This window comes from Frankia sp. AiPa1 (assembly GCF_023243075.1).
In the GTDB taxonomy this organism is placed as follows: Bacteria; Actinomycetota; Actinomycetes; order Frankiales; family Frankiaceae; genus Frankia.
This window is the reverse complement of record NZ_JALKFZ020000120.1, coordinates 1-53582: the sequence shown is the minus strand read 5'-3', so window position 1 is coordinate 53582 and position 53582 is coordinate 1. Positions and strand designations below refer to the sequence as shown.

At 71.5% G+C, this 53582-nt stretch carries 35 protein-coding genes and 1 pseudogene; 18 read left to right on the top strand and 18 right to left on the bottom strand.

Going from position 1 to position 53582, the window contains the following annotated elements; translation table 11 throughout:
* The coding region (locus MXD95_RS10070) for a toll/interleukin-1 receptor domain-containing protein (RefSeq protein WP_250640296.1) at positions 1 to 1047 on the bottom strand (1047 nt) is incomplete at its 3' end.
* Between the two features lie 505 nt (positions 1048 to 1552).
* Here MXD95_RS10070 and MXD95_RS10065 point away from each other — a divergent pair.
* Positions 1553 to 2788, top strand: coding sequence for a TAXI family TRAP transporter solute-binding subunit (locus MXD95_RS10065; protein WP_250640295.1), 1236 nt, complete (start codon positions 1553 to 1555; stop codon positions 2786 to 2788).
* Between the two features lie 409 nt (positions 2789 to 3197).
* Here the strand turns inward: MXD95_RS10065 and MXD95_RS10060 are convergent, their stop codons facing one another.
* The 4 genes from MXD95_RS10060 to nifJ all read right to left on the bottom strand — a co-directional run bounded on the left by MXD95_RS10060 (position 3198) and on the right by nifJ (position 12257).
* Positions 3198 to 5045: a hypothetical protein gene (locus tag MXD95_RS10060; RefSeq protein ID WP_250640294.1), complete on the bottom strand. Its 1848-nt coding sequence runs from the start codon at positions 5043 to 5045 to the stop codon at positions 3198 to 3200.
* Positions 5046 to 5115: 70 nt separating this feature from the next.
* On the bottom strand, positions 5116 to 7062 hold the full coding sequence (locus MXD95_RS10055; protein WP_250640293.1) for a helix-turn-helix domain-containing protein: 1947 nt from the start codon (positions 7060 to 7062) through the stop codon (positions 5116 to 5118).
* Between the two features lie 724 nt (positions 7063 to 7786).
* Positions 7787 to 8368 carry a heme-binding beta-barrel domain-containing protein gene (locus MXD95_RS10050; RefSeq protein WP_250640292.1) on the bottom strand — a complete coding sequence of 194 codons (582 nt, stop codon included), beginning with the start codon at positions 8366 to 8368 and terminating at the stop codon, positions 7787 to 7789.
* 346 nt (positions 8369 to 8714) lie between these two features.
* Complete coding sequence (gene nifJ / locus MXD95_RS10045; protein ID WP_251078105.1) at positions 8715 to 12257, bottom strand: pyruvate:ferredoxin (flavodoxin) oxidoreductase; 3543 nt, start codon at positions 12255 to 12257, stop codon at positions 8715 to 8717.
* Positions 12258 to 12653: 396 nt separating this feature from the next.
* Between nifJ and MXD95_RS10040 the strand changes: the two genes are divergently transcribed.
* From MXD95_RS10040 to MXD95_RS10020, 5 genes are all read left to right on the top strand, one after another.
* Entirely contained in the window at positions 12654 to 14966 is a 2313-nt protein-coding gene (locus MXD95_RS10040; protein ID WP_250640290.1) for an NAD(+) synthase, read from the top strand.
* A gap of 345 nt (positions 14967 to 15311) precedes the next feature.
* Entirely contained in the window at positions 15312 to 16526 is a 1215-nt protein-coding gene (locus MXD95_RS10035) for a hypothetical protein (protein ID WP_250640289.1), read from the top strand.
* Between the two features lie 219 nt (positions 16527 to 16745).
* Complete coding sequence (locus tag MXD95_RS10030; RefSeq protein ID WP_250640288.1) at positions 16746 to 19247, top strand: nSTAND1 domain-containing NTPase; 2502 nt, start codon at positions 16746 to 16748, stop codon at positions 19245 to 19247.
* Between the two features lie 10 nt (positions 19248 to 19257).
* Positions 19258 to 20034: a hypothetical protein gene (locus MXD95_RS10025; protein ID WP_250640287.1), complete on the top strand. Its 777-nt coding sequence runs from the start codon at positions 19258 to 19260 to the stop codon at positions 20032 to 20034.
* A 56-nt stretch (positions 20035 to 20090) separates the two neighbouring features.
* The gene (locus tag MXD95_RS10020; protein ID WP_250640286.1) at positions 20091 to 20366 is read left to right on the top strand and encodes a hypothetical protein; all 276 of its coding nucleotides are present in this window, start codon (positions 20091 to 20093) and stop codon (positions 20364 to 20366) included.
* On the opposite strand, the gene MXD95_RS10015 is transcribed toward MXD95_RS10020, so the two are convergent.
* The 7 genes from MXD95_RS10015 to MXD95_RS09985 form a co-directional block, all read right to left on the bottom strand.
* Positions 20356 to 21825 carry a caspase family protein gene (locus MXD95_RS10015; protein WP_250640285.1) on the bottom strand — a complete coding sequence of 490 codons (1470 nt, stop codon included), beginning with the start codon at positions 21823 to 21825 and terminating at the stop codon, positions 20356 to 20358. The two genes, MXD95_RS10020 and MXD95_RS10015, sit on opposite strands and share 11 nt — an antisense overlap.
* Positions 21822 to 25148 carry a helix-turn-helix transcriptional regulator gene (locus tag MXD95_RS10010; protein WP_250640284.1) on the bottom strand — a complete coding sequence of 1109 codons (3327 nt, stop codon included), beginning with the start codon at positions 25146 to 25148 and terminating at the stop codon, positions 21822 to 21824. The genes MXD95_RS10015 and MXD95_RS10010 overlap by 4 nt, the downstream gene beginning before the upstream one ends.
* Positions 25149 to 25390: 242 nt before the next feature.
* A complete protein-coding gene (locus tag MXD95_RS10005) occupies positions 25391 to 25840 on the bottom strand; it encodes a hypothetical protein (RefSeq protein ID WP_250640283.1) in 450 nt (149 codons plus the stop codon).
* A gap of 348 nt (positions 25841 to 26188) precedes the next feature.
* Entirely contained in the window at positions 26189 to 27616 is a 1428-nt protein-coding gene (locus MXD95_RS10000) for a CoA transferase (protein ID WP_250640282.1), read from the bottom strand.
* Between the two features lie 92 nt (positions 27617 to 27708).
* Positions 27709 to 28359, bottom strand: coding sequence for a DUF4232 domain-containing protein (locus MXD95_RS09995; protein WP_250640281.1), 651 nt, complete (start codon positions 28357 to 28359; stop codon positions 27709 to 27711).
* Between the two features lie 169 nt (positions 28360 to 28528).
* Positions 28529 to 28693, bottom strand: coding sequence for a hypothetical protein (locus tag MXD95_RS09990; protein ID WP_250640280.1), 165 nt, complete (start codon positions 28691 to 28693; stop codon positions 28529 to 28531).
* 73 nt (positions 28694 to 28766) lie between these two features.
* On the bottom strand, positions 28767 to 29549 hold the full coding sequence (locus MXD95_RS09985) for an ABC transporter permease (RefSeq protein WP_250640279.1): 783 nt from the start codon (positions 29547 to 29549) through the stop codon (positions 28767 to 28769).
* Positions 29550 to 29797: 248 nt separating this feature from the next.
* Between MXD95_RS09985 and MXD95_RS09980 the strand changes: the two genes are divergently transcribed.
* A complete protein-coding gene (locus MXD95_RS09980) occupies positions 29798 to 31036 on the top strand; it encodes an IS110 family RNA-guided transposase (RefSeq protein ID WP_250640278.1) in 1239 nt (412 codons plus the stop codon).
* A gap of 11 nt (positions 31037 to 31047) precedes the next feature.
* On the opposite strand, the gene MXD95_RS09975 is transcribed toward MXD95_RS09980, so the two are convergent.
* Positions 31048 to 32208 (bottom strand): DegT/DnrJ/EryC1/StrS family aminotransferase, encoded by a 1161-nt coding sequence (locus tag MXD95_RS09975; protein ID WP_250640277.1) that lies wholly within the window; start codon positions 32206 to 32208, stop codon positions 31048 to 31050.
* 452 nt (positions 32209 to 32660) lie between these two features.
* On the opposite strand from MXD95_RS09975, the gene MXD95_RS09970 reads away from it, so the two are divergent.
* Positions 32661 to 33293 carry an LUD domain-containing protein gene (locus MXD95_RS09970; RefSeq protein ID WP_250640276.1) on the top strand — a complete coding sequence of 211 codons (633 nt, stop codon included), beginning with the start codon at positions 32661 to 32663 and terminating at the stop codon, positions 33291 to 33293.
* 25 nt (positions 33294 to 33318) lie between these two features.
* On the opposite strand, the gene MXD95_RS09965 is transcribed toward MXD95_RS09970, so the two are convergent.
* From MXD95_RS09965 to MXD95_RS09955, 3 genes are all read right to left on the bottom strand, one after another.
* Positions 33319 to 33747, bottom strand: coding sequence for a winged helix-turn-helix transcriptional regulator (locus tag MXD95_RS09965; RefSeq protein WP_308301474.1), 429 nt, complete (start codon positions 33745 to 33747; stop codon positions 33319 to 33321).
* 72 nt (positions 33748 to 33819) lie between these two features.
* On the bottom strand, positions 33820 to 34281 hold the full coding sequence (locus MXD95_RS09960; protein ID WP_250640275.1) for an NUDIX hydrolase: 462 nt from the start codon (positions 34279 to 34281) through the stop codon (positions 33820 to 33822).
* A 331-nt stretch (positions 34282 to 34612) separates the two neighbouring features.
* Positions 34613 to 36061, bottom strand: coding sequence for a M20/M25/M40 family metallo-hydrolase (locus tag MXD95_RS09955; protein WP_250640274.1), 1449 nt, complete (start codon positions 36059 to 36061; stop codon positions 34613 to 34615).
* 273 nt (positions 36062 to 36334) lie between these two features.
* Between MXD95_RS09955 and MXD95_RS09950 the strand changes: the two genes are divergently transcribed.
* The 9 genes and pseudogenes from MXD95_RS09950 to MXD95_RS09910 all read left to right on the top strand — a co-directional run bounded on the left by MXD95_RS09950 (position 36335) and on the right by MXD95_RS09910 (position 48529).
* On the top strand, positions 36335 to 37186 hold the full coding sequence (locus tag MXD95_RS09950) for a COG4705 family protein (RefSeq protein ID WP_250640273.1): 852 nt from the start codon (positions 36335 to 36337) through the stop codon (positions 37184 to 37186).
* 142 nt (positions 37187 to 37328) lie between these two features.
* Entirely contained in the window at positions 37329 to 38162 is an 834-nt protein-coding gene (locus tag MXD95_RS09945) for an undecaprenyl-diphosphate phosphatase (protein WP_250640272.1), read from the top strand.
* Between the two features lie 232 nt (positions 38163 to 38394).
* Positions 38395 to 38751 carry a hypothetical protein gene (locus MXD95_RS09940; RefSeq protein ID WP_250640271.1) on the top strand — a complete coding sequence of 119 codons (357 nt, stop codon included), beginning with the start codon at positions 38395 to 38397 and terminating at the stop codon, positions 38749 to 38751.
* Positions 38752 to 39952: 1201 nt separating this feature from the next.
* Positions 39953 to 41122, top strand: a pseudogene (locus MXD95_RS09935) (thiamine pyrophosphate-dependent dehydrogenase E1 component subunit alpha); the annotation flags it as partial.
* A 243-nt stretch (positions 41123 to 41365) separates the two neighbouring features.
* A complete protein-coding gene (locus MXD95_RS09930) occupies positions 41366 to 42319 on the top strand; it encodes an alpha-ketoacid dehydrogenase subunit beta (RefSeq protein ID WP_285223581.1) in 954 nt (317 codons plus the stop codon).
* A gap of 3 nt (positions 42320 to 42322) precedes the next feature.
* Positions 42323 to 43936, top strand: a complete 1614-nt coding sequence (locus MXD95_RS09925; RefSeq protein WP_250640270.1) for a dihydrolipoamide acetyltransferase family protein — start codon at positions 42323 to 42325, stop codon at positions 43934 to 43936.
* Between the two features lie 121 nt (positions 43937 to 44057).
* A complete protein-coding gene (pheA, locus tag MXD95_RS09920) occupies positions 44058 to 44993 on the top strand; it encodes a prephenate dehydratase (RefSeq protein ID WP_250640269.1) in 936 nt (311 codons plus the stop codon).
* 520 nt (positions 44994 to 45513) lie between these two features.
* Positions 45514 to 46488, top strand: a complete 975-nt coding sequence (locus MXD95_RS09915; protein WP_250640268.1) for a ParA family protein — start codon at positions 45514 to 45516, stop codon at positions 46486 to 46488.
* 589 nt (positions 46489 to 47077) lie between these two features.
* Entirely contained in the window at positions 47078 to 48529 is a 1452-nt protein-coding gene (locus MXD95_RS09910) for an FAD-dependent oxidoreductase (RefSeq protein ID WP_308301473.1), read from the top strand.
* A gap of 193 nt (positions 48530 to 48722) precedes the next feature.
* Here the strand turns inward: MXD95_RS09910 and MXD95_RS09905 are convergent, their stop codons facing one another.
* A complete protein-coding gene (locus MXD95_RS09905) occupies positions 48723 to 50183 on the bottom strand; it encodes a class I adenylate-forming enzyme family protein (protein WP_250640267.1) in 1461 nt (486 codons plus the stop codon).
* A 505-nt stretch (positions 50184 to 50688) separates the two neighbouring features.
* Complete coding sequence (locus MXD95_RS09900) at positions 50689 to 52212, bottom strand: catalase (protein WP_250640266.1); 1524 nt, start codon at positions 52210 to 52212, stop codon at positions 50689 to 50691.
* Positions 52213 to 52753: 541 nt separating this feature from the next.
* On the opposite strand from MXD95_RS09900, the gene MXD95_RS09895 reads away from it, so the two are divergent.
* A complete protein-coding gene (locus MXD95_RS09895; protein ID WP_250640265.1) occupies positions 52754 to 53575 on the top strand; it encodes a DUF8616 domain-containing protein in 822 nt (273 codons plus the stop codon).
* Positions 53576 to 53582 lie beyond the last annotated feature (7 nt).

Here is a 53582-nt window from a genome sequence, read left to right as displayed (position 1 = left end):
CCAGGCGAGAGCGTCGGCAAGTTCGTGGGCGGTCCGGAGAGTCTCGGGATCCTCCGGACCGAGAGTCCCACGGCGGCACTCCAGCGTCTCCTCCAACAACGGCCGGGCCGCTTGGTGATCGCCAAGCCAGGCGAGAGCGTCGGCAAGTTCGTGGGCGGTCCGGAGAGTCTCGGGATCCTCCGGACCGAGAGTCCCACGGCGGCGCTCCAGCGTCTCCTCCAACAGCGACCGAGCCGCTTGAGGGTCACCCAGTTCCTCTAGGGCGACGCCGAGTTCGTGGGCGGTGTGGAGGGTGTCGGGGTGGTCCGGGCCAAGAGTCCGGCGGCGGCGTTCGAGAGTCTCCTCGAACAGTGGACGGGCCGCCTGAAAGTCGCCCTTCTCCTTCAGACTGTAGGCGAGGTGGTGCAGGTCGCTGGGACCGTCGGGATTGTCGCGGCCGAGGGAAGGAAGCCGCTCGGCGTACGTTTTTTCGGGGGTTCGTGGCTCGTTCGGTCCCGCATGCGGCGCTGCGGGACCGAGCTGCTCGGCGGGGAAGGTCGGCTCGCTGGTTGGCTGGACCCGTTTCACGGGGAACGCGGGCGCGGTGGATGGTTTGGCGCGGCCGATGCGTGCGCTGCGGACGTGGGATAGAAGGTGCGCTTGGGCTTGATCTTGCTCCAGGTCGAACAGGTCGATGGAGATGATGGGCGCGAAGGATCCGGGCCGGCGGCAGTCTTCGACCCGAATGGGAATCAGCTGGCGCTGGAAGCCGAGAGGATCTCTGCCGTGGGCGGCCTTCCACTCGGTTTGGCCGTAGATGGAGTCCAGGTAGTGCTTGGACAGTACCGCGATGGTGCGTTCGGCGTGCTGCATGCCTTCGGCCATCCGGATATGCAAGTTGTTTCCAGCTACAAAGTCCCACGCCTGGATCAGGACGCGATAGCCGGCCTCTTCCAACTGCCAGGCGATCCATACGGCCCACGCCTTGTCTTCGTTGGTGTAGGAGATGAAGAAGTGCCAGCCCTCGGATGTGCCTGCCCCGACGCCAGCGTCGCCCCCATCGATCACACGACGAGTCTCCCACCACGCGTGGACGTAGCGCATCGCGCCTGGCTTCGGGGGTGCCCGGCCCTGGCGGACAGCGACGCCGAGCCCGGAGGGCGCGGCCTGGCCTGCGCGGTATCTCGGCTCGCGGCGAGGCGACGCCAGGTCTCGGCCGTCTTTTCCTGCGGGAATCCGCAGGTCTCTCGCCTACGCCGACGGGAGGAGCAGATCTTGCCGCCCCGGCCACCGTTCAGTCGTCACATTCTGTGGCATACTGATTCCTCGGCCAGTCAGCTCGCCGCTGATAACTGCGTCGCCCTGCCCGGTGATGGCGCACGCACACCTGGGGCCTCGCACAGTGACGGATCGGGGGCCGGACGTTGGAGCCGTTGCTTGTAGGCACATCGTGGATGGTGTGAGAAGCCCGATGGGGGAGACTCCACGCACCCCGCCGCCGCCACCGGAATCGCCACCACTGCCGACGCCCCGCTGGCAGTCACCTGGGTTCCTGGTTTCACTCAGCGCGGTGATGGCGGTCATCATTACCTTCGTCGCTCTGGTGTCGACCGGGCACCTGCCGCAGCGGCACCACTCGTCCACGGCTGCGATGCTGGGCGGGTGCTCGACGGTATCCGTGCTGGGGGGCGCGGACCCGCAGACTCCCTTCAGCCTCGCCGCCCAGGACATGACATCGAAGATCCATAGAGCCTATGGCGGAACGGCGACGACCCCAAAGCCGTCGGATGGCAGCGTGGGGAGCCTTCGGGATATCAGCAATACTTCATCAAAGTGCACGGTCGCGCTCGCGCAACTGGACGAGACCGTCAGCGCTAGATACGGCATCGGTCCGTTCGACTGCACGACTCCGCAGCCCCAGACTCCGCAGCCCCAGACTCCGCAGCCCCATGAGTGCGCACGGGCCAATGGGGAGGCTCTGCAGGTAGTCGGTCCGGTCTTCATGAACGTTGCGCAGCTTCTGGTGAGCGGCGAATCCAGGATTACGACCGCCGCGCAGCTGTGCGGTAGCACGCCGGTCGCGGCCGGCGTGACAACGTCCGGGGAGTGGCCACTGTGGCAGGTCGTCGCGCACTCCATCCAGCACCAGGCCACGTTGACCACCGACGGACGGCAACCCGATGCGACGTGCACCCTCCAGCCCGGCGCTGATCCCACGAACCCGCTTAACGCTCTGAAATCACTCGATGTTGCGGACAAGCCCGTCTTTTGGATTGGGGCCCCGTCGACTCGGGAGATCCACAAGCAGGCGGCCACGCGGCTCGGCGGGCTTCGCCTGGTCGCCTTGGACGCGCCGGTCGTGGAACCGGGCACGGACCCATGGACCGTGCAGGGCTTCTGGGCGCTGAACACGTCGAGGTACCCCACGGGTTTCTCCGAGAAAGCCCTGCAGGACATCAGCGCGGATGTTTATCCAACACTCACGATCAGTGCCACCAACAAAGTCGGCACAGGGGCCACCCGTACCTTCGGAACCCCCGCCTTGATCGTCTCCAACAAGAATACGGACTCAGCACTCGTATCGTTTCTTGCGAATTGGCTCATCACCAACCAGAACCAGATGGGCATGATTCCGAAACTTCAGGGCAAGGTCGATGGTCTGGATCAAGGACTCCTGCCAACGCTCAAAAAAGACGTCTACTGCCTTGTGCCATTAGATGACGATGCAAGTAAGGAGTTCAGGAAAGACGGCCAATTCAAGGTGCCCTCATGTCCGTCCACACCCTCGCCATCCGCTTCATCGCAGTAGTCCCGGCACGCCAGGCCCGTCTCCACCGTTCAGGCCACCCTGGGCCGCGAGTCCGTTGGCAGTAACCGCAGGAGCCTCGAAGATTTCGCCTGTGGTTTTCGTCCAATCGTCCCCGCGAAAATCCTTAAAGTATTCGCCGCCAATGTCCACGAGTCCGCGCTCCACGGGACACGGGCCACCGGCGACCAGAACGGGCTCACCACCGCGCAGGACTACCTCATGCGGGGCCTCGGCGACCTCCCGCCCGCACGCTTCCCGCAGCTGCGAGCCGTCGCCGGCGACATGACCTCCGGTACCCGCGCGGACCGGCTCGGTTTCGGTCTGAACGTCCTCATCCCGGGCCTCGCCAGTATCGCCGGCAGTGCTGCCCCGACCCCGCGACGCCTGACGCCCCGTCCGGTGCCGGACGTCAGGACGCGGGAGGCGGTCGGCGCAGCGCGACGGGGGCGACGACCTCGTCGAGCAGCCAGACCGGACGGTCGGGCTCCGTGGGATCACGGCCGAACCAGGCCGGCGGGGTGGCCGCGCGGTCCAGCAGGGCGTCCGCCTCGGGCGGCAGCCAGACGTGCTCGGCGGCGCCGCTCTCGCCGATGCGCTCGGCGGTCAGCGAGGTGACCGCCACCCGGACCGGTTCGATGCTGGCCAGCAGGTGCAGCAGGGCGATCCAGACGGCGTCCGGGTCCGGCAGCGCGGCGACGACCGGTTCGACCGCGCTCAGATAGAGGTTGCCCTCGCGGGTGACCAGCTGCCAGATGAGGAACGTGGCCAGGCCCATGGTCCGCTCCAGCACATCGTCCCGCCCGGCGGGCGCGCCGGCGCCGCCGGTCGGCATCGCCGGAAGGAAGGAGTCGCCGGTGCGACGGATGTCGGCGTACTCCTTGCCACGCGGGACCCAGGTCGTCTCGTTGGCGCTGGTCACGGCGCCCGCGGTGGGGACGAAGTCGTCGCGGGTGAGACCGAGCAGTCCCAGGGCCAGGTGGTGCACCCGGCCGGTGCGGTGCGGGGCCAGGTGCCGCAGGCCCTGGCGGGACTGGCCGACGTAGGGCAGGCCCATCGTGTCGAGGCCGCCGGCGACGTCGCGCTGCGCGCGCAGGTAGTTCAGCCGGGCGCATTCCATCCACAGGCGCAGCGCCGGATGCCGGGCGGGGCCGAGGATCAGGTCGTTGCTGATGCCGAACGGAAGGATATTCAGGGTGAACGCCACGGCCGAGGCGGCGGTCGCCCCGAACAGGTCCGGCAGTGTCCCAGGACCGCCAGGACCGCCGGGGTCAGCCGCTTCGCCGGGAGCGGTGGACGCCGGGCCGGCGCCGAAGCGGATGTCGCCGTCGATGTACAGGCCGCCGAAGGTGTGCACGAGTTCCACGCGCAGGTGGTCGGTGGCGCTGGTGTAGCCGCGCGGACGCTGCTTGGCCATCTCCAGGACGTACTGCGGATGCAGGTACAACGGCGCCCCGGCGTGGAACACCTCATGCACGTTGACCAGCGCGATGTCGTTGTCCAGCGCCCAGCGCACCAGCGGTCGGACGTCCGTCAGCGGATCGAGCGCGCGCGGGTCGGGCGCGTCGCCCCTGGCCGCCTGGCTCCCGGGCTCTCGCGCGGCAGGCAACAGGGCGTCGGGCTGTTCGGCCGGGAGCTCGGCCGCGAGCTCGGCGAGCACGGCGGCGGCACGACGGCGCGGGATGTCGGTCCACAGCACGGCGGTGAGATCCGGATGCCGGCGGACGGCCTCGGCGTAATGGTCACGGAAGGCGGTGGTGGTCGGCATCGGCTGGCCCACCCAGATGCCGTGCGCGACGAAGGGGATCTCGACCGTTTCCGCCAGCACCGGCGTGTCGGCGTCAGACCTGCCCCACCGCACGAGCTCGGGTGCTCTGTGGGCCCGGAAGACCCGGCCGGGCGCGGCGCCGAGCGCCCGCGGGGACAGCTCGTCCGCGCTCGGCGCGGGCCGGGTGAGACTGAGCCGGCGCAGCAACGGCGCGACCTGCGCGGCCGGCATCCGTGCGACGTCGACCCCGGCGAGGAAATCCGGGGCCGGAGGAAGGCGATTCAGCCCGAACAGGTCGACGCCGAGCCAGCCGGCGGCCCGCCGTTCGGCCTCGGGAACGTGCAGGCGCTGGTCGTCGAGCAGCCGGCGCAGCCAGGACAGCAGTCCGGCGTCCGGCACCGGGTGCGCCCACGGAGGCCGGCGTGGATCCGCCTCCTGGCGCATCCGCAGCCAAAGCTGGCGCCCGGCGGTCAGCCGCGAGTCTGGGGCCACGGCGCATTCTTCCATCCGCGCCATCCCACTCGGGCGGCGATCCTTCCGCGCCGGCCTCGGCGGCGAGCACTCACCCGCCGGTGGTGGGCGGCTCCCGCCATCGGGTGACGAGTTCGGTGCAGTTGGCGCAGCCGAGTTTGGCCAGGATGTTGCGCACATGGCTTTCCACGGTGCGTTCACTCAGCACCATTGCCTCGGCGATCTGGCGGTTCGACCGGGCTTGGCGGACCAGGGCCGCCACCTCCCGCTCCCGCGAGGTGAGCGCGGCGCGCTCCTGCTCGCCGGCGCGGCGGCGGGCGGTGGCGAGCTCGGCGAGCAGACGGTCGGCGCGGGCCAGCGGGCCGGGCAGGTCCAGGTGCCGGGCCTCGGCCGCCGCGGCCCCCGCGACCCGCACGGCGGCCTCGAGCGCCCCGCTGTTCCCGCGTCGGCGCAGCACCTCGGCCAGCGCCAGCCGGCCCAGCACGACATACGGCCGGGCACCGAGCGCCAGGTCCGCGTCGATCGCGCGGCGCAGCGCCACCTCCGCCTGCTCCAGCGCACCGCCGTGGGCGAGGGCCCGGCCGTACGGACCGGCCATCGCCCCGACGAACAGCACCGTCGGGATCCCGTAGGCGCCGGGATACGCCGCCGCCGGCGCGAGCAGCGCGGCGAGCCGCCGACCGGCCGCCGCGTCCCCGAACGCCTCGACGAGATCGACGCACTGGACCAGCACCCCCTCCCAGCGCACGTCCACCGGCGGGTCGTCGAGCAGTGGCCGCAGCTGTTCGTAACAGTCCCTGGCCTCGTCCCGCCGTCCCACGAGCAGCAGCGCGTTAGCCCGAAACGCGGTCATCAGCGGGTTCGGCGGCGCGGCCGCCAGCGACGCCCACAGGTCGTCCGGCAGGTCGGCGGGGTCGCCGCGCAACGCCGCGAGATGCTGCGCCCACGCGTACCCGAGACCCACTGACAGCGGGTCACCGAAGGCGCGGGCCAGCGCGTTCGCGGCCTGGTCGGCGTCGCGGCCGGCGTCGAACCGTCCCTGCAGGGCCGCCCGGGCGGCCTGGCCGCGCAGCAGATGCCAGCGGGCCAGCGGCAGCCCGCCACGTTCGGCCATCCGGGCGATCGCCGCCATCGAGGCGTCCACCTCCTCGATCCGCCCCAGCTGGTAACTGGCCCGCAGGCGCCACTGCTCGGCCAGTACCCCGGACAGCGTCTGCCCCAAGGCCTCGGCCTGGCGCGCCGCGATCTCGGCGAGGCGCAACCGTTCGTGCACGTCGTCCGCCTCGGTGAGCAGCATCTCGCTGGCCCGGACGGCATCCAGCAGGGCCTGCCCGTCGGCGTCGGCACCCGAGTCGTCGCCAGCACGGGCCAGCGCCAACGCTTCCTGGGCCAGTGGTCGGGCCCGCTCGGGCCGGCCGGACTCGGCCACGATCGTCGCGAGCTGGGACAACAGCCGCGCACGGATGGACGGCGCCTGGTCCAGCGCGAGTGCCCGCTCGCACAGGCCGCCCACGACCCGCGCGGCCTCGGGGAACGTGACCCAGCGGACCACAAGCGCCGCCGCTGCCACCAGCCTGGGGTCATCAGCGACTGCCGCCGCCTGCTCGCAGTGGCGCAGCGCCTCGACCAGGTTGCCCGCCAGGTAGTGCGCCCGGCCCAGCTCGATCAGCGAGGAAGCCAGCTCGCCGGGTCCGGCACCGGCCAGGCGCGACGCGGCCGTCGCGGTTCTCAGGTGGGCCACCGCGTCGTCGAAGGCGAGCATCCGACGTGCCTCGGCGGCGGCGATCCGCGCCCACCGGGCCGCCGCCGCCTGCGCGGCCCGGTCGTGCCGTCCGACCCGGTTCCAGTGCGCGGCGATGTCCGCCGCGAGCCCCACCGCCGGCTGGTTCGTCCACTCGCCCGCGCCCGTGTCCTCGGCCGCCCGGACGCTGGCGCGGGTCTCGAGCTCGAGGGCGACCCGGCGGTGCACAGCACCCGCGTCGAGCCGGGCCGCACGGAGCCGCCGTTCCCAGGGCCCGACCGGACGAGTCGAAGCCATCATGGCCACCCCCTGCGGGGTGACCCACCGGCCCGCCTGGGCATCTACCCCGTGCGGCTACGCGACAACAAACACGTCGAGCTGGATTCGGAGCTCCTACGGCGCGCGTGCCGGAGGCTGATCGAAGAACCGAATGTCCGCGCCGCAGTCGATCTCGTCTATCTGGCGGAGGCCAACTATCACCAGGTCGAAGAATCAGAACACACCTATGAGCTGGTGCGGCGAGTGAAAGAGCGATACCAGGCGGAGTTGACGGGCATCGGTGGCCTGCAAGCGCAGCAAAGAAATCTCATCGAGCCCCTGGTGAAGCTGACCGAGGGACTGGGCGCGATGTTCGCGGAGGTCCCGATCGAGTTCGTCCTGCACGTCTCCACGCACTGTTGTGCGTCTACCTGGACATCGCCAGCTTCGCCCCAGGTGCGCCGGGTCTGGCCGAGGTGCTCGGCCACCTCGGGTCCGTGCCCGACGGGGCGGTCGAGCACGAGCACTTCGCGCTGTGATCCGCCGGGCCCGCGTCCCGGTCGCTTCGGGGGGCGACCGGGACGCGGGCGAGCCGCGCCCATCTGGTCGGCCGCCGAGATCCTTTCGGTCGCTTCTACAGGGGCAAAGTCACGCGCATTCCCTGTAGAAGCGACATCATGACTCACCACCCCCGCAGACCACCACGGACGGTGATGCTCGCCAGCCCGACCCGGGCGCGGGCCGGAGATCTACGAGTAGCGGCCTAAGCCTCGGCGGCGCGGCGCAGGACGTTGCGGTCGGTGTGGATGACCGGCTCGGCGGGGACGCGGCCGTGGGTGATGACGGTCTTCTCGTCGTAGCCCCAGCCGCCGTCCGGGTAGAGGGTGATCGCCACCTCGTACAGGGTGGTGTTCGCCGCCTTGATCAGGTAGGGGTTGGACAGGATGCCGTAGCTGGTCGAGCCCTGCTCGGCGCGCATGGTGTAGCTGGTGGCATCGGCGGTGGTCTCGCCGCCGGCGATGAGCGTCTGGCCGCGGGGGACCATGAACGAGCGCATCACCTGGCCGAGCTCGGCGTCCCAGAGCCAGTAGCCGACCTCGGTGTGGAAGGGGTTCTCCTCCACCACGGCGGTGCGCCAGGCGGCCATCCGGTAGTCGAGGCCGTAGAGGTGCTGGCTGCCGTTGTCGACGGGACCGAACGGCTTGAGCGTGATCTTCTCCCGGTACGGGGTGGTGATCATCGAGCCTTCGACATTGCCGAAGGCGATGTCGATGCCCTGGTCGCCTTCCCACTCACCGGCCAGGGCCGCAAGCGGCCCCCACTCGGAACCAACCACGTTGGTCAACTCCGGATCCTCCTCGTCACAGGGTTGACGCGACCGCGAGAACCGCGATCGCGGGAACTGCGTGAAACGTTCTGGAAATCTGCTGGCGCGCAGGCATTGTGAGGCGCTCCGGGTTCCGCTGGCGAGCCTAGTGCCCGACCCGGGCCGGCCGCCCATGGCGTAGCGCCCATCACACCCGACCCGGCGGACCGTCCGGCGGTCCGGCGGTCCGGGCGGTCCGGGCCGTCCGGGCCGCCCGGGGCAGTCGGGGCCCGTCCGGGCCGATGTCCTCGGTCAACCTCGCACCGGTGCCGGCGGCGGCACTCCCTTCCGCCGGCACCGGTGCGGCCCAGCCACGGCGGATGGGTCAGGCCGGCGTGGCGGGCGTGCGGGGAGCGGCGGCCTCGTGCTCGTAGGTGGACCAGCGCTCGTTGATGTCGCGCTGGGCCTGTTCCTCGAGCTGGGCTGCCGCCTCGGGGGCCACCGAGGTGAGCCGGGTGAAGCGGGACTCGGTGGCGGCGAACTCGGCGAAGTCCATCGAGGGCTTGCGCGAGTCGAGCTTGAACGGCTTGTCCTTGCGCGGGTCGACCCGGTACAGCGGCCAGTAACCGGACTTCACCGCGGCCTTCTGATGGGACAGGCCGTCGGTCATGTCGATGCCATGGGCGATGCAGTGCGAGTAGGCGACGATCAGCGACGGCCCGTCGTAGCTCGCGGCCTCGTTGAAGGCTCGCACCGTGTGCTTGTCGTTGGAGCCGAGCGCCACCTGGGCGACATACACGTCACCGTAGGCGGCGGCGAGCAGGCCGAGGTCCTTCTTGCGGGTCCGCTTGCCGCCGCCGGCGAACTTCGCGACCGCGCCGCGTGGTGTCGCCTTGGATGCCTGGCCGCCGGTGTTCGAGTACACCTCGGTGTCGAGCACCAGCACGTTGATGTTGCGCCCGGAGGCGAGCACATGGTCGAGGCCGCCGAAGCCGATGTCGTAGGCCCAGCCGTCGCCGCCGACGATCCACACGGCCTTCTCGACGAGGTCGTCGACGAGCGGGTCGAGTCGGCGGTCATGCTCGGGGTGGGCGGCCAGGCGCTGGCGCAGCTCGACGACCCGGGCGCGCTGGGCGGCGATGCCGAGGTCGCTGCGCTGGTCCGCGGCGAGCAGCTCGTCGACGAGGCTGTCGCCGACATACGGCGCGGCCGCCCGCAGCAGCCGGCGGGCCTCCCGCGCCCGGGCGTCCAGGGCCAGGCGCAGGCCGAGGCCGAACTCGGCGTTGTCCTCGAACAGCGAGTTCGCCCAGGCGGGGCCGCGCCCGGCCGCGTCCGCCGTCCACGGTGTGGTCGGCAGGTTCCCACCGAAGATGGACGAGCAGCCGGTGGCGTTGGCGACCAGGATCCGGTCGCCGAACAGCTGGCTCATGAGCTTGAGGTACGGCGACTCGCCGCAGCCCGAGCAGGCGCCGGAGAACTCGAACAGCGGCTGGCGCAGCTGCGAGCCGCGCACGTCGTCGCCGGGCACGATCGTCGGGTCGAAGGCGGGCAGGGTCTCCAGGAACGCCCAGCCGGCACGCTCCTCGGCGAGCCGGGGCGCCGCGTCGACCATGTCGAGGGCCTTGTGCTCCTTGTTGGCCTTGTCGGTGGCCGGGCAGACCTTGGCGCACAGGGTGCAGCCGGTGCAGTCGTCCGGGGCGACCTGCACCGTGACCCGCATTCCGGCGAGGTCGGACTCCCGGGGCTCGCGGGACTTGAAGGTGTCCGGGGCGCCGTCGAGCAGCTTCGGGTCGTAGGCGGTCATCCGGATCGCGGAATGCGGGCAGACCAGCGCGCACTTGCCGCAGTTGATGCACAGGTCCGCGTCCCAGATCGGCAGCTCGTGGGCGATGCCGCGCTTCTCGTAGCGGGCGGTGCCGACGGGGAACGTGCCGTCGACGGGCAGGGCGCTGACCGGCAGCAGGTCCCCCTCCCCCGCCATGATCCGCGCGGTGACCTCCTTGACGAACACCGGCGCGTCCGCCGCGAGCACGCGCACGGCAGCGAGGCTGCCCACGCTGCGCCCGGCGAGTGTCACCTCGGCGAGCGCGCCGAGCGAGGCGTCGACCGCGGCGTTGTTGCGGGCGATCACCTTCTCGCCGCGCTTGCTCTGGGCGACCCGGACCGCGTCCTTGACCGCGGTGACGGCCCGCTCTCCCGGCAGGAGCCCGGAAAGGCTCAGGTAGCAGGTCTGCAGGACAGGACTGACGATGCCGGGCAGGCCCGCGTCGCGGGCGACCCGGTCGGCGTCGACGACGAACAACCGTGCGTTGCTTTCGAGCAGGTGACGCTGCGCGTTGGTCGGCAGGTGTTCCCAGACCTCGTCCGGCCCGAACGGGCTGTTGATCAGCACCGTGGCGCCGGGAGCGGCGACCGCGAGGACGTCCACCCGCTCGAGCAGGGAGAACTGGTGGCAGCCCACGTACTCGGCGTCGCGGATCAGCCAGGGCGCGTCGACCGGGCGGGGCGACAGACGCAGGTGCGAGACCGTCATCGAGCCGGACTTCTTCGAGTCGAACACGAAGTAGGCCTGGCTGTGCAGGTCGGTGTGCCGCGCGACGATGCCGGCGCTGGCCCGGGTCGCGCCGACCGTGCCGTCGCTGCCCAGGCCGTAGAACACCGCCCGGCGGACGTCACCCGCCTCGGCGAACTCGGCCTCGTTCACGCCGGAGCCGGCCACGTCCACCGACAGGCCGGTCAGGTCGTCGGTGATGCCGACGGTGACCTCACGGCGGGGAGCGGGGCTGGCGAGCTCGGCGAAGATGGCCGCGGCCATCGCCGGGGTGAACTCCTTGGACGCGAGACCGTAACGGCCGCCGATCACCCGCGGCATGCTCGCCGGGCGCTCGGCGAGCGCCGCGATCACGTCCAGGCGCAGCGGCTCGCCGGCGGCGCCGGGCTCCTTCGTCCGGTCCAGAACCGCAAGCGACGTCACGGTGGCCGGCAGGCAGGCGAGGAAGGCGGCGGTGTCGAACGGCCGGTACAGCCGGACCTGCACGAACCCGACCTTCTCCCCGCGCGCCACGAGACGAACCACGGCGTCGCGCACGGCGGAACGGCCCGAGCCCATGATGACGACGACCCGCTCAGCCTCGGGATGGCCGTGGTACTCGAAGATCCGGTAGCGTCGTCCGGTCTTCTCGGCGAGGGCGTCCATCGCCCGCTGCACGATGCCGGGCACGGCGCTGTAGTAGGCGTTCGCGGCCTCGCGGGCCTGGAAGAACGTGTCCGGGTCCTGGGTGGTGCCACGGATGACCGGGTGGTCCGGGGACAGCGCCCGGGTGCGGTGCGCCTCGACGTGCTCGGCGCTCAGCAGCCCGCGCAGCGTCGCGTCGTCGATCTCGTGGACCTCGTTGAGCTCGTGGGAGGTGCGGAAGCCGTCGAAGAAGTGCAGGAACGGGATGCGCGACTCCAGGGTCGCCGCGTGGGACACGGCGGCGAGGTCGTGGGCCTCCTGCGGGGAGGCAGAGGACAGCATGGCGAAGCCGGTCGTTCGGGCGGCCATCACGTCACTGTGGTCCCCGAAGATGGACAACGCGTGCGTGGCGATGGTGCGGGCGGCGACATGCAGGACCATCGGCGTGAGCTCGCCGGCGATCTTGAACATGTTCGGCAGCATCAGCAGCAGACCCTGGGAGGCAGTGAAGGTCGTCGACAGTGCCCCGGCCTGCAACGCCCCGTGCACGGCCCCGGCGGCGCCGCCCTCGCTCTGCAGCTGCACCACCTCCGGCACCGCTCCCCAGAGGTTCGCCTTCCCCTTCGCCGCCCACGCGTCGGCCATCTCTCCCATCCCCGACGCCGGGGTGATCGGGTAGATGGCGATCACCTCGCTAGCCCGATAGGCCACCAAGGTGGCGGCCTCGTTCCCATCGATCGTCTTCTGACCCATGCACTCCAGAGTCGGCCGCCGATACCGCGATCAGTCCGGGACTTCCGTCCCGTCGAGCCGGCCAGAATGTCCCGGTATGTCGCGCCCTTAGCCGCCACCACTTCCACACGCGGCCCCTGACACGCACCGTCGGTGACGGATCGCGCGGCCGGGAAACCGCCGCCAGCCGGCCCGGGGCCCTCCGTGTCGCTTCTGCTGGAACAAACCAGGAAAAAAAGGCTTCGTAACCCGGTAGAAGGAACACCGAAGCCCGCGCACCCTCCGGGACGCGGCGACGCCGCATTCGGAGCGCGTTTCTGGACGGCGGGGGCGCGAGGGGCGCGCGGGGGGCGTGGGGTGGGATGGTGGCGTCACGGCCTGCGTGGTCGGTGTGCGGCTCGAGCAATGCGAGGCGATGTGCGGCAGGAACCGGGGCGGCAGGAACTGGGGCGGCAGGAACTGGGGCGGCGGCAGCGGGAGTTCGGGGCGATCCATCGGCACGGGCTGGTGCGGGTGGCGGCGGCGACGCCGGTGGTCTCGGTCGCGGATCCGGCGCGCAACGCCGAGGCGACGGTGGCGCTGGCGCGCGCGGCGGATGCGGACGGTGTTGACGTCGTCGTCTACCCGGAGCTCGGGCTTTCGTCGTATGCCATCGGGGATCTGCATCTGCAGGACGCGCTGCTCGACGCGGTGGAGCATGCCGTCGGCGCCGTGTGCGAGGCCAGTGCCGAGCTCGGGCCGCTGCTGCTGGTGGGTGCGCCGCTGCGCCGCGGCGGCCGGCTGTACAACACGGCGCTGATGATCTCCCGTGGGCGGGTCCTCGGCGTGGTGCCGAAGATCTACCTGCCGAACTCACGGGAGTACTACGAGAAGCGCTGGTTCGCCTCCGGCGCCGGGCAGGAGCGCACCGGCAATGACGGCGGCGGCACGGACGGCGGCATCGGCGGCGGGCCGGTGATCACTGTCGCGGGGCGGACCGTGCCGTTCGGGACGGATCTCGTGTTCGCGGCGACGGACCTCGCGGATCTGGTGGTCGGGGTGGAGATCTGCGAGGACTACTGGGCGCCGGTGCCGCCGTCGTCGTACGCGGCGCTGGCGGGGGCGACCCTGCTGGCGAACCTGTCGGCGTCGAACATCGTGGTCGGGAAGGCGGCGGTGCGGTCGCAGCTCTCGGCGGCGCAGTCGGTCCGGGCGATGGCGGCGTACGTCTACTCGGCGGCGGGGACGGGCGAGAGCACCACCGATCTGTCCTGGGACGGGCAGGGCACCATCCACGAGCTCGGGGATCTGCTCGCCGCGTCGGAGCGGTTCGCCGACGGCCCGCAGCTCGTCGTCGCCGACGTGGATCTCGCCCGGGTGCGTCTGGAACGCATGCGCACCCCGACGTTCGCCGACGCCGCCCGGTACGCCGGGGAGCCCGAACGCCGCTTCCGCACCATCCGTTTCGAGCACCGCCCGCACGGCCGGGACGTCGGGCTGCGCCGCCCGCAGCGCCGGTTCCCGTTCGTCCCCGACACCCCCGAGCGCCTCGACCTCGACTGCTACGAGGCCTTCTCCATCCAGGTCCATGGGCTCGCGCAACGGTTCCGCGCCGTCAACGGCGGACGCGGCGCCCTGCCCGGACGGACGGCCGCCACCCCGTCAACCGCCACCACCTTGCCGGCCGCCACCACCTCGCCGGCCGCCAGCACCCTGGCGGCCGGAACCATCACGTCGACCGGAACCGTCACGGAGGACGCTTCTGAGGGGGCCGTCCGGCCACGGGGACGCATGGTGATCGGAGTGTCGGGCGGGTTGGACTCGACGCACGCGCTGATCGTGGCGGCGAAGGCCTGTGACCTGCTCGGGATCCCGCGCACGACGATCCTGGCCTACACGATGCCGGGGTTCGCCACCGGCGAGGGGACGAAGGCGAACGCCTGGGCGCTGATGCGGGCGCTCGGCGTCGAGGCCGCGGAGATCGACATCCGTCCGGCGGCCCGCCAACTGCTCGACGACATCGGCCATCCGGCGGCCGAGGGGGCGGCGCAGTACGACGTCACCTACGAGAACGTCCAGGCCGGGTTGCGCACCGACTACCTGTTCCGGCTGGCGAACCGGCATGGCGGGTTCGTGATCGGGACGGGGGATCTCTCCGAACTGGCGCTCGGCTGGTGCACGTACGGCGTCGGCGACCAGATGAGTCATTACGCGGTGAACGCCGGCGTGCCGAAGACGCTCATCCAGTACCTGATCCGCTGGACGGTGGGGTCCGGCCAGTTCGACGAGGCCACGGGGAAGCTGCTGACCGCGGTCCTCGACACCGAGATCTCCCCCGAGCTCGTCCCCGCCGATGCCGAGACCGGCGCGATGCAGAGCACCCAGGACCGCATCGGCCCGTACGAGCTGCACGACTTCTTCCTGTTCCACATTCTGCGGTTCGGCCTCGCCCCGTCCAAGGTGCTGTTCCTGGCCTGGCAGGCCTGGCGGGACGCGGGCGCCGCCGGCTGGCCGGCGGGTTTCCCGGTGTCCGAGCGGCATTCCTATGATCTGCCGACGATCGAACGCTGGCTGCGGGAATTCCTCGTACGTTTCTTTCAGACCTCGCAGTTCAAACGTTCCGCCCTGCCGGACGGGCCGAAGGTGTCCTTCGGTGGCGCGCTGTCCCCCCGCGGTGACTGGCGCGCCCCCTCGGACGCCAGCCCCGCCGCCTGGCTCGCCGACCTCGATCGCAACGGCCCCACCCGCTGACCGCTTGTCCTTCCCGCCCCTCTTACGGGTACCCCCGAGGCCGCGACACCGGCTTTTCCGGCCAGAACGGGATGACAGCCACTCCTTTGTCATGCCAGAGTGCCCCCGGAAGCTGCCCGGCAACTGACACTCCGAACCACCCCCGAGGGCACCGTCGCCCCCATCCGCTGTCCCGCCCGCGGTCCTGCCGCAGTGATCCGCACGGCCCCGCGACGACCCCGGATGCGACCACCGGCCACGACGACCGCACGCCGCACGGGCCCGCATGGGCGGCAAGCACGGGCCCCCACCGGCCTGGGGCAATGCGGCGCGAAGGAGCAGTTCGGCGAGAAGGGAGGAGACGCCGTGAGCAGGCACCGCCAGCCGATGTCCCGGGCTGATCGGTCGGTGGCCGGACGGCACCGCCCGGCTCCCGCTCGACGGACCGCGCGGCGTCCCGGCCGGCATGCCCGGCTGCGTGCCCCGGCCTGGCAATCGATGTCCACCGCGCGCCGGGCCCGCCGCGATGCCGCCCTTGCCACCGGTGCGATCCTCGCTCTGATTGCCACCGTCGTCCTGCTCACCAGCGGGCTCGGCCCCAAGCTCTCCGCCGCCGCGATGGAGACGAGGTCGGGAGCGCAGTCGGCGGGCAGTGCGGTCGGTTCCGCGACGGGCCCGGTCACGCAGCCGACCACCGGTGATGACCAGGCCCTGCCACGCCTGATCGCCACGACGGATCCCGGACCGATCGGTCAGGTCATCGTCCTGCCCGCATCCTCGTCCGCAGGTGCCGGCCCGGCTCGCCCGGTCACCTCCGCCTCCACCGGTTCGCGTGCCGCCAACCGGTGGAGGCGCGACCGCATGGACCGGCGTGGGACCGTGCCGGTGATGCTTGCCCGACAGGGCACGGCACCGATTCTCGAGCCGCCCCCAGCCGCGGCATCAACCCTGGCCGGAACTCCCGGTGACACCAGCTCACTGCCTGGAGACGGACCGACATCCACACCCGTGGACGCGCCCGCCCACGCCGAGCCGGCACCGGTGGCGCCGACGGCCTCCACCCCAGCATCGGCGTCCGGTCGGTCCGTCGACCAGTCCGACACTCCCAGCGCCGACCTCCCCAGCAGCGGATCGCCGACACCGGGTGCGCCCCCTTCCCGACCTGCGTCCGCACCCCCGCCGTCGGCGGCATCCACCCCGCCGACGCCCACCCACCCGACGTCCACTTCACCGGCGTCCGCTCCACCGGCGTCCGCTCCACCGACGTCTACTTCACCGGCGTCCGCGCAGCCGACATCTACCCACCCGACGCCCGCGCAGCCGACATCCGGCACCCGGCCGGACGACACGCCGGCCCCCAGCGTCCCGCCGGTGACCCCCGTGACGCCGGAGCCGCCGAGCCCGTCGCCGCAACCCACCACGGCACCGGACGCGCCTGATCCGATTCCTCGGCCCGACCCGACGCCGGGCTCATCCCCGCCCACCAACGCCAGCGCCGCATCGGCCGCCACGCCGCAGCCCACCCCCGCTGCGACCGACGAGTCAACGCCCTCGACCAGCGCGGCTCCCACCGGCAGCTGAATTTCGCACCGACAGCGTCCCTGCCATATGCAGGTGCGATGGGTGGCCGAATGCGCGCGCCCCAGGTGTCCGCTTGGAGACAGCCAATCGGCCTGAAAAACCCCTGGCGCCAGGCCACCGCATCGGCGATCCTCGGGAGAGGATTTTTTCGGCGACGAGCCGAGCTGCCGCGCCGCCTTCGCCGTCGACCGACAGAAACGCCAGCCCTGGGGGATTTTCATGGGCAGCCGAACCGAATACCGGTTCGACGTCTTCGTGGTGTACGCAGCGCGGGACGAATGGTGGGTGCACGGCTTTCTGTTGCCCGCACTCGCCATTCCGGAAAGCCGCATCGTCACCGAGGGTGATTTCCAGCCCGGGGCGGTGCTGCTGGCAGAGTTCGCGGCCGCGGTCATTGGCAGCCGATTTACCGTCGTCGTCCTCACTCCGGACTTCCTGGTCGACGGCTGGGCCGACCTGAGCCAGCGGCTGGCCGCGCATCTCAGCGTGGACGAGCAGCGCAACCGGCTGGTGCCGATCCTGCTCCGGCCCTGCGAACTGCCCCTGGACCTGGCCGCTCGGGTGCGCCTCGACTGCACGCGACCCGCCGGATGGGAGCCGGCCGCAGCTCGTCTGCGGACACTCCTGCACAGCACAGCCCCTGCCGCGGCAGGCATTCCGTGCCCGTACCCCGGGCTGCTTCCCTATGCCGAGTCAGACGCCGCACTGTTCTTTGGACGCGACGCCGAGATTGCCCGCATTGTCCAGCTTGTTCGCCGCGCGCCGGAGATATTCGTCATCGGGCCCTCCGGTTCCGGTAAATCATCCCTGGTGAGCGCAGGAGTTCTGCCGGACCTCGCGCGGCGGGAGCCCGACGGCTGGCTTTCCCGGACCATGCGGCCAGGCGCCGATCCGATGGCGGTGCTGCGCGAAACACTCCAGTGGCCAGGTTCACGCAGCCTGGCCGACGCCATGTCCGACCTGACAGAGCGGCATTACGCCACTCGCCTGCTGCTGGTCGTGGACCAGCTGGAGGAGATGTTCGTCCAGGCCCCGGCGGCGGACCGGGCGGAGTTCCTGCGCGCCCTGCGGCTCGTCGCGCGGGAGACCGACCGCGGATTTCTGTGTGTGCTGCGAGCCGACTTCTACCCCGACCTGATGGGATGCGAGCTGTGGCCGGTGCCGGCCGGCCAGCGGGTGGAGATCGTGCCTCCGCGCGGACAGGCGTTGCGGGCCGCCATCGAGCGGCCCGCCCGCCACCGCGGCGTGCACCTCGAGCCGGCGCTGGTGGAACGGCTCGTCGCGGACGTCGCGGCCGAGCCGGGCACGCTGCCCCTGCTCCAGGAGACGCTGCGGCGGCTGTGGGAGGACCGACAGCAGCGGGTCATCACCCTGGATGACTACCAGGCCGCGGGCCGCGACGGTCTGAGCGCGGTAGCCACGGCGCTTGCGACCTGGGCCGATGCGAGCCTCGCCGGTCTGTCCGCGGACCAGCAGGCGGTCGCCAGGCGGATCTTCCTACGCCTGGTTCACCTCGGCGACGGCCGGGACGACACCCGTCGGCGGCAGTCAGTGGACGCGCTGCGGGTCGCCGGCGAGCAGACGGACGCGTTCGACGAGGTGCTGCGGCGCCTCGTCGAACGGCGCCTGGTGACGGTCAGCGGCACCGAGGGTGAGGACATCGTCGTCGATCTTGCCCACGAGGCCGTCATCACCGCCTGGCCGGCGCTGTGCCGCTGGGTGACCGACGGACGCGAGGCGGAACTGCTGCGCCGACGGATCGAACGGGACGCGCACGAGTGGCAGCGCGCCGGCCGCCACCGCACCCTGCTCTACCGGGGCCGCCGGCTGCACAACGCCCGGGAGTGGCGGTCCCGGTACGCGGGCGAGCCGAGCCGGACGGTGCTGCGCTTTCTCGCCGCCTCGCGGCGCCTGGACCTGGCCCTGCGGGCCATCGCCGCGCTCACCGCCGCCGCGGCGCTGGCGGGTGTCGCCTGGCTGCTCGACCCGGTTGCCCGGCGGTGGGAGCTGCACCGTCGGGCCGTGGCCGCCTCGCCGATGGTGCACCTGGCCGGCGGTCCGACGGTGCTGGGCGGCTTGGGCCAGACCGGCGCCCGCGGCGAGCAGGTCCGGGCGCTGGCCCCGTTCGCCATCGACCGGCACGAGGTCAGCAACCGGCAGTACCGGCTGTGCGTCCAGGCCCGCGTCTGCTCCCGCCCGCTGGAACCGGCCGAATACCAGGGCATCGACACTCGACCCGACCGGCCGGTCGTGTATGTCACCGCCTACCAGGCCGCGCAGTTCTGCCAATGGCTGGGCCGGACGCTCCCGACCGGAGCGCAGTGGGAGCGCGCCGCCCGCGGCCAGCAGGGACGGCCGTGGCCCTGGGGCCGGGCCGCGCCGACACCGCCCCACGCCAACGTCGCAAGCGACGCTCCCGACACCGTCATCCCGGACGCCGCCATCACCGACGTGACCGATCGCCGCTTCGCCGCCGGCTGGACCCCCGAGGGGATCGCCGACCTGATCGGCAACGTCTGGGAGTGGACGAGCAGCCCTTCGACCTGCGATTCCACGCCGTACAGCTGCAACCGGCCGTGGAACGGCCGCGACCGGGTGGGGGGCCTCGAGTTCCGCGGCTCGTCGTTCAAGGACATCGTGACCGCCCCGACCTTCATCAGCGAGACCGACGCCAACCAGCCACTGGAGGCCCTCGGCTTCCGGTGCGCCCGCAACGGATGAGGAGACATCCATGTCCAGCTCCGACCCCACCGGCGCCGAACCGCCTGCCAGCGAGCCCACCGGCGACAGGCCGACGGACGCCAGACCGACGGACGACAGGCCGACGGACGGTACGGCGAGCGACCCGCCCTGGGACGACGTACGGGCCGAGGACCCGGAGGTCATCTCCCGCGACGGCACCATCGTCGTGCGCCGCCGGTACCACAACGTCGCAGCCCCCGAGTGGCCGCCGCTGATCATCGAGGCCAGGGTCAAGAATCCATCGAACCCCGAGCTCACCCTGCGCCAGATCCTCGAGGACCTGGTGGAGACGCGGGTCTTCTACGAGCTGATCAGCCCTGACCGCGACCCCGACCGGCCGATCCGGCCCGAGCAGCTCGAACGGCCCGGCCGGCCCATCCGGCCGGACATCCTGCCGCCGACGACCGACCCGGATCGGCGCGTACCGGCGACCGAATACCTCCTGATCCTGGATGGCCGGGCACCGCAGCCGCTGCCCGTCGTCCACGCGGTCGCCCAGAGCCGCCCGGTTCACGCGGGACCGCCGAAGGACTGGGTGCCGGCGCCGGGGGCGGGCAGCCCCATCCCGGTGACCGTTGTGGCTACGGCCGGCCCCGGCCGCCCCAAAATGATCATCGGAGTCACCTTCTCGAACGGCAGGTCTGTAGCCAAGTTCAGCCTGCAGCGCGGGGACGTCAAGCAGTGGGCGAGCGCGTCGCGGACCACAGTGTGGGGAATCGAGCCGGGGTCCTGGTACACGATCAGCCTCACCTGGAGATCTGCGTAGTGGCGGACTTTCCGACCCCGGCCGACGCCTCGGGGGCGGCACATCGAGGAGGTTTCATGGCGCGACTCGTCATCGGCGCGGCCGGCTACGACCTGCCGGCCGACACCGACACGGACAAGCTCACCGCGGAAATCATCGCGGCGATGAGCGGACGCACGGGGCTCGCCGCTCCCGTTCTGGGCAGTCACGGCCAGCGGATCACACTGATCGTCAACTTCGCGGTGGTGCCGACAGTCACGATCGAACCTGGCGACGCCGAGCCAGGCGGCTCCGGCCCAGAAAGCACGGACGACGGCGGCATCGTCCCCAAGGGCGGGCGAATCAGCGGCTGACCTCCCCGGCCGGCAGGCCAGGCAGGCCAGATGCGAGCGCTGGTGGCAGCGGGGCCGCCAGCGCGGCCAGCAGGCGGGTGAACTCCCGTTCCAGGCGGGGGCCGGCAGTGAGGTTCACCGCGGTGAGCATGCCCAGGCGCAGCGGCAGCGCCGCGCCGCCGATCGGGGCGATCCGGGCCGGGACGAGGCGGTAGCGCCCCTCATCGACGCCGAGGGTCTGGGCCAGCGCGTTCTCGAACTCGGCCAGGCCGTCCGCCAGGTACCGGGGAGAAAGAAGCACCAGGGTGCGCCGGCTGTGCCGGACGCCGCGCTCGACGCCGACGACGCGGGCGACCCCGGGCACCTCGACGTCACCGGACACCGCCACGCGCAGCCCGGCCCGCTCCAACCGGGGGACGAGCTGTGTCCAGACCCACGTCGCATCCGGTTCGACGTCGATATAGCTGACGTAGACGTCGTGCCGGAAGCCGTCGCCCTCGCGGGTCACCGCGTCGGACCGCTCCCCGCCGGCCTCCCCGCCGCGATCGGCGGCGGTCGCAGCAGCGGCCGTCTCACCAGCCGGAGTCGCGGCGACGCCGGAGGCCATACCGGTCGCCGCGACGCCGGCCGGTCGGCGGGCGACGGCGAAGTTGTCCTCCAGATGCGCCTTGAAGACCGGATGCTGCGCGGATGCCCGGGCCGTCACCCGCGGCTGAACGTACTCGAACAGGTCGAAGATCCGGACCAGGCCGTCGTCGCCGGCGGCCCCGCCGGCAAGCCCGGCCAGCAGCTGCCCGGTGAACAGGCTGTTGGCCGCGCCGGGTAGCACGAACGAGGACTCGTCCTCCCGTGAGGAGGCGAGCACCGCCCGGCCCCGCCCGGCCGCCAGTGCCTCGTAGTACCGCTCGGACAGGCCGGGGGCCGACGTCGCGACGTCGGATACCGCCGCGATGGACCCGGCATCGCTGGAGACAGCACCACTGGACCCGGCGACGACGGCCTTCGGCACGCCGATGCCGCCGGCGTGGCAGCAGTCGAAGACGACCAGCACCCGCCGGGCGGCCAGCGCGCGCAGCGCCCGTCCGAACTCCGCGCCGGAGATGGCGGTGCGGGCCAGCGCCTCACCTGACTCGGCGACCGCGTCCACCGGCAACAGGTAGTCCCCGGCGTCCTGGCCGGCAGTGACCCGAAGACCATGCCCCGACAGGTAGATGAACACCGTCGCGTCCGGCCCGGCCCGGCGGGCGAGGTCGCCGAGCTCCCCGCGCAGCGCCTGCGCGCTCGCGGCATCGTCGAGGAGCAGGCGGGTGTTGCCCGGACGGTGCCCGCCACGCACCGGGTCGACCAGCACGGCGTGCACATCCCGGGCGTCCTGGACAGCGGCGGGCGGCAGCCTTGCCACGTACCGGTAGGCGGCGATGCCGACGACGAGCCCGTGGGTGTTGGCCATCGGATTCACCGCCGGCCGCCGGTCGCTCACCGTGGCTGCTCGTCCGCGCCGGCCTGGGCCAGACCGAGCCGCAGCGCCGCCGCGGCGGCCTCGCCCCGGCTGGTGACCGAGAGCTTGGCCAGGATGTTGGACACGTGCACGCTGGCCGTCTTCTCGGTGATGAACAGCCGGCGGCCGATGATCCGGTTGCTGTGCCCGGCGACCAGGTACCCGAGCACCTGGCGCTCGCGCGGGGTGAGATGCGGACCGACCGTGCCCGAGACTGGTTGCCGGCGGTCCTGGTCCCGGCAGCCTGGACCGGCCACCTCGGCGCCGAGCCCGGTCACGGAGGTGGCCTCGGCGCCACTGCCGTCGCGCTCGGTGCCCGCCGCCAGGTCGATCCGCGCCCGGCGGGCCAGCTGCTCGATCTCTCCACGCAGCGGTGCGGCGTCGAGACCCGTAGCGAGCCGGTGGGCCTGCCGTAGCGCCGGCCCGGCACGGCTGTCCCTGCTCCGCAGGGCGGCGGCGGCCTCCCGCCACCGCGCGTACGCCGTCGGACCGGGGCGGCCGATACGCTCCCATCGTTCGGCCACCCGGGCCCACTGGCGAGGCGTGTCCTGGCCGCGGCCGCGAGCCTGCTCCGCCCGGCACTGCAGGTGCAGCGCGGCCACGTCCGGAAGCGGCCGTGGGGGCAGGTCACGGATAACGGCCCGCACCCGGTCGACGAACCCGGCCGCCGCCGGCGCCAGCCCCGCGCGGTCGTCGCCCTCCGCCAACACCTGCTGGTCGACCGCCGGCGGTACGGGGGTGTGCCCCGGCGACCTGCGGCGGGCCACCAGCCCGGGGTGCACCCGGTCGGCCTCCGCGCGCAGACCCAGTGCGCACAGGTACAGCGTCAACGGCGCGTCCTCGCTGACCGCGTCCAGCCCGGCCAGCACCGCCGCACGCGCCACGTCGTGCTCCGCGCGCCAGATTGCGAGCTCGGCGCGGCAGCCGTGCCACTGCCCGGCGAACTGGGACTCCCGCACGCGCCCGGCCGACACCCTGGCCGCCTCCAGTCGCGCCTCGGCATCCACGAAACGGCCGCGACCGATGTCGATCTCGGCCGCCAGCAGGTGCAGGAACAGAGCGGAGCCGACCGGCACGTCGCGGTGGAAGGCATCGGTGATGGCCGTGACCGCCTCGTCCCAGCGGCCGAGCAGCGACAGGACTGCGACCGCGTTCGTCAGCAGCACTCCCCCGCCGGTCAGTTCGATGCCGAGCTCCCGGCTGCGCGCGAGCCCCGTGCGCGCCACGGCCAGAGACTCCTCGAGCCGGCCGGCCTTCTCCAGGGCGAACCCCAGGTTGCTGTAGGCGCGCAGCAGCTCCTCCGCGTCGTCGGAGCCAAGCGCGATCTCCAACGCGGCCCGTAACGCGCGGACGCCCTGATCGGGGCGACCAATCATGGTCAGCGCGACACCCGCCATGTTCAGGCCACGACTGCGGGCCGCCGGCGCGCCGACCGCGGCGGCAAGATCCGCTGCCTGGGTCGCCAGCGACAGTCCGACCGAGTAACGGCCGGCGAGGACGTGGGAGGTCGCGAGCCGCCCCAGCACGCCGGCCCGCTGGCCGCTGGGCGCCTCGTCGGCGAGGAGACTGACGGCCTGCTCGTAGGCCCGGGTCGAACCCTCGCCGTCCCCCGATTCCCACCGGTAGCGGCCCAGCCGCTCCCACAGCGCGGCCCGCTCGGCGGGGCTTCGCCGCGGGGACTGCTGCGCCGACAGTTCCAGCATCCACGCGATCGCCACATCGGTGTGGCCGGCCCACCGGGCCGCTTCCGCGCCGCGTTCCAGCAGGTGACTGTGCGGGACTCCAGCGGCCCGCACCGGGTCGTCGACCCGGTGCCACAACGCGAGGGCGCGCGTGTACTGCCGGTGGCTCTCCGCGAAGGCGCAGGCGTCGGCGGCCATCTCAGCGGCGACGACCGCCGCGGCCAGCGCCCGCGGCAGGACACCGGCCGCGTGCCAGTGGTAGGCAAGCTCCGCCGCGAGCGCCGGCCCACCGACCGCGCCCAGCTCGGGCTGGGTCCGCAGTGCCTCGGCCAGTGCCGCGTGCAGTCGGGTCCGCTCGCCGGGCAGCAGGTCCGCGTACACGACCTCCCTTCCGACAGCATGCCGGAACACATAGGTGCCCTTACCGGTGTCCGTGACCAGCACGTGGTACGCGACGCACTCCCGCAGGGCCGCGGTGAGCCGCTCCTGCGGCATCTCACACAAGGTGTCGAGCAGCTGGTGACGGATCGTGCGGCCGGCCGTCGCGATCAGGCGGAGAACCTCGCGCGCGTCGGCGGTCAGAGTCTCCACCCGGGCCAGCACGACGTCGCGGATCGAGCGCGGCAGCGGCAGTGGCTCCGCTCCGAGACCAGGTGCCGCGGACACAGGCGCAGACGCGGGCGCGGCGGTCGAGGTAGACGTGAGCGCGGACATGGACACAGACGCGGGCGGCCCCGGTGGCACGTCAGCCGGTGTCGGTTCGGCCAGCGCGCCCCCCGCCACCAGTTCCTCCGCGAAATACGCGTTGCCATCCGATAGCGCGTAGATGCGGCGGAGCTGGGCGGCGCCGGGGGCCGCCCCGACCAGGGCGGTCAGAAACGTGGCCAGCTCCGCCTCGGTGAAGCGGGCAAGCTCCAGCCGAAGTGCGCGGCCCGAACGGGTCAGCTCGGTCAGTACCCCGCGCAGTGGATGGCCGGGCCCGAGATCATTGGAGCGGTAGCTCGCCACCAGCACCAGTCGTTCCCGGGAGAGCGTGGCGGCCAGAAACGACAACAGGTCCAGGGTGGAGCGGTCGGCCCACTGCAGATCCTCGATGACCAGCAGCAGCGGCGCCCGCTCGGCGAGCCGGTGCAGCAGGCGCAGCACCGCCTCCAGAAGCCGGCCCACCGGCGCCGGCCCCGCCTGCTCGCCGGTCCCGGCGGTCGTGGCGGTGGCCGCACCGTCCGCCGGGTCCATGGTGTCGGCGGCGGTGTCGTCGAAGGCGTCATCGAGGTAGGGCACCACCTGGCTGAGCGCCGGGTAGGCCCGTCCCGCCACCGCGCGCACCGTCTGACCACCGAGATCCCGCGCGAGGCCGCGCAGCATCTCCGCCAACGGCGCGTACGGCAGTTCGCCGGCGGCCAGCCCTATGCACACCCCGGTGAGGACGCGGACCCCCTCCATGCGGGCCCGTCGGGAGAACTCCCGGATCAGGTGGCTCTTGCCGACACCGCCCTCGCCCCCGACGAGAACAGTGGTCGGCGTCCCCTCGGCCGCGGTGGCCAGCGCGGCGGACAGGGTCGCCAGCTCCGGTGCCCGCGCGACGAACCGGGTGTTGGCGGCCGACGTGAACCCCACCGTCACGACAGCTCCCCGATGATCCCGGACGGCCTGGACCGACGCGGTCATCGTCTCACCCCGGCGGGCCCCGGGGGACGCTTTCGCCCGCCGGGGGCCGGACACGCCGGACCGTGCGGCAGGGAGCCACCCGCCACGGTCCGGCGCCTCGCCGATCCGTCCCTGGATCCGCGAGCCGGGCAGCCTGTCCGTCGGACGGCTTGACCGGCGAGCCCCCCGGACAGCTCGCCGGTCAGGCGGGCAGGTGCTCAGACGAGCAGGAACGCGTCGCTCTCCGCCAGGTCGACCACCTGGAAACCCGCGCTCACGAGCTCCAGGTTGTAGTGGAAGCGACCGGTCAGGTCAACCGGAATATGGATCTTGAAGCGCAGAATGCCGGTGGGCTCACTCGCACCAGTGCGGACGAAATCGCTCCCGCTGGGCTTCCAATCCGGCCCGACCGGCCCATTGAACTCCTCCTTGAACGGGTTTCCCACCGGAACCAGACCGGCCTCCGCCTTAACGGCGTTCTCGTTCACGGCGGTGACGTTCAGGGTGTAGTTCGCCAGGCTCTGCCCCAGCACGTTGCCCGCCTCGAGCTGGATGATCAGGTCGAAGGTGGTCAACTTGGGAGACCCTGCATTCGGCGTCAGGCTCTTGACGATACCGCCCGGCTGGGCCGTATAGATGGCCGCGATCCGCGCATCGGAGGCGTTCATGGTGCCCTCTTCTCGTGAGGCACGGGCCCTTTCCCGTGCTGGTATCCAGGCTATTTCCGACGGTCAGTTTCGGGTATTCGGAAAACTCCCCGACCAGCGTGGTCGACCCACCCCGCATCCCCGCGGCGGCACCCGGAGAAATCCCTAGGCCGCTGGACCGCACCGCCTTGGAGCCGCCGTTGCGCCCTCGGCCCGGCAGGGCCGTCGTCCGGTGCCCACCTGATCAGGGAAGATCGCCAGCCGACTGCCGCCCCCGACCGGAGCCGACCGGAGCCGACCGGAGCCGACCGGAGCCGACCGAACACGGCGCTCCCGATGCATCCGCGCCTGCCCCTACGCCTGTCGAGCTCAGGAGAACGACGGCTCGTCGCTGCCCCACGGATGGGCTGGGTGGGGGTAGTCGTCGAAACCGGGGATGGCCGGGCGGGCCGTGGTGCGGTCGCCGTGGGTGACGGCCGCGTTCGCCGACGGCTGGGCGGCCGGCAGGTGGTGGGGGTCGCGGCCGGGGGCGTCGAGCAGCCAGGTGGCGGTGCGGGCGAGGGGGGCGAGGACGTCGCGGCCGTGGCCGTCGGCGGCGCGGGCGGTGAGCGCGTCGATGATGCCGGCGGCGAGCAGGTAGCCGGTGGCGTGGTCGAGGGCCTGGGCGGGCAGAGCGCCGGGCGTCTCATCGTCGGCGCTCTCGATCAGCGCGATGCCGGACGCGGCCTGGACGATCGAGTCGAACCCGCGCCGCCCCGCCCACGGGCCCGCGTCTCCCCAGGCGTTGATCCGGGCGCGGACGATCCCCGCCGGGATGCGCAGGCCGCGGGCCTCGAAGGCCTCGATCGCGCCGGGCCGGTAGCCGGTGAGCAGCACGTCGGCCTGGGCGAGCAGTGTCTGCGCGCGAGGCAGGTCGGTCCGCAGGTCCAGCAGTGCGGTGCGTTTGCCCTGCCCGGTGTCCAGGTGCTGCCAGCCGATCTCCGCCGGTTGCTTCGGGTCGAGGCGCAGGACGTCCGCGCCGAGCAGCGCCAGGGTGCGTCCGGCGACCGGCCCGGCCAGGACCCGGGTCAGGTCGAGGACCCGCACTCCCGCGAGCGGCCGCGTGCCGCCGTCAGCACCGGCAGCGCCTGAGCCGCGAGCATCTGGGCTGGCGCCGGCAACGGCCTGCGGGCTGGAGCTGGCACCGCCGCCGAAGGCACCGCCGACCGAGGCGGCGCAGCGGCCATCGGTGACCTCCCGGCGAACGCCGCCACCGCGGCGGGTGCCGCCGCTTTCACGCGGACCCTCGCCCCAGACGTCGTCGCGTTCGGTGACCCGCACGAGGGGACCTGTGGCAGCGGCCTGGCCCGGTGCCGAGGACCGCCACTCGGCCTCGCCGCGCACCCGGACGGCGATGGCGCCGACCCGCGCCGCCTCTTCCTCAAGCTCGGCGGCCGACCGGCCCGCGATGGCCTTCGCTGCGGCCTCCCGGTCGGCGTCGACGAGACCGAGGAGGCCCAGGAGCCGGTCCCGATGATGCGGGTAGTTCGCGTGCGTGCGCAGGTAACCGTCCGCGGCCCGGTAGAAGCCGGACAGCGGGGCGAACGCGGACGCACGGGCTGCGCCGTCACGGAACAGACGCTCGCTGCCGAACGTCGCGGCGACCCGCTCCAGATCCAGCGGCGCGTCCACGACCCGCCCGGTGGCCCCGGCCCGGACGGCGGCCCGCCGCACCGCCTCCACCGACATCATGGCCAGATCCAGCACCGGCAGCGTCGCGGAAAGCCAGGCATCAGGCACCCGTCCAGTCTCCCGCACCCCTGGCCGCTCGCAACCTCTTCCTCGCCGGGCTGATCGCGCAGGAGTTCCATCCTTCCCCCGCCACCAGCCGTGGGGTACTCGCCGCGCCGCTATCCGGCGGTCAGGGCCGTCAGGTAGGTACCCGGGTGGGTGGCGCCGGACTGGTCGAGCAGCGGGCCGCCGTCCCAGGGCAGGGTGGTCGTGGTGAACGTGTCGGGTGGCGTGACCTGGATGCGCGTCGCGTCGAACCCACCGGGCTCGCCGACGTTCGCGGGAAGATAGTGCAGGGAGGCGTGCGCCGCGGCCCCCGGCGCGAGGGTGATTCGGCTCGGCCGCACCAGCGGGGAGCGCACGACGTCCCAGCCGGCTCCATCCCGAGCGACCAGGCTCACGCCCGGATAGCCGCTCACCGTGCAGCGCCGGGACGAGCGGTTGGTCAGCCGTACCTGCCGCTCGCGCTGGTCGCCCTCGACGACGGACGACGACCCGAGTGTCACCGTCACGGCCTGCGCCGCGCACGGCCTGACAGCACCGGACACGGGCCGCGCGCTCGCGGTCGACCGCGTGCTCCCACCAGCCGCCGAGGATCCTGATGACCCTGACGAGGATCCCGAACCGGCGCTGGCCGCGTGCACGGCACCACTGCGCCCCGCCGACGACCTGGCATGCCGCGACGAGCCGGACTTTCCGTCGCAGGCAGCCAGGCCCAGGGCCACGACCAGCACCGTCGGAACGACGGCCACTCGCGCCACACGCCGCATGATCCACTCCGTTTCCCGGGCCACGCGGCCCACCGCACTCGCCACCCGCGGGCACCGAGGATGGCCCCGTGCCGGACAGCCGGAACGGAACAATCATGACTGTAGGTGACCCCTCGCCCGCCGAGAATCTGCTACCTGACAGCCAGCCTGTCCGCCATGTGTCACCTCATCATCGGGCGAACAGGCGGCTCGCCCATCGCTCTCGACGTTCCTGGTCGTGGCGAATCCAGTCGGCCCCCTCGGACGCGACCGATTCGAGGATGCGCGTCACGCCCTCGAGACCGGAGTTCCGCAGCACGAGGTCGGCAGGAGCCTCGTCCTGATCGTCGGGCACCACGTCGTTGTCCGGTCGCCGAACAATCCGGGTCCGGCGGTCTCCGTTCTTCCGCATCTTCGCCGGGCAGCGCTCAGTGGGCGGTGCCGCGGCGGAACAGGTGGGTGGCGGCGAGCCAGGAGACGGCGAGGATGCCGAGGGACCAGGCGAGGGCGATCAGTGCCTCGTGGCCCAGCGACGCGCCGGTGGAGGTGTGGCCCATCCACAGGCCGCGCATGGTCTCGATGATCGGGGTGAACGGCTGGTTCGCGGCGAAGCCCCGCAGGACGCTCGGCATCGTGTGGGTCGGGACGAACGCGGTGCTCACGTAAGGCAGGAACATCAGCACGAAGGTGAACGAGTTCGCCGCCTCCGGGCCGCCCGCGAGCAGCCCGACCGCCGCGGCGAGCCAGGACAGCGCCAGAATGAACAGCACGATCATGCCGACGGCGCCGAGCCAGTGCCAGACCGAGGTCGTCGGGCGCCAGCCGATGCCCAGGCCCACGCCGATGACCAGGGCGGTCGCGAGCAGGTTGCGGGTCAGGCTCGCCGCGACCTGGCCGAGCAGGATCGCCGACGCGCGGATCGGCATCGAGCGGAACCGGTCCACGATGCCGCCGGCCATGTCGGTGGCCAGGGCCACCGCGGTCGTCCCCGCGCCGAACCCGGCACACAGCACGATCAGCCCGGGCACCACGTAGTCGACGTACGGCCCCTGGTCGCGCAGCGCGCCGCCGAAGACGTAGACGAACAGCAGCATCAGGATGATCGGCAGCATCAGCGCCGTGAAGAACGCCTCGGGGTCGCGCCACGACCGGCGCAGGCAGCGACTGACCATGATCCGGGAGTCGACGAGGTCGTAGGTCAGGGTGCTCACTGGTCCACCATCCAAGTGTCCGAACCGGCAACTGAGAGGGTTCGGACACGCCCCTGGTCCCCACCGGGCCATCGCCCTGCTCGCTCGACCGTGAAGGTCCGCGATGAGTTCCGCGAGGCCCGGTGGCCCAGGACACCCCGACTGGCTACAGGGCTGCGCGCCATCGAGCGCCGATCAGTGAGCGACCGGCTGCGGTGTCCCAGGACCACCGGGTGTCTTCCCACTGGTGCAACAGCGAGGAGACACAGATGAGTATCGACCCGATCCCGACACCGCGTGTCTGTGGCGGCGTGGACTGGGCCAAAGACGACCACGCCGTCGCGGTCGTCGACGCCGACGGAGAGGTCCTCGACCGGTTCGCGGTCTCCCACGACGCCGCCGGGTTGAAGAACATGGTCAAGCGGCTGCTGAAACGCGGCGTGACCGAGGTCGGGATCGAACGCCCCGACGGGCCGGTCGTCGCCGCGTTGCGCCAGGCCGAGCTGACGGTGTTCGTGATCCCACCCGGCCAGTTGAAGAACCTGCGGTCCCGCTACGGGTCGGCGGGGAACAAGGACGACCGGTTCGACGCCTACGTCCTGGCCGACGTCGTGCGCACCGACCGCCGCCGGCTGCGCCCGCTCGTCCGCGACACCGGCCAGACAACCGCGCTGCGCCGTAGCGTCCGCGCCCGCCGGAACCTCGTCGCCCACCGGGTCGCGGTCGCCAACCAGCTCCGCGCCCACCCGCAGGTCGTGTTCCCCGGCGCGGCCGGCCTGTTCTCCGAGATCGACTCCGACATCAGCCTGCGGTTCCTCGAACGGTTCACCACCCAGGCCCAGGCCAGCTGGCTGTCGGTCAAGCGGCTGGCCGCCTGGCCGCACGCCGCCCGCTACAGCGGCCGCACCCCCGCACAGACCCTCTACACCCGCCTGACCAGCGCGCCCGACGGCGACACCGGCGACCACGACCCCGTCGACGCCGCCGTCACCCTCGCCTACGTCACGACCCTGCGCGCTCTCAACACCCAGATCGACATCCTGGCTGGACGGATCGCGGAACAACTCGAACTCCACCCCGACGGCCTCGTCTTCACGTCCCTGCCCCGCTCGGGCAAAGTCCGCGCCGCCCGGCTGCTCGCCGAGATCGGGGACGCCCGCGGCCGGTTCCCCACCCCCGACTCCCTGGCTTGCCTGGCCGGCGTCGCACCGTCGACCCGCCAGTCCGGCAAGGTCAAAGCCGTCACGTTCCGCTGGGGAGCGGACAAACAGCTCCGCGACGCCCTGTGCGACTTCGCCGGCGACTCCCGCCACGCGAACCCCTGGGCCGCTGCTCTCTACCAACGCGCCCGAGACCGAGGCCACGACCATCCTCACGCCGTCCGGGTCCTCGCCCGTGCGTGGGTGAACGTCATCTGGCGCTGCTGGCACGACAACGTTCCCTACAACCCCGCCGCCCACGGAGCCCTGCAAGCACTCATCAACCAAAATCAACAAGCGGCGGCTTGACACAGGGCAACTCATCGCCCGGCCCGGATCTCACCGACCGCCCAGCTGATGATCTCGGCGACCTCGTGCACCTGTGCCTCGGTGGCCAGCAGCGTGCGGTGGTGCAGCCAGACGCCATCGGCGCTGAGCGCCTCCGCGTTCGGGCACCGCCGTGCCAGCTCCTCGACGGATGTCTGGGGTGCTCCGGTCTCCCAGAAACCGTCGGAGCGGTACACGACGCGGAAGGCGGCGAACGCCGGAAGACCGCTTGCCACCAGCCGGTCGACAAGTTCGTTGCGCCGCTGTTCGGTCAGGCCCGGCACCCGGAACATCGCCATGTAGTGTGGCCGCCGGTCGCAGCGCGGGTCACGTCCCTGCGGGACGACTCCGGCAATCTCGCTGAGCAATCTGGACAGCACCGGCCAGCGCTGCTCGCGGGTGTCGATCTGCCCGTCAAGACGCCGCAGTTGGGCGCGCAGAACCGCCGCGGAGAACTCGTTGAGGCGGAAGTTCGAGCCGGATGTCTGGTGGAAGTAGTACCTGTCGGTGGGGGGACGGCCGCAGCTGTGCCGAAGAAAGGCGTCCGCCCGCAGTGCGGCGTCCGGAAAGAGCACGGCACCGCCTTCCCCGGCGGTCATGAGCTTGCCGTTCTGGAAGCTGAACGCGGCGACGGTGCCCAGCTCCCCGATCCGGCGTCCCTGCCAACGCGCGCCGTGCGCGTGCGCGGCGTCCTGCACCAGCGGAACTCCGGTGTCCGCGGAGATCTTCGCGAGCACATCCATGTCCGCGACCTCACCGGCGATGTGCACCGGCATGATGGCCGCGGTCCGCGAGCTGATCGCGGCGGCTACGGCAGTGGGGTCGATGTTGTAGGTGACGGGGTCGATGTCGACCGGAACCGCGACGGCCCCGAGCCGCTGTGCCGCCTGTGACGACGAGATGAAGGTGAACGCCGGGACAATCACCTCCGTGCCCGGACCGGCCCCGAGGACCTGCAGGGCCAGCTCCAGTGCATGCGTGCCGTTGGTAACGGCGAGCCCATGCGAACCGCCGTGGTAGCGGGTGAACTCCGCCTCGAACTCGTCGACCTCGCTGCCCCCCATCCGCCACCACTGACCCTGTTCGAGCGCGCGCAACAGACCGACCCGCTCGGTGTCGTCATACTGCGGCCAGACCGGCAGTTGCGATCTCATGACCGGCACAGTACCCACTGTTTCTCTCCTCGTTTCCGCGGTGTTTTCCGCACGGACCGGGACAACAATCGGGACTTTGCAAGGAGCTACCGTCGGCGCGAGCCGAAAGTTCTGGGATCCGGGCCACGCGCCATTTTCGCCGCTTCATCACGGCCACCGCCGTACGGCCGAGAAACCGGTCTTCCGGCCAGCGAACCAGAAAGAAAAAACCTACCGACGCAGGCTATCTGGGCCCTGACGCGAGCGTCAGCCCCGTAGCCTCCCCCTAGAACACCCCACCGACGCATCCATGATCATTTTATGGATGATGCGGTGCCGATGGTTCCCTCCAACACACCAAGGCAGAAAAAAGTGCCCTCTTCCATGGCTCCGCGACGTCACCCAGACTCGAGGAACGCACATGCAGGCCCGCACCATCCTCCACCTGATCCCCGCGCTCCGAAAGGACGACGATGACCGTCGAAGCCCCACCTCTCGACGAGACGTTCTCCCTGCCGGCCGGCACCGAGCAGCTCGACCGGGCCGTTGCCGCCCTGCAGGAACACGGCTACACCGTGCACGTTGTCGACACTGTCGAGCAGGCCCGCGAGCTTGTCGGCGAGCTGCTGCCGACCGACGGCCAGAGCATCTTCACCGCCTCCAGCGAGACGCTGCGCATTTCCGGCATCCTCGCCGACATCGACGAGTCCGGGAAATACACCTCGGTGCGGGCGAACGCTCCCGCGCCCAGCGATGACGTTTACGCGACGATCCGGCTCGGGGCCAGCCCCGACGTGGTCGTCGGCAGCGTGCACGCGGTGACCGAGGACGGGTCACTGGTCGTCGGCTCGGCCAGTGGCAGCCAGTTCGCGCCGTACGCGTCGGGTGCGCGGCGGGCTATCTGGGTGGTCGGCTCGCAGAAGATCGTGGCCGACGTACCGACCGCCCTGCGCCGCATCCGTACGTACAGCCTGCCCCGGGAGTTCCAGCGGCTGACCGACCTCTACAACCAGCCGTCGTTTCTCGGCCGGTTCCTGATCCTGGAGCGCGAGGCGTTCCCGGACCGCGGCGTCGTCGTTCTCGTCCGCGAGACCATCGGCTTCTGAGCACCCTGGCTCAGGACGTCCTGAGTCAGCCTTCGGCCGGGGCCCGGCGGGCGTCGTAGCGCCGCCGGGCCCTGTCGATGCCGTCGACGTTGCGCTGGGCCCAGTGCAGCAAGGATGACACGGTGTCCAGCATCGCCCGGCCCATCTCGGTCAGCTCGTAGTCCACCCTGGGCGGCACCTCCGGATACACGGTGCGGGTCACCAGCCCGTCCCGCTCCAGCACCCGCAGCGTGCTCGTGAGCATCCGCTGGTTGATGCCGGGCAGGCACCGTTTGATCTCGGAGAAACGCCGGGGGCCGCCGCTGATCTCGTTGACCACGGCCACCGACCACTTGTCGCCGACCCGGTCCATCACAGCCCGGACGCGACAGTCCGCATCCGCCACCGGCTGCACCACCCGCAGCGCGGACAGCTCCTCGCTGCTGTACCGGCGCCGGTTCTCGGCTACTGCCACAGCCACCTCCCGCACCCCGCGTCACCCGCCTGCGACGTACTCTACGTTTCTCCCCGGATGTATCGGGATGGTTCAGGCCTGCGCGGCCCACAGCGCGCGGCGTCGTAGGAAGTCGGCCTGTTCGGTGAGGGTGTTCGGCGGGATCTCGCCGAACCAGCCGACCTCGCGGCCCTCGTCGCTGCCGACCGGTTGGCCACCTACCAGCGTTGCCTCGAACGCGACGCCGATCGGCCAGCCCCGGTAGCCCGCCGCCGCCATCAACGGATATTCGATGTAGCCGAGCAGGGCGCCCACCGTGACCGCCGCCCCGAGCTCCCGCGCGGCCACCCGCTCCACCGCCGCCGGCAGCGACTCGCCGAAGAACACCGTGCCCCCCGGCAGGTGCCACTGCCCCCGGCAGGGCTCGATGTCCCGTTTTGTCAGCAGCACACCGGCCGGACCGGAAACCACCACTTCGACGCACAGCCGCGGCACTCTGCTGTAGATGGCGTCGAAATCGCGCTGGCTAAGCGGAAAACCGGTGCGTTCTGACACGGGGAAAGACTAGCAGCGACCGTCCGAACCCGGCCGCAGGTGACTCGCCAGCCGCGTCGCCGCCCTTCCATGGCGTGCTCTGCCCGGCACCCGACGCGCCAAAGGCCACCGGCCCAGGCAGGCGATGATGGCCACCAGACGACTCGTGAGCAGGCAGGATCTTCGCACGCTGGACCCGCCGGTCCGGCGCGATCGCCGTGCCGGCGAGCTTCGTGAACCGTCCGCGCACGGCGGCGCCGAGAGGACGAGTTCGTCGCTGCCGTCTGATCTCGACCGGTGAGCGGACGGGAGAGGACAGGTTGGCCACCGCGAGGATGTGCGGTCCGGGGGGCTATGCGGTCAGGCTGGTCAGGTGGGCGAGGTAGTGGGCGAACATGCGGATGCCGCCGGCGGTCTGGGTCCAGTCGTAGTGCTCGTTCGGGGCGTGGTAACCGTGGCTGGGCAGGCTGAGGCCCGTGAGGATCACGGGCGCGCCCAGGTGTTCGTTCATGGTGAGCACGGCGCCGATGGAGCCGCCCTCGCGGACGAACGCGGGGCGGCGGCCGAAGGCGTACTCGACGGCGTCGGCCGCGGCCTCGGCGTAAGGCCCGGTGCGGGGCCCGAGGTAGGGCGGCATCGCGGCCTCGAGCTCGAGGACGGCATCCGGATGACGGGCCGTGATGAAGTCGCGGACCAGCGCGAACACGGCGTGGGGATCCTGGTGCGGGACGAGCCGGGCGCTGAGCTTCGCCGTCGCCCGCGGCGGGACGACGGTCTTCACGCCGGGGCCGGTGTAGCCGCCGACCAGGCCGTGGACCTCGAAGGTCGGTTCGGCCATGATCCGGCGCACGACCTCGCGGGTGTCGGTGGTGCGTAGCGAGGTCAGGCCGTGGGCGGCCATGAACGTGTCGACGTCGAAACCGGAGGCGACGAAGCCGTCGAGCTCGTCGTCGGTGACAGGGGCGACGGCGTCGGCGAAGCCGGGGATGAGCACCCGTCCGGTCACCGGGTCGACGCATTCGGCGATGATGCCGGCAAGCTCGGCGAGCGGATTACGGGCGGGACCGCCGGTGAGACCGGAGTGGGTGTCGTTGCGTCCGGTGGTGACGGTGACCTCGAAGGTGACCAGGCCGCGCAGGCCGTAGTCGATCGCCGGGCGGTCGGCGGCGATCCAGATCGAGTCCGAGACCAGCACGACGTCGGTGGCGAGCCTGGGTAGTTCGGCGCGCACGAACGCCTCGAAGTTCGGGCTGCCGATCTCCTCCTCGGTCTCCCAGACGAACCGGATGTTGACCGGCCATCCCCGTCCGACGGCGAACTGCGCGGCCTGTAGGGCGGTCAGCGCCGGGCCCTTGTCGTCGGTGCTGCCCCGCCCGGCGTACCGGTCGCCCGCGATGGCCAGCCGAAACGGCTCGGTGTGCCATTCGTCCGGATCGGCGGGCTGGACGTCCAGATGGTTGTAGATCGTGACGGTCGGCAGGCCCGTGCCAGCGAGGTGCTCGCCGACGACGACCGGGTAGCCGGCGGTTGGCACGATCCGCGCCGACAGACCCGCGTCCCGCAGCAGCGTCGCCGCATGTTCGGCGGTACGGGCGAGGTCACCGGCGTGCGCCGGATCGGCGCTCACCCCGGGGATGCCGACGAGCTCGGCGAGACGCCGCTCGAACTCCGGCCGGCTCGCGTCGACGTATGCGCCCAGGCCGCCCAGCAGCTCTTCCCGGGCTGGCGCCGCCGCGTGCGGCAAGGCCGCGGGGCCGCGGGAAACGGTGGGGTCCTCCTGGGGCGGATGGCTGTCAGGCACCCGCTGATCCTACGGACCGCCTCCACCCGGTCGGTCCCCGACGCTCGCCCGGACACGCCCACGGCCCACTTGTCCGGAGCCGCCCGAGCCCACCTCCCCCACACGTTGCGGCCACGCGTTGCGGCCACGCATTCCGGAGCCCACCGCCCGGACGCCCGGGACCTTCCGCGCGCACGCGCGGACGGATACCCGCGCGGGAACTCACACCGTCCTCACACGGCTGCGGTGATGTCCTGACCGCGGCCACTCGTACCCATCCCTGGAAGGCTTCCCATGCGGTCGTCCGCCCACCGCCTGCTCCCCGACCGGCACCCTCTCGCCGCGAAGGTCCCCGAGATCACCGGCCTGTTCTGGGCAATAAAGATCCTGTCGACCGGAATGGGTGAGGCCACCGCCGACTTTCTGGCCTCGGTGAACCTGGTTCTCGCGGCGGCGGTCGGGAGCGTCGGGTTCGCCGGCACGCTGTGGCTGCAGCTGCGGTGCCGGCGCTACCGGGCGCCGGTCTACTGGTTCGCGGTGGTGATGCTGGCCGTGTTCGGGACGATGGCCGCCGACGGGCTGCCGATCGGGCACGTCGGCTCAACGGTGTTCTACGCCCTGGCGCTCGCCGCGGTGCTCTGGCGCTGGCACCACACCGAGGGCACTCTGTCGATCCACTCGATCGTCACCCGCCGGCGCGAGTACTACTACTGGACGACGGTGCTAGCGACGTTCGCGCTGGGCACCGCTCTGGGCGACCTGACCGCGGACACGCTGCACCTCGGCTACCTGGCGTCCGCGCTGGTCTTCACCGGGATCATCCTGGTGCCGGTGGTCGCCCGGCGATGGTGCGGCCTGGGCGAGGTCGCCACGTTCTGGGCCGCCTACGTGGTGACCCGTCCGTTGGGGGCATCGTTCGCCGACTGGCTCGGCAAGCCGCCCGTCCGCCATGGCCTCGGGCTCGGGGACGGCACCGTCAGCGCCCTTGCGGGCCTGCTCATCGTCGCGCTGGTCGCCCACGTCGCCCGTACCCGCGCGGACGTCCAACGCCCCCGGCTCGTCACGCCGGCCGAAACCGCGCGACCGGCCGAGCCAGCGGGAGCGACCGCCGGCGCTGACGGACGGCGCGGGGCCGCTCGGGGATGACCAGGGCGACGGCCCTGGGCCGACCCGCGGCTTCAGCGCATACGCACGGTGTTCTACTGTGCGGTTCTGCACCAGACCACCCGCCCTGCCCACCGACCGCGCGGGCCCGTCCCGCGCCTGGATCTCCGAAGGTATCGATCACGTGAGTGCCATCAGCGTCGGCCAGGCCGTGCTCCTCGGCATCGTCGAGGGCCTGACCGAGTTCCTCCCGGTCTCCTCGACCGGCCACCTGAAGATCACCGAGGGCCTGCTGGGCATCCAGGTGGACGACAAGGCGGTGGTCGGGTTCACCGCCGTGATCCAGGTCGGGGCAATCGCCGCCGTGCTCGTCTACTTCTTCAGCGACATTCGCCGGCTGGTCACCGCCTGGTTCCAGGGTCTGCGCAATCCCGAGGCACGCCAGCACGACTACCATTTCACCTGGTGGGTCATCTACGCGACGATTCCGGTCGTCCTGGTCGGCGTCGCCGCCAAACCGCTCATCGACGGGCCGCTCGCGTCCCTGTGGGTGGTTGCCGCGTCGCTGGTGGCCGGAAGTGGGCTGATGTGGTTCGCCGACCGTTTCGGCCGGCACAAACGCGGCGAGGACGACATCAGCATGTCCGACGCGATGGTCGTCGGATCGTCGCAGATCCTCGCCCTGCTGTTCCCCGGCTTCTCCCGCTCCGGTGCCACCATTTCCACCAGCCTCATTCGCGACCTGGACCGTGTGGCCGCAACCAGACTTTCGTTCTTCCTGTCCATTCCCGCCCTCACCGGGGCCGGGCTTTATGAACTGAAGGACGCCGTCGGCGGCGGAGTCTCGGCGACGCCGCTGGCCGTGGGCACCCTCGTCTCGTTCGTCGTCGCGTATGCCTCGATCGCCTGGCTGCTCAAGTTCGTCGCCCAGCACACCTTCGACGCCTTCGTCGGCTACCGACTCCTCGTCGCCGTCGCCCTCGTCGGCCTGCTCTCCACCGGCGCGCTGAGCGCCTGACGGCCCGGACATCCGGGCTGGTCCATGGCGGCCTGGGCCGCGCGCCGCCCTCCCTTCGCCGACGCGCGCCACCTGCGCGTATCTGCCATCTTCGGACAAAGGTGAACTCTTCGCCTCCTCGAGGGCGTGGTTGCTGCGGAAGGCCCCGACGGACGCGGGGTCCCAGGACCCGCAGCGGCCAGGACCACGGAACCGGACGGGCAGGGATCCAAGGCAAGGAGTCCAACGAAGGATGCGCAAGTTGTTTTCCCTCCGCCGGATGGTCATTCTGGCGGTCCTGGGACTGGTGGCGGCGGTGGCCGGCCCGGCGAGCACGGCCTCGGCTTCCACCCCCGGCAAGCTCACTGTGTGCTCCCAGGGCGGCTACGACTCGCACGTGGTCTTCCCCGGCCGCGGCGGGTGGTCCACCTACCTGATCCAGCCCGGGACCTGTTACACCTCGACCATCAGTGGCACCATCAACGAGCAGATCGACGTGTACCAGTACGACGGCAGAGATCACTATCTCGGGTCGACGATCTACAACGGCTCGGTCGGCCTGGTCGTGGTGACCACCAGCGGCCCCAGCTACTACGCCTACGTCCCCTGACGCAGGCCGTGACACACGTGGTCAGGGCACCCGAGGAACAGGGGCCCTGACCACGACCAGCGACACCGCGCACGACCAGCGACACCTCGCACGACCCGCTGCACCTCGTAGACCGCTACACCTCGCACGGCCGCGGCACCTCGCACGCGTCCGGGTCGGGCCGGCGATCCACCGGCCCCGCCCGGACGCGTCGGCATTTCCGGAGGCATTCTTCCCCGTCGCATGACGGCGTCGCCCGTGCACCGCGACTGGGACCGCCACGGCGGACCCGATATTCCGGGCACGGATCCTGCTGCCAGCGAGCAGCCCCCGCTGCTAAGGGCATGATGCTGGTTTTCGCCGGCGCCTTTGCCGGGGAATCTCGACGGTCTTCTCCAGACCCGCTCCGCAGCGTTCCCGAGGGTCCGCGTGGCCGTCGGACCCCACTGCGGCGCGCACCCGAGGGATTTGTGACAAACGGCCGTAGGCGAAGCGGGGCCGGCCCTTCCGGATTCCCCGATCGGGCCGCCGGGAAGGTTTCTACGACACGTCGAATGTGGGACCTCCGGCACTACCGTCGGATTGTCAACCGGGCGTGATTATCGCCACTACGCGACTGCCGAACGGCGGTGGAAGATTGGTCGAGACGGCCGGCCGTTCGGACTCCGGCCGCCGGGCACCGGCCCCCGCCGGACGCCCGTTTCGACCAGACGTCCGAATCCGACCGGCGACGCCGCACCACCCCGGTCACAGCACCGGCCCGGCCAGCATCGAAAGGGTGAGTGGAGACGGACAGCGACCCATCGACGGCACCTGTACACCGCCGTCCGGCCCACGGGACCGGCCTGCCCGGCCTCGGACCCGCCGACCACCCGCCCGTGTCCGCCCCGCACCGCCCCGCACCGCCGCGTACCTGACACGCTGACCGCCCACCTTCTCCCCGCGGCCTTCTCCCGCGCGGCCTTCTCTCGCGCGACCTCGTCCGCGGCGACCATCACCCGCTGCGATCGTCCCGCGCCGACGTCCACGTCGTCCCCGACACCGACGCCGGCCACGCCCCGGGGTGGCCCGGTGTTGACGGGTATCCGCGCCGCGTCCCGCGTCGCCGGCGCCCATACCCATGCGCCGGAACCGGCCGTCCGGCCGCACCCGCCGATGGCACACCTCACCCGCCCCGTTCCCAGCCACCAGCCACCAGCCACCAGCCACCCGAAGGTGGGTCATGACCATCGTCGACGACAGTATGCCGCCCGATCTTGCCGGGCCGGTGGGCCATCCCGGTCCCCGCCCGCAGCCGGGTCCGCTGCTGCCCGAGGCCGAGCCCCTGCGTGTGCTCGGCACCGGGGCGGCGGCGGCGTTCGACCCAGTTCTCGCCCGTGAGCTGCACCGCCGCCTGGTCCTCGGGCGCCGGTTCAACCGGCAGGCGACCACCCTGACCCGGCAGGGCCGACTGGCCGTCTACCCGGCGTCCACCGGTCAGGAGGCCTGCCAGGTCACCGCCGCGATGGTGCTGCGCGCACAGGACTGGCTGTTTCCCAGCTACCGCGACACGCTGGCGGTCGTCGCGCGGGGGGTACGCCCCATCGACGCGCTGACCTTGATGCGTGGGCATGCCCACTGCGGCTACGACCCGTACGAGCACCGGATCGCACCCCTGGCGACGCCGCTGGCCACCCAGGCGGTACACGCCGTCGGCCTCGCGCATGCCGCCCGACTGCGCGCGACATCCGACCCGGCGTCCGCCGCGGGCCCGGCATCGCCCGGGAATGTGGTGGCCCTTGCGCTGGTCGGCGACGGCGGGACCAGCGAGGGTGATTTCCACGAGGCGCTCAACTTCGCCGCGGTACTGGGCGCGCCGGTGGTGTTCCTGGTCCAGAACAACGGCTACGCGATCTCGGTGCCGCTGGCCAGGCAGTCGGTGGCACCAACACTGGCGCACAAGGCGGTCGGCTACGGCATGCCCGGCCGGCTCGTCGACGGCAACGACGCGCTCGCGATGCACCAGGTGCTGACCGAGGCGGTCGCCCACGCTCGGGCCGGACGCGGGCCGGTGCTGGTCGAGGCGGTCACCTACCGGCTGGAGGCACACACCAACGCCGACGACGCGACCCGCTACCGCAGTGCCGCGGAGGTCCAGGCCTGGCAGGCCCGCGACCCGCTGACCCTGCTCGAGCGGCATCTGCGCGCCACCGGCGGGCTCGACGACGCGGGGGCCGAGGCGGTGGCACGGGAGGCCGAACAGCTCGCCGCCGAGATCCGCGCCCAGTTCGACACCGCCCCCGGCCCCGACCCCGCCACGCTGTTCAGCCATGTCTACGCCGCGCCGACCAGCCAGCTGCGCGAGCAGGCGACCGATCTTGCCGGCCGGCTGGCCCTGGCGGCCGAGGACGACGGCATGGCCTGGGACGACGATCCGCCGGAGGCGGTGAATCCGACGCACGGCGGCCCGGACAGCGGCGACCCGGACAGCGGCGACCCGGACGAGTTCCACGGACAGCCGGGGACGGGGCGGTGCGCAGTGACCAGCAGAGCGGCGCCCGAGATGGCCGGCCCCGCCGGCCCCGGTCCAATGTCGGAATCGGCGCCCTCGGTGACAGCCACATCGACAACGACGCCCATCACCCAGCCGACAACGATGGTGAAGGCGCTGAACGCCGCGTTGCGTGACAGCATGCGCGCGGACCCGACCGTGCACGTCCTCGGGGAGGACGTGGGTGCGCTCGGCGGCGTCTTCCGGGTCACCGACGGCCTGAGCGCCGAGTTCGGCTCCGCGCGCTGCCTGGACACGCCGCTGGCCGAGGCTGGCATCCTCGGCACCGCCATCGGGATGGCGATGTACGGGTTGCGCCCGGTCGTCGAGATGCAGTTCGACGCGTTCGCCTATCCGGCGTTCGAGCAGCTCGTCTCACATGTCGCGAAGATGCGCAACCGCACCGGTGGACGGATGGGCCTGCCGCTGACCATCCGGGTGCCCTACGGCGGTGGCGTCGGCGGGGTCGAGCATCACAGTGACTCCAGCGAGGCCTACTACGCGCACACGCCCGGCCTGCACGTCGTCACCCCGGCGACGGTGGCCGACGGCTACGGGTTGCTGCGCGCCGCGATCGCCTCCGACGACCCGGTCGTCTTCCTCGAACCCAAACGCCTGTACTGGACGTCCGAGCCGCTGGCAGAGGTGGCTCCGCTCGGGCAGGCCATGGTGCGCCGGAGCGGGGCGTCCGCGACGCTGCTGACCTACGGGCCGAGCCTGCCGATCTGCCTGAACGCGGCGAAGGAGGCCGAGGCCGAGGGCTTCGACCTCGCTGTGGTCGACCTGCGCTCTCTGGTGCCGTTCGACGACGAGACAGTCTGCGCGGCGGTGCGCGCCACGGGCCGGGCCGTCGTCGTCCATGAGGCAAGCGGTTTCGGCGGCTTCGGCGCGGAGGTCGTCGCCCGGGTCACCGAACGCTGCTTCCACCATCTGGCCGCGCCCGTGCTGCGGGTCACCGGCTACGACATCCCCTATCCGCCGCCGATGCTCGAAGAACATCATCTGCCCAGCGTCGACCGCATCCTTGATGCCGTCGCCCGACTTCAGTGGGAGCAGTGACCCGTGCCCGCGGTACGCGCATTCGCCCTGCCCGATCTCGGTGAGGGCCTGGTCTCCGCCGAGGTGGTCCGCTGGTTCGTCGACGTCGGAGATGTGATCGTCGTCGACCAGCCCGTCGCGGAGGTGGAGACCGCCAAGGCCATCGTCGAGGTTCCCTGCCCGTTCGCCGGGGTGGTGACGTCGCTCGCGGGGCCGGCGGGCACGGGCGTCCCCGTCGGCGCGCCGCTGATCACCGTCGCGGTCGATCACTCGGGGCAGGACGACACCGGCGGCGCGCCTTCGGCCGGCCCCGGGAACATCCTGGTCGGTTACGGCGTGAGTCCCGAACCCGACCGCCGTCGCCCCCGCCGTCGGCGACCCGCCGGCAGCGGCGGAATTGGCGATACCGGCGGTTCGATCATCCCCATCCCCCGTCCGGAGACCACACTCACCCTCATCTCGGGCCATGGTGCGACGGGTGCCGGCGCGTCATCCAGTGCGTCCGAGGCGCCGGCCGACGCGCCGGCTGGGGCTGGGGCGCTGGCGGGCGCCTCGGCCGGGACGGCTGGTATGGCCCGTGCGGACGGTAGGACTACTACGGGTGGTACCGGTGGCACGGCCCGTGCGGACGGTTTGGCCCCGGCCCGTGCGGACGGTACGGCGGCGGGTGGGCCCGGTTGGGCGGGCCCGGTAGCGGTCGTCTCGCCCCTGGTGCGTCGCCTGGCCCGCGACCATGCCGTGGACCTGCGCACCCTGCGCGGCAGCGGACCGGACGGGCTGATCATGCGCCGGGACGTGGAGGAGGCGATCTCCGCTGGCCCGTCCACGCTGCCCATCGGGCAGGTTTTCGGGAGGACGTTTTCGCCCGCCGCACCACTCGAAGACAACCCGAGCATCAACTCGCATGACGGTGCCGGCGGCGGGGCGGTGCCGGATGGGGCGGTGGTGGCGTTCGACGCACTGCGCCGGCGGGCCGCGGAGGCGTTCACCCGCAGCCGTGCCGAGGTGCCTGACGCGACCTGCTGGGTCGACGCCGACGCGACGGGCCTGCTCGCCGCGAAGAACGCCCTGAACGCAGGGGGTGCCGAGCCGCGCATCGGGCTGCTGTCGATTCTTGCCCGGGTGTGCGTGGCGGCGCTGCTGCGAGCGCCCGAGCTGAACTCGTCCGTCGTCACCGACGGCGCCGGGCGGGCCACCGGCGTCCGTCACCACGACGGCGTCCACCTCGGCTTCGCTGCCCAGACCCCGCGTGGGCTCGTGGTGCCGGTGGTTCGGGATGCCCACCGGCGCACCACCGCCGAGCTTGCCGCCGAGATCACCCGGCTCACCGCGGCGGCCCGCGTCGGCCGCCTCACCCCGAGCGATCTCACCGGCGGCACGTTCACCCTGAACAACTACGGCGTGTTCGGCGTCGACGGCGCAACGCCGATCATCCACCACCCGCAGACGTCCATGCTGGGCGTCGGACGCATCGTGGCGCGGCCCTGGGTGGTGGCGGGTGAGCTCACGGTGCGCGACGTGGTGCAGCTCTCGTTCACCTTCGACCACCGGGTCTGCGATGGCGCCACCGCCGGAGCGTTCCTGCGCTTCGTCGCCGACGCCGCCGAGGATCCCACGGCCCTGCTACGTCACCTCTGACGGGCCCTGACCGGGCCATCAGCACCCCCTGACCGGCCATGCGCCGGATGTACCGCGCGTCCTTGCACCTCCAGTCTGTGGCCGCCCGCGCGTGCCACCCGCTCCGCAATGGAGGTCAGCCGTGCCCGTCCGGGCCCGCTACACCTATCTCGGCCCCGAGGGGACGTTCTCCGAGGTCGCTCTGCGGACGTTGCCCGAGGCGGCGGACGCCGAGCTCATCCCGTCCAGCTCCGTCACCGCCGCGTTGGATGCGGTGCGGTGCGGTGCTGCCACCGGTGCTCTGGTCCCGATCGAGAACTCCGTCGAGGGCGCCGTCACCACGACCCTGGACGAACTCGCCACCGGGCAGCCCTTGATGATCCACCGCGAGGTGGTGCTGCCGATCAGCTTCGCGCTGCTGGTCCGGCCCGGCACCCAGATGGACGACGTCAAGACCGTCACCGGTCATCCCGTCGCGCAGGCCCAGGTGCGTCGCTGGCTCGCGACCCATCTGCCGCACGCCGAGTGGGAGTCGGCCGCCTCCAACGCCGAGGGCGCCCGCCTGGTGCGCGACGGCCGGTTCGACTGTGCGTTCGCCGGTGCGTTCGCCGCCCGTACCTACGGCCTGGAGGCGCTGGTGACCGACATCAACGACGTCGCCGGCGCCACCACCCGCTTCGTCCTGCTCGGCCGGCCCGGGCGGATCAGTGCCCCCTCCCGTGCGGACAAGACCTCCGCCGTCGTCTGGCTCGCCCACAACCACCCCGGTGCGCTGCTGGAACTGCTGCAGGAATGGGCCGTTCGGGGGGTGAATCTCCTGCGGATCGAGTCCCGCCCCACCGGCGAGGGACTCGGCCAGTACTGCTTCTCCTTCGACGCGGAGGGTCATGCCGGCGACCGGCGGGTCGCTGAGGCACTGATGGGCCTGTTCCGGCTGTGCCCGAAGGTCCGGTTCCTGGGCTCCTACCCCCGGGCAGGCGAGTCGGTGCCGCGCCAGCGCACCGCCCCCGCCGACCCCGAGTTCACCCGGGCCGCCGACTGGCTCGCCCGCTGCCTCGACGGACGCGAGGCCGCCTGAGGAGACGCGTACCCCGATGCGACCCTCTCCCGGTAGGCCTGGACTCCCCCGGCCAACTCGGCCGGTTCCCCGACCTCCCTGGCCTGTTTGGGCGGCACCTGTGGCCGCCCAGACAGGCCACGGGTGACGCGCGGCGTGGACCGCCCCCGGAATCGCCAGCACCTCCGGGCTGGGCCACGCCACATGCCAGGTCGTTACTGGTCATGACTGGTCGACGACCCGGCAGAGCAGGTCAACGGCCCGTCCAGGCGGGCCCCGGCCCCGGTATGGCCCATCGGAGCGGGGACGCGGAGCCGACGCGGACAGCACCGGAACACCGCGAACAGTCGCCGCGGGGGCCCCTGGATCGGCCTACCCGGCCGGGGACGCGCAAGGCCGGACAGGACAGGACGATCTGGGAGGATCAGGGGCCCGCCGTAGTCTGCTTGTGAGCCGTGCACGGATCGGACGAACGTTCGGCCACGGATGACAGGCACTGGGAGAGAGGCCGTCAGGTCGGACGCCCGGAAGCGAGGATGCGGTGAAGGTCGTGGCGGTCGCCAGTTACAAGGGCGGGGTCGGCAAGACCACGCTCACGGCGAACATCGGCACGGCGATCGCCCGGCTGGGCAAGCGGGTGCTGATGGTCGACCTGGACCCGCAGGCGAACCTGACCTTCTCGTTCTACCGGCCCGAGGTGTGGCGGACCGAGCTCGCCGATCAGAGGCGCACCATCAAGGCCTGGTTCGAGACCTGGCGCCCGGACACGACTCCCCCATCCCTGGCCGGTTATGTCACGACCCCGTCGCAGGCGGCGGAGGCGATCGCGGCGGGCGGGGGGACGCTGGACCTGCTCGCGTCCCACCTGGCCCTCGGTGACGTCGAGATGGACCTGACGGCCCGCCTCGGCGGGGCGCAGGCGCACCGGTCGACCCGCTACTACTTCGATGTCTACCAGCGGCTGTCCGACGGCCTCGGATCGCTCGACCCGCAGTCCTACGACCTGGTCATCATCGACTGCCCTCCGCATTTCGGGGTCGTCACCCGCGCGGCGATCGCCGCCTGCGACCACGTGCTGATCCCAGCCCGGCCTGATCTGCTCTCCACGCTGGGCATCGAGCATCTGCTCGGCAAGCTCGGCCGGTTCGTCTGGGAGTACAACCGGGTCGCGGAGCTGCAGTCCGGCCTGCACCCGGCCGTCAAACGGCTCGACCCGCGGGTACTCGGCGTCGTGCTCATGATGGTCCAGTACTACCGGGGCCGTCCGACGAGCTTTCTGCGCCGGCACATCGACCAGATCGACGAGCTCGGCGCCCCGGTGTTCACGGCGATGGTCCGGACGAGCAACCGGGCGTTCTCGGGCAGCACCGACGCGCAGCTGCCGGCGGTGCTCTCGCTCGAGACGCCGTACGAGGTGGCCCGGGAGCTCGTCGACCTCGTCGAGGAGTTCCTGCGCCGGCTCGGCGCCTCCGGACTCGGTGCCGACGGCATCCGCGGCTGGCGCGGGGACATCTGACCGGCCAGCCGGCCCTCCTCCCCCGCACGCCGCCGCACGCCGCCGCACGCCGCCGCCGCCGCACCGTCACGGTGGCCGGATCCCTGGCCTGGCCGAGGGTGACTGGTGCTGTCCTTGCGTCACGATCGCGGATTCTCTACGTTGAGGACGAACGATCGGACGGACAGTCCGTCGAGCACATCGAACGCCAGTAGGAGGAGTACATACGCGTTCCGCGCAGGAATCGTCGAAAGCACTCCTTCGCGGGTGCGACGGCCATTCTCGCGAGACCGGGCAATCCGCCATGCGGCGGCGCGATCCGGCACCACCCGCGCCCGTACGGCCCAGGCGCGAGTGAGCCCCGGTCGGCCCGGAACCAGAACACCCCCGTTCCGTCAGGCGCGAGGCCGGACAGGTCGGGAAAGAAAGTCCGACAGGAATTCCCGCATCGTGCGCCGTGTTCGGTCTTATGGGTGCGAGACGGGTGACGTTACTTGAGCCCCGGCGGCCGACGGCGAGTGCCGAATCGGGCGCCCGAATCCGCCCGGCCGTCCACGCGCGCGCACACACGCGCTCGGACACGGCCGGTCGCGGGAGAACGGGAGGAACCGTGTCCCAGGCAACCAGCCGCCACCGCGCCACGGCCGAGCCGCGTACGAGCGAGCCGCGTACGAGCGAGCCGCGCACGGCCGCGCCGCTCACCGTCGCGGTCATCGGCTCCGGGCCGTCCGGGTTCTACGCCGCGAGCTCGCTGCTCGAGCAGTCCGAGGTGCCGGTCCAGGTGCACATGTACGAGCGCCTGGCCACGCCGTGGGGCCTGGTCCGCTCGGGGGTGGCACCGGACCATCCGAAGATCAAGTCGGTGTCGGGGGTGTACTCCGAGATCGCGGCGCATGAGAACTTCCGGTTCTTCGGCAACGTGCACATCGGGCGGGACGTCACCCGCGAGGAACTCGTCGCCCGCTACGACGCGGTCCTCTACGCGATCGGGACGCAGAGTGACCGGCGCCTCGGCATCCCAGGCGAGGACCTTCCCGGCAGTGTGTCGGCGGTGGATTTCGTCGGCTGGTACAATGGCCATCCCGACTACGCGGCGCACGCGTTCGACCTGGTCGGCGATCGTGCCATCGTGATCGGCGCCGGCAACGTCGCGCTCGACGTCGCGCGCATACTCTGCTCGCCGCACGAGCGCCTCGCCCGCACCGACATCGCCGACCATGCACTGTCCACGCTGCGGGAGAGCACGATCACCGAGGTCATGGTGGTCGGGCGGCGCGGCGCGGCGCAGGGCGCGTTCACCACCGCGGAGCTGCGGGAACTGCCCGAGTTCACCGAGTCCGGGGTGGATGTCGACCCCGCGGAGGTGGCGCCACAGCCCGGCGAGGACGCGCTGCCCCGCCCGACCAGGCGCAACCTCGCCGTGCTGCGCGGCTACGCCGAACAGCCCACCGCCGCCGGACAGCGGCACATCACACTGCGTTTCCAGCGCACGCCGGTGGAGATCCGCGGCGACGGGCGGGTCGAGGAGGTGGTCTTCGCCCGCAACGCGCTGGAGGTCGACGAGCAGGGCTGGGTCAGCGCCGTCGACACCGGCGAGCGGGAGACGGTGCCGGCGAGCCTGGTGCTGCGTGCCGTGGGCTACCGGGGAGTGGCCTTCAGCGGCCTGCCGTTCGACGAGCGGCACGGCGTCATTCCCAACGACCGCGGCCGCGTCGAGGGCACCGAGCGGGAGTACGTCGCCGGCTGGATCAAGCGCGGGCCGACCGGCATCATCGGCACGAACCGCAAGTGTGCCGCCGAGACGGTGACCCGGCTGTTCGCCGATCTCGCCGACGGCTCGCTGCGCCGCCACGACCGGGGCGTCACCTTCGACCACGACGTCGAGATCGTCAGCTGGCTGCTCGAACGACAGCCGCATCTGGTCACCGAGTCCGGCTGGCAGCTCATCGACTCCGCCGAGCGCGCGGCAGGGGCCGCCAGCGGCCGTCCCCGGGTGAAACTCGTCCTCACTGACGAACTGCTCGACATCGCCCTGAAACGCCAGTCCGCCACCCCCCGGTGACGCAGGGTGGCCTGGCTTCGGCGGGGACGAAGGCCAGGCCACCGGTCACCGTGCGCCCGACCGCCGTGCGCCCGACCGCCGTGCGCCCGACCGCCGTGCGCGCTTCCGCGCCTGTAACGGTAAGGCGGTTTGACTGCCCCAAATTACGGAACATAACCAGGTTCCCGTCCGCCGATGGGCGGGGATGGGCGGGTCAGCCGCCGCGGGCCACGACCAGCGCACCACGGTTGACCTTGGTCGCCTCACTGCGCGGGATCGCGTCGACGATCTCGACCGTCTTCGGCACCTTGTAGGCGGCGAGCCTGCCCTTGGCGTAGGCGCGGATCTCCTCGGTGCCCGGCGGGGCGGTCGCGTCGGCCGGTGCGATGATCGCGTGGACGCGCCGGCCCCAGTCCGGGTCGCGCAGGCCCACGACCACCACGTCGGCGACGCCGGGATGGTCGATGAGGGCCGACTCGACCTCGGCGGGGAACACGTTCGCCCCACCGGTGACAATCATGTCGACCCGGCGGTCGATCAGGTAGAGGTAGCCGTCGGCGTCCAGATAGCCCAGGTCACCGGCGGTGGAGAAGCCGTCCGGGGTCCGGGGCAGGCGCGGCGCGTCACCCACATAGGTGTAGTTGCCATAGCCGACGCTGCGCAGGTAGATGTCGCCGATCTCCCCGGTCGGCAGCTCGGCGCCGTCCGCGTCGAGGATGCGGATCTCGGTGCCTCGGATGCCCCGCCCGACGCTGCCCTCGTGCCGCAGCCACTCGTCGCCGCGCAGCGCGGTCAGGCCGAGGCCCTCGGTCATCCCGTAGATCGAGATGATCTTCTCCGCGCCGAGCAGGCCGATCCAGCGGTGCATCAGGCTCGGCGGCATCAGTGCGGCCCCCTGCAGAATCCAGCGGACGCTCGATAAATCCCGGCGCTCGACGTCCGGCCGGGCGGCGATGCGCTGCAGCATGGTGGGGGTCGCGGTGAAGGTCGTGACGCCGTACCGCTCGATGACGTCCAGGACCCGGGCCGCCTCGAACTTCTCCATCAGCACAAGCTGGTCACCGGCCAGCAGCTGGGTCAGCGTGGCGAACCCGTTGGCGTGGTAGAGCGGCGCCGGCACCAGGATCGTCTCCGGCCGCGGCACGGTGACGCCCCACCCCGCGATGAACGGCTCGGCAAGCCGCGGGTCGAACACGGCCGGACGATCCGCCACGATGATCTTCGGCCTGCCCGTCGAGCCGCTGCTACAGATGCCCTGGACCCGCGGGGCGACGACGTCGGGCAGGTCGGGCACCGGCAGGTCCGCGGTCGCGTCGATCCACGCGCGATCCGCCGAGCCGAGGAACACCCGGCCGTCGACGACCGACGCCACCCGTTCGAGCTCCCAGTCCGGCACGTCCCAGCGCACCGGCACCGGGGTCGCGCCGAGCTTCCAGGTCGCCAGCGCGGCGAGCACCAGGTGGGGCGAGTTGCGCAGGCCCAGCGCGACCCGATCGCCGAGGACCACGCCCCGGTCGGCCAGCGCGCCGGCGAGCTGGGACGAACGCCGATCCAGCCAGGAATAGCTGAAGGCCGACTCCTGCCCATCCAGGGCGATGAAGTGCAGCGCCGTGTCGTCCGGCCGTTCGACGGCGAGCGCCCGCAGCCTCGCCGGAAAGCCGATCCCTGCCTGCATTCCGCGGCCCTCCAGGTGTGCTCGGACGCGCCGTCGCCCGCAACATCCCGACAACCTAACGGCGTTCATCGCATGATGGCAGGAGCCCGCGAGCCGGGCAACCGGCACAGTTCGCCGCAGCCGGGAGCGCACCCGCGGACAACGCCCGGCCGACCGGCCCGGAGGGCGGCGCGCCGACCGGACGGACCGCCGTCACCTTCGCCCGGGCGCCGCCTTCACCTCGGGCCGCCATCGACCGCCGACGGCCCGGGCCCGGCTGATCCCTGGGTTGCTTCTCGTGGATCTCCGGCTCGCGGCCCGGGTTCACCCAGTGAATCTCGCTGTCCGTGATGGCTTTCGGGGGTGGTGGCGGTGCTTGTGCGCGGGGGTGTCGCTACTACCGGGCGATCTGTCCGATTTGCCCCTTCGTAGCCCGGTAGAAGCGACACGGAGGTCTTCCGGGGCCGATCCGTCGTCACGCGCGGCGGCGGCGAGCAGTCACCGCGCCGAGGGCGAGGTCGTCTGCTCAGGCCTTCGCCTGGGCAGCGGAACGGGCCGGGTTCGCCTGCCCCGCTGCCTTCGGGTCGGTGTCCGACTGCTTGGCGCGCACACCCTCCTCGACATGATCGCCGAGATCCTTGTCGACGTTGCGCCAGTATTCGAAGGCGCGTCGCAGGACCGGCTCGCTGACCCCGTTGAGCAGATGGCCGACGATGTTCTCGACCAGCCGGGCGCGGGCCGCGTCGTCGAGGACCTCCCGGACGAGCGTGCCGGCCTGGCTCCAGTCGTCGTCCTCCGGGCGCTGGGTGTAGGCAGCGCGGACCATCTCACCGTCGGAATACCACAGGCCGCCGTCGTCGGTGAGTTCCGGCCGAGCCGCCGGGCCACCGTAGGAGTTCGGCGCGTACACCGGGTCGGAGACATTGCGCACCCGCATCGCCCCGTCCTTCGAATAGCTGTGGACGGGCACCTTCGCGGAGTTCACCGGAATCTGCTTGTAGTTGACGCCGAGCCGGGCCCGATGGGCGTCCGCATAGCTGAACCCGCGGGCAAGCAGCATCTTGTCCGGCGACAGCCCGGTGCCGGCGACCAGGTTGTTCGGCTCGAACGCGGCCTGTTCCATCTCGGTGTGGTAGTCGGCGACGTTGCGGTTCAGGGTGAGCCGGCCGACCTCCCGCAGCGGGTAGTCGGTGTGCGACCAGACCTTGGTCAGGTCGAACGGGTTGATCCGGTAGGTCTTCGCGTCCTCGAACGGCATGATCTGCATCTTCAGCGTCCAGCTCGGGAACTCCCCGTCCCGGATGTGCTCGTACAGATCACGCTGGTGGTAGTCGGTGTCGATGGCCGCCATCTGGTCGGCCTCGTCCTGGGTGAAGCACTCGACACCCTGGTCGGTCTTGAAGTGGTACTTCACCCAGAAGCGCTCACCCGCGGCATTGATCCACATGTAGGTGTGGCTGGAGTAGCCGTTCATGTGCCGCCAGGTCCGCGGGATGCCCCGGTCGCCCATGAGCCAGGTCACCTGGTGGGCGGACTCCGGCGAGAGGGTCCAGAAGTCCCACTGCATGTCGTGGTCGCGCAGGTTGTTGTCGGTCCGACGCTTCTGCGACCGGATGAAGTGCTGGAACTTCATCGGGTCCTTGATGAAGAAGACCGGCGTGTTGTTTCCGACGATATCCAGATTGCCGTCGGACGTGTAGAACTTCACCGCGAACCCACGCGGGTCACGCCAGGTGTCCGGGCTGCCCCGCTCCCCGGCCACGGTGGAGAACCGGATCAACACGTCCGTCGTCGCTCCCGGAGCGAACACCGCCGCCCGGGTGAACGCACTCACGTCCTGCGTCACCTCGAAGGTCCCGAACGCCCCGCCACCCTTCGCGTGCGGCTGGCGCTCCGCAATCCGCTCCCGGTTGAAGTTCGCCATCTGCTCGATCAGGTAATGATCCTGGAGTAGCAGCGGACCGTCCCGGCCGACACTCAGCGAGTGCTCATCGCTGGCGACGGGGACACCCGCATCGGTGGTCGTCGGACGACGCTCCTTGTTGGTCACCACGCAACTCCTCATCCTGATCCTGCCGGCATGCCCACGTCTCACGGTCGACCCCGCGGCCCGCCCCGCCACCCCGGCCGCGGCCACCGCCTGCGCCGACGCAGGCCCGGCGCAGCCAGGGATCGTGCCGCGCCCTCCGCCTACCCGCCCTGCGCCCCCACACACTCCTCAGCCCCGACCAGTGGCGTCGAATCCCATCAGCACCGGCCAGCCGCCAGCCCATCCCACCGAACGGAGTTCTGCACGTGCATCTGCATGCCACATTCACTCGAGCGCATTCCCCGGCGCCGAGTGGATAGCACTCCCGCCATACCGGAAGGCATATTCCTACGACTTGCTCTACGCCGGCATCGCAGGTCAGGGAAGGGCCAGATCTGACGATTCGCAATATTTCCGCTTTGACTGGCGCCTCACGTCCACCGTCACGATACTGGCGCTGTGAGCAGTTATGGCCCGTGATATCCCCGGCACAGATGACGATCATCCCAATCCTCCGACCGCCGCCAGCCGTGGCTCACCCCGGTCCTCGATCGAGGCGAAGATGGCCGCGCTGGAACGCCTCGCACTCGACGGCCAGCCAGGCCCGGACCCCGAAAACACTCCGGGGCCAGCGCCGCCCGAATCCGCGGCCGACAACACTCAGACCACGCGGCCCCGCGAGGTCCTCCCGGCAGACGCCCGCACGGCCACGAGCGTCGGCAGGGACCGTATTCACGCGAAGCTCGACAGACTTGAGCAACGTTCACGGGATGTTGAGAGTCGGCCAGGCGTCCCCGACGAGGTGCCCCCGCCTGCCAGGGCAGGCAACGAGGTACGGGAAGAGCAGCCGGAATCGACGGATCGCCTGCCCCTGCCCCGCGAGCCGGAAAAGCGGGAGGATCTACTGGCGGCCATCTACGCCGCCAGTGAGAAGACCGAGGCGGGCAGGTCCTTCTATCCCCCGTCCGAGTCGAACACCGAGTCGGCCCGCCTGGTGGCGCCAGAGCCTGGCTACTACACGGTGGATATCCATGGTGATCCCTCCGGGTGCCTGTTCGGCACCGAGCGGCTGGATGCGCACGACGTCGCTCAGCTCATCCGTACCGACCGCGGCTGGGATCATCGGCCGGTCCGGCTACTTTCCTGCGAGACCGGCAAGGGTGACAACCCGATGGCCCAGAAGTTGGCCAACGAGCTGGGTCGCAACGTGCTGGCGCCGACCGAGAACGCCTGGGTCGACTGCGACACCGGCGAGATAGTCATCAGCTCGACTGTGAACGAGAACGGCTTCAAGGACCCTGCAAAACCTTATAATGAACCTTTTCCATCCTGGTTCTTTGAATTGGAGGCCGGATCAGTTCGGTTGATGTTGCGTCAGGTTTGACCGCAGG

Coding starts and splice junctions, on each gene's coding strand:
- MXD95_RS09980 (WP_250640278.1), top strand. CDS start 29,798: ATGAGTATCGACCCGATCCCGACACCGCGTGTCTGTGGCGGCGTGGAC.
- MXD95_RS09905 (WP_250640267.1), bottom strand. CDS start 50,183: ATGCAGGCAGGGATCGGCTTTCCGGCGAGGCTGCGGGCGCTCGCCGTC.
- MXD95_RS09930 (WP_285223581.1), top strand. CDS start 41,366: ATGGTGAAGGCGCTGAACGCCGCGTTGCGTGACAGCATGCGCGCGGAC.
- MXD95_RS10055 (WP_250640293.1), bottom strand. CDS start 7,062: ATGGCTTCGACTCGTCCGGTCGGGCCCTGGGAACGGCGGCTCCGTGCG.
- MXD95_RS09950 (WP_250640273.1), top strand. CDS start 36,335: ATGCGGTCGTCCGCCCACCGCCTGCTCCCCGACCGGCACCCTCTCGCC.
- MXD95_RS09970 (WP_250640276.1), top strand. CDS start 32,661: ATGACCGTCGAAGCCCCACCTCTCGACGAGACGTTCTCCCTGCCGGCC.
- MXD95_RS09940 (WP_250640271.1), top strand. CDS start 38,395: ATGCGCAAGTTGTTTTCCCTCCGCCGGATGGTCATTCTGGCGGTCCTG.
- MXD95_RS10020 (WP_250640286.1), top strand. CDS start 20,091: ATGGCGCGACTCGTCATCGGCGCGGCCGGCTACGACCTGCCGGCCGAC.
- MXD95_RS09895 (WP_250640265.1), top strand. CDS start 52,754: ATGGCCGCGCTGGAACGCCTCGCACTCGACGGCCAGCCAGGCCCGGAC.
- MXD95_RS09995 (WP_250640281.1), bottom strand. CDS start 28,359: ATGCGGCGTGTGGCGCGAGTGGCCGTCGTTCCGACGGTGCTGGTCGTG.
- MXD95_RS10025 (WP_250640287.1), top strand. CDS start 19,258: ATGTCCAGCTCCGACCCCACCGGCGCCGAACCGCCTGCCAGCGAGCCC.
- MXD95_RS10065 (WP_250640295.1), top strand. CDS start 1,553: ATGGCGGTCATCATTACCTTCGTCGCTCTGGTGTCGACCGGGCACCTG.
- MXD95_RS10005 (WP_250640283.1), bottom strand. CDS start 25,840: ATGAACGCCTCCGATGCGCGGATCGCGGCCATCTATACGGCCCAGCCG.
- MXD95_RS10030 (WP_250640288.1), top strand. CDS start 16,746: ATGGGCAGCCGAACCGAATACCGGTTCGACGTCTTCGTGGTGTACGCA.
- nifJ (WP_251078105.1), bottom strand. CDS start 12,257: ATGGGTCAGAAGACGATCGATGGGAACGAGGCCGCCACCTTGGTGGCC.
- MXD95_RS09975 (WP_250640277.1), bottom strand. CDS start 32,208: ATGAGATCGCAACTGCCGGTCTGGCCGCAGTATGACGACACCGAGCGG.